The 55,674-nt window shown below is 62.7% G+C and carries 53 protein-coding genes and 2 pseudogenes (1 of these 55 only partly in view); 28 read left to right on the forward strand and 27 right to left on the reverse strand.

Annotated elements, in window-relative coordinates; all coding sequences use genetic code 11:
- Window positions 1-139: 139 nt before the first annotated feature.
- A complete protein-coding gene (gene cobU, locus NKJ01_RS13090) occupies window positions 140-583 on the forward strand; it encodes a bifunctional adenosylcobinamide kinase/adenosylcobinamide-phosphate guanylyltransferase (protein ID WP_352485680.1) in 444 nt (147 codons plus the stop codon).
- Window position 584: 1 nt separating this feature from the next.
- Complete coding sequence (gene cobO / locus NKJ01_RS13095; protein WP_352728440.1) at window positions 585-1,199, forward strand: cob(I)yrinic acid a,c-diamide adenosyltransferase; 615 nt, start codon at window positions 585-587, stop codon at window positions 1,197-1,199.
- A gap of 128 nt (window positions 1,200-1,327) precedes the next feature.
- On the opposite strand, the gene cbiB is transcribed toward cobO, so the two are convergent.
- On the reverse strand, window positions 1,328-2,296 hold the full coding sequence (gene cbiB / locus NKJ01_RS13100) for an adenosylcobinamide-phosphate synthase CbiB (RefSeq protein WP_023757791.1): 969 nt from the start codon (window positions 2,294-2,296) through the stop codon (window positions 1,328-1,330).
- On the opposite strand from cbiB, the gene cobD reads away from it, so the two are divergent.
- Together cobD and NKJ01_RS13110 are read left to right on the forward strand one after the other, a co-directional pair.
- A complete protein-coding gene (gene cobD, locus NKJ01_RS13105) occupies window positions 2,295-3,341 on the forward strand; it encodes a threonine-phosphate decarboxylase CobD (RefSeq protein WP_023757790.1) in 1,047 nt (348 codons plus the stop codon). The genes cbiB and cobD overlap by 2 nt on opposite strands.
- Window positions 3,338-3,847 carry a tyrosine phosphatase family protein gene (locus tag NKJ01_RS13110; RefSeq protein WP_352728443.1) on the forward strand — a complete coding sequence of 170 codons (510 nt, stop codon included), beginning with the start codon at window positions 3,338-3,340 and terminating at the stop codon, window positions 3,845-3,847. Before cobD ends, NKJ01_RS13110 begins: the two co-directional genes overlap by 4 nt.
- On the opposite strand, the gene NKJ01_RS13115 is transcribed toward NKJ01_RS13110, so the two are convergent.
- Together NKJ01_RS13115 and NKJ01_RS13120 are read right to left on the reverse strand one after the other, a co-directional pair.
- Window positions 3,848-4,651 (reverse strand): creatininase family protein, encoded by an 804-nt coding sequence (locus NKJ01_RS13115; protein WP_352728444.1) that lies wholly within the window; start codon window positions 4,649-4,651, stop codon window positions 3,848-3,850.
- A gap of 55 nt (window positions 4,652-4,706) precedes the next feature.
- Window positions 4,707-5,090, reverse strand: a complete 384-nt coding sequence (locus NKJ01_RS13120) for a RidA family protein (protein WP_023757787.1) — start codon at window positions 5,088-5,090, stop codon at window positions 4,707-4,709.
- 266 nt (window positions 5,091-5,356) lie between these two features.
- On the opposite strand from NKJ01_RS13120, the gene NKJ01_RS13125 reads away from it, so the two are divergent.
- The 7 genes from NKJ01_RS13125 (at window position 5,357) to NKJ01_RS13155 (ending at window position 12,305) form a co-directional block, all read left to right on the forward strand.
- Entirely contained in the window at window positions 5,357-6,361 is a 1,005-nt protein-coding gene (locus tag NKJ01_RS13125; protein WP_352602863.1) for an ABC transporter substrate-binding protein, read from the forward strand.
- Window positions 6,362-6,372: 11 nt separating this feature from the next.
- A complete protein-coding gene (locus NKJ01_RS13130; protein ID WP_352728447.1) occupies window positions 6,373-7,200 on the forward strand; it encodes an ABC transporter ATP-binding protein in 828 nt (275 codons plus the stop codon).
- Window positions 7,187-8,038 (forward strand): ABC transporter permease, encoded by an 852-nt coding sequence (locus tag NKJ01_RS13135; RefSeq protein ID WP_023757784.1) that lies wholly within the window; start codon window positions 7,187-7,189, stop codon window positions 8,036-8,038. Before NKJ01_RS13130 ends, NKJ01_RS13135 begins: the two co-directional genes overlap by 14 nt.
- A 186-nt stretch (window positions 8,039-8,224) precedes the next feature.
- Complete coding sequence (locus tag NKJ01_RS13140; RefSeq protein ID WP_352728449.1) at window positions 8,225-9,526, forward strand: cytosine deaminase; 1,302 nt, start codon at window positions 8,225-8,227, stop codon at window positions 9,524-9,526.
- Window positions 9,526-10,929: an FAD-binding oxidoreductase gene (locus tag NKJ01_RS13145; protein ID WP_352728630.1), complete on the forward strand. Its 1,404-nt coding sequence runs from the start codon at window positions 9,526-9,528 to the stop codon at window positions 10,927-10,929. The genes NKJ01_RS13140 and NKJ01_RS13145 overlap by 1 nt, the downstream gene beginning before the upstream one ends.
- Before the next feature lie 207 nt (window positions 10,930-11,136).
- Window positions 11,137-11,718, forward strand: coding sequence for an NAD(P)H-dependent oxidoreductase (locus NKJ01_RS13150; RefSeq protein WP_352728451.1), 582 nt, complete (start codon window positions 11,137-11,139; stop codon window positions 11,716-11,718).
- On the forward strand, window positions 11,718-12,305 hold the full coding sequence (locus NKJ01_RS13155; RefSeq protein ID WP_352728453.1) for an NAD(P)H-dependent oxidoreductase: 588 nt from the start codon (window positions 11,718-11,720) through the stop codon (window positions 12,303-12,305). Before NKJ01_RS13150 ends, NKJ01_RS13155 begins: the two co-directional genes overlap by 1 nt.
- A gap of 183 nt (window positions 12,306-12,488) precedes the next feature.
- On the opposite strand, the gene NKJ01_RS13160 is transcribed toward NKJ01_RS13155, so the two are convergent.
- From NKJ01_RS13160 to NKJ01_RS13180, 5 genes are all read right to left on the reverse strand, one after another.
- On the reverse strand, window positions 12,489-14,939 hold the full coding sequence (locus NKJ01_RS13160; protein WP_352728455.1) for a GcvT family protein: 2,451 nt from the start codon (window positions 14,937-14,939) through the stop codon (window positions 12,489-12,491).
- Complete coding sequence (locus tag NKJ01_RS13165) at window positions 14,936-16,117, reverse strand: pyridoxal phosphate-dependent aminotransferase (protein WP_352728456.1); 1,182 nt, start codon at window positions 16,115-16,117, stop codon at window positions 14,936-14,938. Before NKJ01_RS13165 ends, NKJ01_RS13160 begins: the two co-directional genes overlap by 4 nt.
- Window positions 16,110-17,015 (reverse strand): homocysteine S-methyltransferase family protein, encoded by a 906-nt coding sequence (locus NKJ01_RS13170; RefSeq protein WP_023757777.1) that lies wholly within the window; start codon window positions 17,013-17,015, stop codon window positions 16,110-16,112. The genes NKJ01_RS13165 and NKJ01_RS13170 overlap by 8 nt, the downstream gene beginning before the upstream one ends.
- On the reverse strand, window positions 17,012-19,465 hold the full coding sequence (locus NKJ01_RS13175; protein ID WP_352728459.1) for a GcvT family protein: 2,454 nt from the start codon (window positions 19,463-19,465) through the stop codon (window positions 17,012-17,014). The genes NKJ01_RS13170 and NKJ01_RS13175 overlap by 4 nt, the downstream gene beginning before the upstream one ends.
- 99 nt (window positions 19,466-19,564) lie before the next feature.
- Complete coding sequence (locus tag NKJ01_RS13180; protein WP_031259669.1) at window positions 19,565-20,128, reverse strand: helix-turn-helix domain-containing protein; 564 nt, start codon at window positions 20,126-20,128, stop codon at window positions 19,565-19,567.
- Window positions 20,129-20,332: 204 nt separating this feature from the next.
- Here NKJ01_RS13180 and NKJ01_RS13185 point away from each other — a divergent pair, with 204 nt between their 5' ends.
- Window positions 20,333-21,037, forward strand: coding sequence for a nitroreductase (locus NKJ01_RS13185; RefSeq protein ID WP_023757774.1), 705 nt, complete (start codon window positions 20,333-20,335; stop codon window positions 21,035-21,037).
- Window positions 21,038-21,147: 110 nt separating this feature from the next.
- Here NKJ01_RS13185 and NKJ01_RS13190 read toward each other — a convergent pair whose 3' ends face one another.
- From NKJ01_RS13190 to NKJ01_RS13210, 5 genes are all read right to left on the reverse strand, one after another.
- On the reverse strand, window positions 21,148-21,765 hold the full coding sequence (locus NKJ01_RS13190) for a sarcosine oxidase subunit gamma (RefSeq protein ID WP_352728462.1): 618 nt from the start codon (window positions 21,763-21,765) through the stop codon (window positions 21,148-21,150).
- On the reverse strand, window positions 21,758-24,751 hold the full coding sequence (locus tag NKJ01_RS13195) for a sarcosine oxidase subunit alpha (protein ID WP_352728464.1): 2,994 nt from the start codon (window positions 24,749-24,751) through the stop codon (window positions 21,758-21,760). The genes NKJ01_RS13190 and NKJ01_RS13195 overlap by 8 nt, the downstream gene beginning before the upstream one ends.
- Window positions 24,748-25,044, reverse strand: a complete 297-nt coding sequence (locus NKJ01_RS13200) for a sarcosine oxidase subunit delta (RefSeq protein ID WP_023757771.1) — start codon at window positions 25,042-25,044, stop codon at window positions 24,748-24,750. The genes NKJ01_RS13195 and NKJ01_RS13200 overlap by 4 nt, the downstream gene beginning before the upstream one ends.
- Window positions 25,045-25,112: 68 nt before the next feature.
- A complete protein-coding gene (locus NKJ01_RS13205) occupies window positions 25,113-26,372 on the reverse strand; it encodes a sarcosine oxidase subunit beta (protein ID WP_352728466.1) in 1,260 nt (419 codons plus the stop codon).
- A 14-nt stretch (window positions 26,373-26,386) separates the two neighbouring features.
- Entirely contained in the window at window positions 26,387-26,599 is a 213-nt protein-coding gene (locus NKJ01_RS13210) for a hypothetical protein (protein ID WP_156938482.1), read from the reverse strand.
- Here NKJ01_RS13210 and NKJ01_RS13215 point away from each other — a divergent pair.
- From NKJ01_RS13215 to NKJ01_RS13255, 9 genes are all read left to right on the forward strand, one after another.
- A complete protein-coding gene (locus NKJ01_RS13215) occupies window positions 26,582-29,071 on the forward strand; it encodes a mechanosensitive ion channel family protein (RefSeq protein WP_352728468.1) in 2,490 nt (829 codons plus the stop codon). The genes NKJ01_RS13210 and NKJ01_RS13215 overlap by 18 nt on opposite strands.
- Before the next feature lie 175 nt (window positions 29,072-29,246).
- Complete coding sequence (locus NKJ01_RS13220) at window positions 29,247-29,510, forward strand: hypothetical protein (protein WP_023757768.1); 264 nt, start codon at window positions 29,247-29,249, stop codon at window positions 29,508-29,510.
- A gap of 294 nt (window positions 29,511-29,804) precedes the next feature.
- Window positions 29,805-32,366 (forward strand): GcvT family protein, encoded by a 2,562-nt coding sequence (locus tag NKJ01_RS13225; RefSeq protein ID WP_352728470.1) that lies wholly within the window; start codon window positions 29,805-29,807, stop codon window positions 32,364-32,366.
- Between the two features lie 104 nt (window positions 32,367-32,470).
- Window positions 32,471-33,292: a site-2 protease family protein gene (locus tag NKJ01_RS13230; protein ID WP_352728472.1), complete on the forward strand. Its 822-nt coding sequence runs from the start codon at window positions 32,471-32,473 to the stop codon at window positions 33,290-33,292.
- Window positions 33,293-33,399: 107 nt separating this feature from the next.
- A complete protein-coding gene (locus NKJ01_RS13235) occupies window positions 33,400-34,248 on the forward strand; it encodes a DUF1194 domain-containing protein (protein ID WP_352728474.1) in 849 nt (282 codons plus the stop codon).
- A gap of 347 nt (window positions 34,249-34,595) precedes the next feature.
- Window positions 34,596-34,940, forward strand: a complete 345-nt coding sequence (locus tag NKJ01_RS13240) for a peptidase inhibitor family I36 protein (RefSeq protein ID WP_352728476.1) — start codon at window positions 34,596-34,598, stop codon at window positions 34,938-34,940.
- A 163-nt stretch (window positions 34,941-35,103) separates the two neighbouring features.
- On the forward strand, window positions 35,104-36,054 hold the full coding sequence (locus NKJ01_RS13245) for an ABC transporter substrate-binding protein (protein ID WP_352728478.1): 951 nt from the start codon (window positions 35,104-35,106) through the stop codon (window positions 36,052-36,054).
- A 90-nt stretch (window positions 36,055-36,144) separates the two neighbouring features.
- Window positions 36,145-36,918: an ABC transporter permease gene (locus tag NKJ01_RS13250; RefSeq protein ID WP_352728480.1), complete on the forward strand. Its 774-nt coding sequence runs from the start codon at window positions 36,145-36,147 to the stop codon at window positions 36,916-36,918.
- Window positions 36,915-37,697, forward strand: a complete 783-nt coding sequence (locus NKJ01_RS13255) for an ABC transporter ATP-binding protein (RefSeq protein ID WP_352728482.1) — start codon at window positions 36,915-36,917, stop codon at window positions 37,695-37,697. The genes NKJ01_RS13250 and NKJ01_RS13255 overlap by 4 nt, the downstream gene beginning before the upstream one ends.
- Before the next feature lie 194 nt (window positions 37,698-37,891).
- Here the strand turns inward: NKJ01_RS13255 and NKJ01_RS13260 are convergent, their stop codons facing one another.
- The 3 genes from NKJ01_RS13260 to NKJ01_RS13270 form a co-directional block, all read right to left on the reverse strand.
- On the reverse strand, window positions 37,892-38,830 hold the full coding sequence (locus tag NKJ01_RS13260) for a GlxA family transcriptional regulator (protein WP_502905879.1): 939 nt from the start codon (window positions 38,828-38,830) through the stop codon (window positions 37,892-37,894).
- A gap of 343 nt (window positions 38,831-39,173) precedes the next feature.
- Window positions 39,174-39,308 carry a hypothetical protein gene (locus NKJ01_RS13265; protein WP_013531161.1) on the reverse strand — a complete coding sequence of 45 codons (135 nt, stop codon included), beginning with the start codon at window positions 39,306-39,308 and terminating at the stop codon, window positions 39,174-39,176.
- Window positions 39,309-39,647: 339 nt separating this feature from the next.
- On the reverse strand, window positions 39,648-39,833 hold the full coding sequence (locus NKJ01_RS13270; protein ID WP_352728485.1) for a hypothetical protein: 186 nt from the start codon (window positions 39,831-39,833) through the stop codon (window positions 39,648-39,650).
- A 219-nt stretch (window positions 39,834-40,052) separates the two neighbouring features.
- Between NKJ01_RS13270 and NKJ01_RS13275 the strand changes: the two genes are divergently transcribed.
- Window positions 40,053-40,952: a LysR substrate-binding domain-containing protein gene (locus NKJ01_RS13275; RefSeq protein ID WP_023757757.1), complete on the forward strand. Its 900-nt coding sequence runs from the start codon at window positions 40,053-40,055 to the stop codon at window positions 40,950-40,952.
- Window positions 40,953-40,985: 33 nt separating this feature from the next.
- On the opposite strand, the gene NKJ01_RS13280 is transcribed toward NKJ01_RS13275, so the two are convergent.
- From NKJ01_RS13280 to NKJ01_RS13320, 9 genes are all read right to left on the reverse strand, one after another.
- A complete protein-coding gene (locus NKJ01_RS13280) occupies window positions 40,986-41,939 on the reverse strand; it encodes an alpha/beta hydrolase (RefSeq protein ID WP_352728487.1) in 954 nt (317 codons plus the stop codon).
- Between the two features lie 228 nt (window positions 41,940-42,167).
- Entirely contained in the window at window positions 42,168-42,353 is a 186-nt protein-coding gene (locus NKJ01_RS13285; protein WP_352728489.1) for a hypothetical protein, read from the reverse strand.
- A gap of 234 nt (window positions 42,354-42,587) precedes the next feature.
- Window positions 42,588-44,741: an ASKHA domain-containing protein gene (locus NKJ01_RS13290; RefSeq protein WP_352728491.1), complete on the reverse strand. Its 2,154-nt coding sequence runs from the start codon at window positions 44,739-44,741 to the stop codon at window positions 42,588-42,590.
- On the reverse strand, window positions 44,692-45,666 hold the full coding sequence (locus NKJ01_RS13295) for a methyltetrahydrofolate cobalamin methyltransferase (RefSeq protein ID WP_023757752.1): 975 nt from the start codon (window positions 45,664-45,666) through the stop codon (window positions 44,692-44,694). The genes NKJ01_RS13290 and NKJ01_RS13295 overlap by 50 nt, the downstream gene beginning before the upstream one ends.
- Before the next feature lie 79 nt (window positions 45,667-45,745).
- The gene (locus tag NKJ01_RS13300) at window positions 45,746-46,837 is read right to left on the reverse strand and encodes a methylenetetrahydrofolate reductase (RefSeq protein WP_352728494.1); all 1,092 of its coding nucleotides are present in this window, start codon (window positions 46,835-46,837) and stop codon (window positions 45,746-45,748) included.
- Window positions 46,834-47,445 carry a methylenetetrahydrofolate reductase C-terminal domain-containing protein gene (locus NKJ01_RS13305; protein WP_352485596.1) on the reverse strand — a complete coding sequence of 204 codons (612 nt, stop codon included), beginning with the start codon at window positions 47,443-47,445 and terminating at the stop codon, window positions 46,834-46,836. The genes NKJ01_RS13300 and NKJ01_RS13305 overlap by 4 nt, the downstream gene beginning before the upstream one ends.
- Window positions 47,438-47,740 (reverse strand): virulence factor, encoded by a 303-nt coding sequence (locus NKJ01_RS13310; RefSeq protein ID WP_023757749.1) that lies wholly within the window; start codon window positions 47,738-47,740, stop codon window positions 47,438-47,440. The genes NKJ01_RS13305 and NKJ01_RS13310 overlap by 8 nt, the downstream gene beginning before the upstream one ends.
- A 304-nt stretch (window positions 47,741-48,044) precedes the next feature.
- Window positions 48,045-48,824: a formyl transferase gene (locus tag NKJ01_RS13315; RefSeq protein ID WP_352728496.1), complete on the reverse strand. Its 780-nt coding sequence runs from the start codon at window positions 48,822-48,824 to the stop codon at window positions 48,045-48,047.
- A gap of 94 nt (window positions 48,825-48,918) precedes the next feature.
- Window positions 48,919-49,494, reverse strand: a complete 576-nt coding sequence (locus NKJ01_RS13320) for a DUF4893 domain-containing protein (protein ID WP_352728498.1) — start codon at window positions 49,492-49,494, stop codon at window positions 48,919-48,921.
- Window positions 49,495-49,609: 115 nt separating this feature from the next.
- On the opposite strand from NKJ01_RS13320, the pseudogene NKJ01_RS13325 reads away from it, so the two are divergent.
- Window positions 49,610-49,903, forward strand: a pseudogene (locus NKJ01_RS13325) (NAD-dependent epimerase/dehydratase family protein); the annotation flags it as partial.
- Window positions 49,904-50,042: 139 nt separating this feature from the next.
- Here NKJ01_RS13325 and NKJ01_RS13330 read toward each other — a convergent pair.
- A complete protein-coding gene (locus NKJ01_RS13330; protein WP_352728500.1) occupies window positions 50,043-50,675 on the reverse strand; it encodes a DUF1638 domain-containing protein in 633 nt (210 codons plus the stop codon).
- 64 nt (window positions 50,676-50,739) lie between these two features.
- Here NKJ01_RS13330 and NKJ01_RS13335 point away from each other — a divergent pair, with 64 nt between their 5' ends.
- Window positions 50,740-50,880, forward strand: coding sequence for an entericidin A/B family lipoprotein (locus NKJ01_RS13335; protein WP_023757744.1), 141 nt, complete (start codon window positions 50,740-50,742; stop codon window positions 50,878-50,880).
- Window positions 50,881-50,966: 86 nt separating this feature from the next.
- Here NKJ01_RS13335 and NKJ01_RS13340 read toward each other — a convergent pair whose 3' ends face one another.
- On the reverse strand, window positions 50,967-51,665 hold the full coding sequence (locus tag NKJ01_RS13340; RefSeq protein ID WP_352485599.1) for a cobalamin B12-binding domain-containing protein: 699 nt from the start codon (window positions 51,663-51,665) through the stop codon (window positions 50,967-50,969).
- A 275-nt stretch (window positions 51,666-51,940) separates the two neighbouring features.
- Here NKJ01_RS13340 and NKJ01_RS13345 point away from each other — a divergent pair, with 275 nt between their 5' ends.
- From NKJ01_RS13345 to NKJ01_RS13360, 4 genes and pseudogenes are all read left to right on the forward strand, one after another.
- Window positions 51,941-53,515, forward strand: a complete 1,575-nt coding sequence (locus tag NKJ01_RS13345) for a trimethylamine methyltransferase family protein (protein ID WP_352728503.1) — start codon at window positions 51,941-51,943, stop codon at window positions 53,513-53,515.
- 89 nt (window positions 53,516-53,604) lie between these two features.
- The gene (locus NKJ01_RS13350; protein ID WP_352728505.1) at window positions 53,605-54,297 is read left to right on the forward strand and encodes a hypothetical protein; all 693 of its coding nucleotides are present in this window, start codon (window positions 53,605-53,607) and stop codon (window positions 54,295-54,297) included.
- A 107-nt stretch (window positions 54,298-54,404) separates the two neighbouring features.
- A pseudogene (locus NKJ01_RS13355) lies at window positions 54,405-55,142 on the forward strand (dienelactone hydrolase family protein).
- A 308-nt stretch (window positions 55,143-55,450) separates the two neighbouring features.
- On the forward strand, window positions 55,451-55,674 hold the start of the coding sequence (locus NKJ01_RS13360) for a BaiN/RdsA family NAD(P)/FAD-dependent oxidoreductase (RefSeq protein WP_023757740.1). 955 nt of this gene lie beyond the right edge of the window; 224 of the gene's 1,179 nt are visible here — the first part of the coding sequence; it begins with the start codon at window positions 55,451-55,453; its stop codon lies off the right edge, out of view.

The following is a 55,674-nucleotide window of genomic DNA, read 5'->3' on the forward strand; positions in this document are numbered from 1 at the left end:
GGGGGGGGGGGGGGGGGGGGGCCCCGCGCCCCCCCCCCCCCCCCCGCCCCCCCCCCCCCCCCCGCCTCCCCCCCACACCCCCCCACCCCCCCGCGCCCCGCGCCCCCCCCCCCCCCCCCCCCCCCCCCACGCCGAAACCCTGGCGACGGCCTTGCCCTCGCCATGGACCTATATCGCGACGGCGCAAGCCTATGACGATGAGATGCGCGAGCGCATCGCGCTGCACCGCTCACGCCGCGGCGAAGGCTGGACGACCATCGACGCACCGCTCGATCTTGCCGGCGCGCTCGCGGCCTTGCCCGACAACCAGCCGGTGCTTGTCGACTGCCTGACATTGTGGCTGACCAATCATATGCTGGCCGAACATGATCTCGAGCTGGAATGCCGGCGACTGGCGGAGGTGCTGTCGCGGCCGCGCGGGCCCTGGTTCGTGGTGTCCAATGAAGTCGGGCAAGGCATCGTGCCTGACAACGCACTGGCGCGCCGGTTTCGCGATGCCGCCGGCCGGCTTAACCAGCAGATCGCTGCCGTCGCCGACACAGTGCTGCTGATGGTGGCGGGACTCCCGCTGAAGGTGAAATGACATGACCGACGTCGACAATAAGGACGAAGAACGCCACCGCGCCAAGATGGCCAAGCGCAAGGCGGCGCAGGATGCCGAGGTGGCGAGCAAGACGGTCGAGAAGGGGCTGCTGATCGTCAACACCGGGCCGGGCAAGGGTAAGACGACGGCCGCCTTCGGTCTCGCGCTGCGGATGCTCGGCTACGGCAAGCGCGTCGGCGTCGTCCAGTTCATCAAGGGCAAATGGCATACCGGCGAGAAAGACGCCTTCGCCGCCTTCGGCGACCGCGTCATCTGGCACGCGATGGGCGAGGGCTTCACCTGGGAAACGCAGGATCTGAAGCGTGACATCGCCGCGGCCGAAGCGGCGTGGGCCAAGGTGCTCGAGCTGATGGCCGATCCGTCGATCAGCCTGCTGGTGCTCGACGAGTTGAACATCGCGCTGCGCTACGACTATCTCGATCTCGACAAGGTGGTTGCGGCGCTGAAAGCCCGGCGCGAGGGCCTGCACGTCGTCGTCACCGGCCGCAATGCCAAGCCGGCGCTGATCGAGGCTGCTGACCTCGTCACCGAGATGGGCGTGACCAAGCACCATTTTTCCGCGGGCGTGAAGGCACAGCAGGGGATTGAGTTCTGAGCATTTCCTACCCTCTCCCTTGTGGGGAGGGTCGATTCGCGAAGTGGAGCGGGGTGGGGGTCTTCGGCGCCGCACCCCCACCCCGGCGCTACGCGCCGATCCTCCCACAAGGGGGAGGGTGAAATAGGTCACGCCACAATGACGATGATCGAAATCAGCCCGAACAGCGCAATCAGCAGATAGTCGGCGACGCGATAGAGTTTCAGCGCCTGCCTTATATCGGTGCTGTCGGCTTCGCGGCGGCCGCCTCCGCCCATGAAGACGTCGTCGACCAGGACGCCGCCGTAGCTGCGCGGCCCGGCGAGTGCCAGGCCGAGCGCGCCAGCCATCGCCGCTTCCGGCCAGCCGGCATTCGGCGAGCGGTGCTTCTTCGCGTCGCGCCACACCGCGTGCCAGGCATTGCGCGGGTCGGCGTCCCTGACCAGGAAAGCCGCCAGCACGATCAGCAGCGCCGTCAGCCGTGACGCCGGCAAATTGATCCAATCGTCGAAGCGTGCCGCCGCCCAGCCGAACGCCTCATGGCGCGGGGTACGGTGACCGATCATCGAATCGGCGGTATTGGCGGCCTTGTAGGCGGCGCCGCCGGCGAGGCCGCCGATTCCGGTCCAGAAGGCGGGAGCGACGATGCCATCGGAAAAATTCTCGGCCAGGCTCTCGATCGCCGCGCGGCTGATACCGGCCCTGTCCAGCGTCTCGGGATCGCGGCCAACGATGCGCGAGACGGCCACGCGGCCCAGAGCGAGGCCGCCAGTGTCGAGCGCGTCCGCCACCGCCTCGACATGTTCGTAAAGGCTTTTCTGCGACAGGAGCGAGGTTGCCAGAAGGGCCGTGATGATGAGTCCCATGGGAACGAACCAGAGCAGGATCTGCATGCCGAGGCCGATCAGCGCCGGCACGAGCACGATGACCAGCAGCGCCTGGACACCGCGCTTGCGACGCAGTGCGTCGGGATCAGCAGCGTGGTTGAGCCTGCGGTCGAGAAAGGATATCAGCCTGCCGAACCACGTCACGGGATGGCCGATGGCGCGAAACAGCCAGTCGGGATAGCCGAGGGCGAATTCGACGGCCAATGACAGGAAAGCGATCAGAACTGACATGAAGCTTCTTGAAGGAGCGGTGGACCATGGTGGAAGTCTTGGCCGGGCGAGGGCGCTGTTCCCTCACGCTTCGCGGCCTTTCGTCGACCTCTCGACCGGTATCAATCCGCACTCCTACCCGCTTTTCGACCTGCCCGCCACCTCGCTGTCGCGATTGCCGGAGGCCGCGCGCACGCGTGACCTGTTAGAGATCGCGGCCAGCACCTACGGCGCGCCGTCGCCAGCCAACCTCGCGGCGGCACCGGGCACGCAGATCCTATTGCCGCGCGTTGCATCGCTGATCGCGCCCGGCAAGGCTTTGGTGCTGGGGCCGACCTATGCCGAACATGCCCGCGCTGCGGCGATCGCCGGACACCGAGTGTTGGAGGTCAACGATTTCGAAGCGCTGGCAGACGCCGACCTTGCCATTGTCGTCAATCCGAACAATCCGGATGGACGCATCGTCGAGCGGGACCGTTTGCTGGCGCTGGCCGCCCGACTGCGCGCCAAGGGCGGGCTGCTGGTCGTCGACGAGGCGTTCATGGATGTCGGCCCGCGTGAACATAGCCTTGCCGGCGATGTCGAGAGTGGCGGCATCGTCGTCCTGCGCTCGTTCGGCAAGTTCTTCGGTCTTGCCGGGCTACGGCTCGGGTTCGCACTGTGCGATGTAGCGACGGTCGAACGGCTGGAAACGCAATTCGGGCCATGGGCTGTCGCCGGCCCGGCGCTTGAATACGGCATCCGCGCGCTTGCCGACATTGACTGGCAGGACGCGATGCGGGCATCCCTTGCGGAAGCATCGGCGCGGCTCGATACGCTGTTCGGCCGCTTCGGCATTCTCGTCGCGGGCGGCACGACCTTGTTTCGCTATCTCCGCCTGGCCGATGCCGATGGCCTGTTTGCAGCCCTTGGCGAGCGCGGCATCCTGCTTCGGCATTTTGCCGACCGGCCACATGTCCTGCGCGCCGGCCTGCCGGGGAGCGAGGAGGAATGGCAGCGGCTTGAATCCGCTCTTGCCGAATGGACGGCGCGGCGCGAGGATCGATCAAAGGGTTCGAAGCAATGATCTATGTCTGCTCGTTGGCAAAGATCGAGGAAACGGTGGCAAGGACCGGTGCCGAGCGCATGCTGTCGCTGCTTGCCGCTGGAACGGAGGTGGTACGTCCCGCCTCGATAGCGAGTGAAAACCATCTGCACCTGGTCATGCATGACATTGCGGTGGCGCAGGACGGCATGACCATGCCGGGCGAGGATCATGTCCGCAACCTGCTCGATTTCGTGCGCCGGTGGGACCGGGCAAGGCCGATGGTCGTGCATTGCTATGCCGGCATCAGCCGCTCGACCGCCTCGGCCTATATCATCGCTGCAGCACTGGCGCCGAAACGCGACGAGGCCGAACTGGCTCAAACGCTGCGAGCGCTGTCACCATCGGCGACACCCAATCCGCGACTGATTGCGGTGGCCGACACGCTGCTCGATCGCAACGGCCGCATGGTCGAGGCGATCGAGGCGATCGGGCGCGGCGCCGACGCCTTCGAAGGCACGCCTTTCGCGCTCAAGATAGACGGCTAGCTATTTCAGCCAGTCGACGAGCTTGGCCTTGCGCACATCCCGCAGCAGGCTGATGAAACCATCAGCCTGATATTCTGCCGTCAGCCGGCCCTTTTCCGATGTGGCGATGCTGGCGTCGCCGACCACGCCATTCGGGTTGAGATCGCTAGCGATCCAGGCAAAGGCGTGGGTGCCGGTGTGGCGCAGCAGCGAGAATTCCTTTTCGGCCTTGGCGACGTTGGAAACGAAATTGTCGGCCTTGCCCATGTCGACAAGGTCCGGCCGGAAATGCAGCATCAGCGAGGTCTCGACATCGCCGCCATGGATGCCGTGACGGTCCTCGAGCTCGGTGTACATGCCGGTCGGGCGGCCAAAACGCTGCCAGCTGGTCTTCACCGCCAGCATCTTTTCGCGCACGCGCAATTCGCGCGTGACGATGCCCATGATCTCCTCGTTGCCACCGTGCGAATTGACGACGACCAGTTTTCGCACGCCGGCGCGCGCGATCGACAGGCCTAGCTCGGTCCAAGCTTCGATCAGCGTGGTTGCCGGCAAGGTGAGGGTGCCCGGCGCGTGCAAATGCTCGTTCGACTTGCCCACCGCCTGGACCGGCAGGATGCGGATGTCGAGATCATCGGGCAGGCGCGAGATGACCGTGTCCAGCATGCCGTTCATGATCGAGGTGTCAGTCGAAACAGGCAGGTGCGGCCCATGCTGCTCGATCGCCGCCAGCGGCAGCACGGCGATCGTAGCCTCCGGATCGATCGAGGCGTATTCGGTGGTCCGGTAATCGCCCCACCAGACGCGTTTCTTCGCAACCGTCATGTCATGCCTCTTCGATCAACGAGCCAGACCTAGCGCGGGAAGGACGGCCTGTCGATCACCCAGCCGCGATCGCCTCGACCTCGACCTTGAATTCGGGCCGCGCGAATCCGGAGACGATCATCAGCGTCGATGCCGGGGCGGGGCTGGAGAACAGGCGGTCGCGGACGTCCATGTAAGGCCGCAGATGCGCGCGGTCGGTAACATAGGCGTTGATGCGCACGATATCCCCGAGGGCCAGCCCGGCCTCGCCGAGCACCGCGGCGATGTTGCGGAAACAGAGCTCGGCTTGTGCCCCCGCGTCTTCCGGGATCTCGTCGTCCGCCGTAATGGCAACCTGGCCCGAGCACAGTACCAGCCGCTTGCCGGCCGGCACTTCGACGCCATGGCTGTAGCGGGCAAAGGGCGGCTTGATCGACTTCGGGGTGAGGAATTTGAACATGGCAATCTCCTGGATGCCGCCAGCCTAAGGCCTGACCCGTCACGCCTTCAAGATGGCGGTGCATGTTGCTGGTGCGATTGTGGACAGGCGTTCAAAAAATAGGCACGATGCCTCTCGTGCAGCACGACCTTGTCCGGCTTTCGCAGATGGCTGTGGTGCAAGCGGGCGGTCCCGGCGCAAGGCGCTGGTGGCATATGTCTTGCTTCTTGATTCTTTGGTGTCGAGCCTGGCGCGTGGCGCGCCGGAGCAAACAGAGGGTGGTGTCGATGTACGGAAAACAGAAGATTTCGGCGGCGGTGGTGGCGCTGCTTGCAGCCGGCACGCTGAGTGCCGCTGCGAATGAGAAAGTCACCTTCGGCACCAACTGGTTGGCCGAGCCGGAACATGGCGGATATTATCAATCCGTGGCTGATGGCACCTATGCTGCCTGCGGCCTCGATGTCACCATCATGCAGGGCGGCCCGCAGGTCAGCGGTCGGCCGATGCTGCTTGCCGGCAAGATCGATTTCTACATGGGCGGCAATCTCCTGTCGGCTTTCGATGCCGTCCAGCAAGGCATTCCGATGCGCGTGGTGGCGGCGGACTTCCAGAAGGATCCGCAGGTCATCATGTCCCACCCGGGCGAAGGGCTCGACAAGTGGGAAGACCTGAAGAACGCCGACCAATATATATTGGGTGACGAGGGCGTGCAGACCTTCTTCCAATGGATGGTCATCGAACTCGGTTTCGACGCCTCCAAGCGCGCGCCCTACACCTACAACACCGCTCCTTTCCTCGCCGACAAGAAGTCGATCCAGCAGGGCTATGTCACCTCCGAGCCGTTCGCGGTAAAGAAGGAAGGCGGCTTCGTGCCGAACCAGTTCCTGCTGGCCGACTATGGCTGGGACACCTACGCGACGACGATCGAGGTGATGCAGGACACGATCGACAAGAAGCCGGAGGTGGTCCAGTGCTTCGTCGATGGCTCGGCCAAGGGCTGGTACAAATATCTCTACGGCGACAACAAGGCCGCCAACGACCTGATCAAGAAGGATAATCCCGACATGAACGACGAGCAGATCGCGTTCTCGATCGATCAGATGAAGAAGTTCGGCCTGGCCGATTCCGGCGACACGGAAAAGCTCGGAATCGGCGCCATGACCGACGCGCGGGTCCAAAGCTTCTACGACAAGATGGTCAAGGCCAAGGTCACGCCAGCCGGCATCGACATCAAGAAGGCCTACACGCTGACCTTCGTCAACAAGGGCGTCGGGCTCGAGCTGAAGAAGTAGGCCGTCCCGGCATGATGCAGGAAAAAGTGGCGCCAGCGCCGTCTGCGTCGGGCAGGTCCTCGACGCTTCTGGCGCTGCGTGGCGTCGGCAAGGTTTTTTCCAACGGTGTGACGGCGCTGAGCGAGGTCGACCTGACGATCCGGGAAGGCGATTTCCTCAGCTTGCTCGGACCGTCGGGTTGCGGCAAGTCGACGGCGCTGCGGCTGATCGCCGGCCTGTCGACGCCGACCTCCGGCGTGCTCGACTGGCGCGGCGGCGGCGCGCTTGACCGCTCGAACATCGGCTTCGTCTTCCAGGAGCCGACGCTTTTGCCCTGGGCCAATGTCTTCGACAATGTCTGGCTGCCGCTTCGGCTGAAAGGCATTTCGCGCGCCAAGGCGAGACCGGCGATAACCGAAATGCTGGCGCGGGTGCATCTGACCGGTTTCGAAGACGCGGTGCCGCGCGAACTGTCCGGCGGCATGAAGATGCGCGTCTCGATTGCGCGGGCGATGGTGACCAAGCCGCGCGTGCTGCTGATGGACGAGCCGTTCGCGGCACTCGACGAGATCACCCGCTTCAAGCTCAACAATGATCTGCTGGAGCTGTGGCAAGACGAACGCTTCACCGTCGTGTTCGTCACCCACAGCGTCTTCGAAAGCGTCTTTCTCTCCAACCGCGTCGTCATCATGGCGGCACGGCCGGGCAGGGTGTTCGACGAGCTCGCCATCGAGGCTTCCTATCCGCGCGACGAGGCGTTTCGCACCTCGCCCGACTATGCGGCACTGTGCCGGCAGGCCTCCGATGTGCTGGTCAAGGCCATCAACTCAACAGCAGGCACACACCATGACGGCCATTGACGAGCGGGTGCTCGAACTCGACCCCGAGGAAGCACGCCGGGTGCGCCAGGAACGCTTCGAGCGGATCGGCCGCTGGGTGCTGCCGCTGGCGATCATGATCCTGGCGATCTGGCTGTGGGACCGCATCTGCGTGTGGAACGAGATTCCGCAGTACATCCTGCCGCGCCCCGGTGTGGTTCTGTGGACGCTCTACAACGATGCCGGCCTGCTGTTTTCCTCCCTGCTGGTCACCTTGCGGATCACCTTCCTCAGCCTGGCTCTGGCCGTCATCGGCGGGGTCGGGCTAGCGGTGCTGTTCGCGCAATCGAAATGGGTCGAGATGTCGTTCTTCCCCTTCGCGATTGTGCTGCAGGTGACGCCGATCGTGGCGATCTTTCCGTTGATCAACATCTATGTGAACGACCAGACGACCAAGCTTCTGCTGTGCGCCTGGATCGTCGCCTTCTTTCCGATACTGTCCAACACCACGCTTGGCCTCAACTCCGTCGACCGCAATCTGCGCGACATGTTCAAGCTCAATGGTGCGACGCGCTGGCAGCAGTTGCGCTATCTTAGGCTGCCGGCGGCGATGCCTTATTTTCTCGGCGGGTTGAAGATCGCCGGCGGCCTGTCGCTGATCGGCGCCGTCGTGGCCGAATTCGTCGCCGGCACCACCGGCCAGTCGTCTGGCCTTGCCTCGCGCATCATCGAGGCCGGCTACCGGCTCAACGCGCCGCGCCTGTTCGCGGCGCTGTTTTTGATTTCGCTCACCGGCATTTTGATCTTCCTCGTGCTGTCGCTGATTTCGCATCTCATTTTGCGGCGCTGGCACGAAAGCGCACTGAAGCAGGAGCGCTAGGATGACTATAATGTTGGCGCGAAATACCCCCCTCTGTCCTGCCGGACATCTCCCCCTCAAGGGGGGAGATCGGCTGTGCTTTTTGCTTTCGCCAATTGTGAATGCTGAAAAAGAGGCGGTTCGACCGAAGCTGCCAATCTCCCCCCTTGAGGGGGAGATGTCCGGCAGGACAGAGGGGGGTAGGCCTTGATACCAGCCTCTGGCTCCTATCGCCTTGCCAATGCACGCGTTCATCAATCCATCACGCCTGGCTTTGCCGCAACCTTCGATAACGACGGTTTCGCACTTGCCGACGTCGCTGTTGCCGACGGCAAGATCGCAGGCATTGCCGCGCATCGTCGTGCAGCAGTGCAGGCGGACGCCGTCGACCTCGCCGGCCGTATAGTGCTGCCGTGCTTCATCGACTGCCACACGCATATCGACAAGGGCCATATCTGGCCGCGAATGCCCAATCCCGACGGCACCTTCATGGGTGCGCTGAACGCCACCGGCACCGACCGTGCCGCTCGCTGGAGCGCAGAGGACGTGGCGCGGCGCATGGATTTTTCGCTGCGTTCGGCCTACGCGCATGGCACAAGGGCGCTGCGCACGCATCTCGATAGCGTCGCACCGCAGGAGGAGATCTCCTGGCCGGTGTTCGAGACGATGCGCGAGGGATGGCGCGGCCGCATCGAGTTGCAGGGCGCCTGCCTGCTCGGCATCGAGGGCGTGCGCGACAAGAAGTGGTTCGACAGGCTGGCCAAGCGCGTCGCGGCCGCGAAGGGCGTGCTCGGGGTCGTCACCTATATGGTGCCGGACCTCGAAGAGCTGCTTGACCATGTCTTCGCGCAGGCGATCAAGCATGGCCTCGATCTCGATTTCCATGCCGACGAGACCGACGATGTTGCCGCCATATCGCTGAAGAAGATCGCGGAAGCCGCCCTTTGGAACGGCTTCGAGGGCAAGATCCTCATCGGCCATTGCTGTTCGCTGGCGCGCCAGCCGGACCTCGATGTGCTGGACACGCTGGACAAGGTGGCGAAGGCGGGGCTGGCCGTCGTGTCGCTGCCGATGTGCAATCTCTATCTGCAGGATCGACGCGGCAACGGCACCACGCCGCGCTGGCGTGGCGTGACGCTGCTGCATGAGATGAAGGCGAGGGGCATTCCGGTGGCGGTCGCATCCGACAACACGCGCGACCCGTTCTATGCCTATGGCGATCTCGACATGCTGGAGGTCTACCGCATGGCGACGCGCATCCTGCACTTCGATCATCCGGTCGCCGACTGGCCGCAAGCAATCACCGCGACGCCCGCCAAAGTGATGCGGCTCGACGGCTTCGGTACGCTCGCCGCTGGTAGCGATGCCGATTTCATCGTGTTCAAAGGTCGAAGCTGGACGGAATTGCTGTCGCGGCCCGAATCGGATCGCATTGTCGTGCGCGGCGGCAAGGCGATCGACCGGCAACTGCCCGACTACGCCGAACTCGACGGACTGATGGTGGAATGATGGACGTTTCGGCGCTCAAACGCGATCTCGAAGGCCTGAAGGTCGACGACAATCCGGCCATCGTCCAGCAGAAGAGCCGCGATTTCTATTGGTATAGCCCGGTGCTGAAGCAGCAGCTCGACCATGTCACCGGCGATTTGATCGTGACGCCGAAGACCGAGGCCGAACTGATCCGCGTGCTTGCGACCTGCCATCGTCATGGCGTGCCGGTAACGCCGCGCGGCAGCGGCACCGGCAATTACGGGCAGGCGATGCCGCTCTCCGGCGGCGTCGTGCTCAACCTTGCCGAGATGAATGAGATCAAGTCGATCGCGTCAGGTCGCGTGGTGACCGGACCGGGAGCCATTCTGGCCGACATCGACAAGGCAACGCGGGCGCATTCCGGCCAGGAGCTTCGGCTGTCGCCGTCCACCTACAACACGGCCTCGATCGGCGGCTTCATCGCCGGCGGTTCGGGTGGCGTCGGTTCGATCAATTTCGGCGGCCTGCGCGATTTCGGCAATGTGCTGCGGCTGCGCGTGGTGACGATGGAAGCGGAGCCGAAAGCGCTCGAACTCACCGGCGAGGACCTGCACAAGGTGACCCATGCCTATGGCACCAACGGCATCATCACCGAAGTGGAGATGCCGCTGACCGCTGCTTACGATTGGGTCGACGTCATCGTCGGCTTCGACGCTTTCATGGATGCGGCCCGCTACGGCAACGCGCTGGCCTGCCAGGACGGCATCCTGACCAAGCTGATCACGCCGATAGCGGCACCCGTGCCCCAGCTCTATTTCAAGCGCCACCAGAAATTCCTTCGGGAAGGGCAGAGCATTTGCGTGGTCATGGTAGCGCGGCACGGGCTCGATGCCTTCCTGGCCTTCACCCGGCGCGCCGACGGCGAAGTGATCTTTAACGCCGCCACCGCGACGCCGGAGGAGAAAAAGGGCCTGCCGCCGGCCTATGAATTGGCGTGGAATCACACGACGCTGAGGGCACTACGCGTCGACCCTTCGATCACCTATCTGCAATCGCTTTATCCCTTTCCCAACCAGCTGGCGCTGGTCGAGAAAATGGACGCCATGTTTCCAGGCGAGGTTTTCTCGCATCTGGAGTTCGTGAGGCTGGACGGCAACATCACCTGCTTCGGCCTGCCGCTGGTCAAGTTCACCACCGAGGCGCGGCTCGACGAGATCGTACGCCTGCATGAGCAGAATGGCTGCCCGATCTTCAACCCGCACCGTTACACGTTGGAAGAGGGCGGCATGAAGCAGACGGACGCGGTGCAGCTTGCCTTCAAGCGGGAGACTGATCCTCAAGGGTTGCTCAATCCCGGCAAGATGATCGCCTGGGAGAACCCGGACTACGACTACCGGTCGGGCCGGACATTCCTGTTCAAGGGGCTGCAGAGGGCGGGGTAAGACGATGAGCGTGTGGCGCTATACCCCCCTCTGGCCTGCCGGCCATCTCCCCCTCAAGGAGGGAGATCGGCAGTTTCAACGGCCTGCCTCGATCGCGGCGTTGGTGGTTGGCGAGGACACCGGTGACAGCCAATCTCCCCCCTTGAGGGGGAGATGCCCGGCAGGGCAGAGGGGGGTGCCTCGCGCTGACGTCCGGGATGTTGTCCCATGAACGTCCTCGTCCTCTACGCCCATCCGGTCGAGACCAGCTTCAATGCCGGCCTGCACCGGATGATCGTGGAGCGGTTGATGGCAGCGGGCCATACTGTCGATGACTGTGACCTCTATGCCGAAGGTTTCGATCCGCGGCTGACACGCCGGGAAAGGCTGGACTATCACAACCAGCGCGGCTCCTCCGATGCGGTGGCTTCCTATGTCGAACGCCTGCTGCGCGCCGATGCGCTGGTGCTTTCCTATCCGGTCTGGAACTACGGCTTTCCGGCGATCCTGAAAGGCTTCTTCGATCGCATCTTTCTGCCGGGCGTGTCATTCAAGCTGGTCGACGGCAAGGTGCAGCCGTCGCTGCACAATATCCGTAAGGTTGCAGCGGTGACCACCTATGGCGGCAGCCGGTTCCGCGCCATGCTGATGGGCGATCCGCCCCGCAAATTGATCAAGCGCATGCTGCGCGCCACCGTAAAGCCGGGCGCGCCGGTGAGCTATCTCGCTCACTATGCAATGAACCTGTCTACAGACGGCACGCGCAAGGCCTTCGTGGCAAGAGTCGCAGCCAGCATGGACGCCTTCTGATGCGCGCGCTGTTGGTCTACTGCCATCCGGTGCCGGAGAGTTTTTGCGCCGCAATCCGCGATACCGCCGTGGACGTGCTGAAGGCGAGGGGCTGGGAGGTGCGGCTGCTCGACCTCTATGCCGAGAAATTCGACCCGGTGATGACCTGCGACGAGCGGCGCTCCTACAACGACCAGGCGCCGCAGGACCCGGCGCTGAAGCCGCATTTCGAACTGCTCAACTGGGCGGAAGCGATCCTATTCGTTTATCCGACCTGGTGGTACGGGCTGCCGGCGATGCTGAAAGGCTGGCTCGACCGGGTGTGGGCGACGGATGTCGCCTTCAAGCTGCCCGTTGGCAAGGGACGCATCAAGTCGCTGATGACGCATGTGACCAAGGTCGGCGTCATCACCACCTGCGGCGCGCCGACCTGGTGGAGCGTCGTCGTCGGCCAGCCCGGACGCAAGACCCTTTTGCGCGGCATGCGGGCGCTGTGCGCGACGCGTTGCCGGACATTCTTCCTGGCGCACTATCTGATGGATTCCTCGACGCCACGGTCGCGCGCAGCGTTTCTGGCGAAAGTGCGGGCGAAGCTGGAGCGGTTTTGAGTGGCACGCCTTTCCCTTCTCCCCTTGTGGGACCCCTTGTGGGAGAAGGTGTCGCCGAAGGCGACGGATGAGGGGTGTTCCAGGGAACGCCAACGTCTCACTCCGCTGGAACACCCCTCATCCGTCTCGGCGCTGCACGCCGATCCACCTTCTCCCACAAGGGGAGAAGGACAGGACTGCGTGCTACATCCTCACCCTCTCCGACTTCGGGTCGTACATCGGCTTCAGCGATACTTCCGCCGCAAAACGCTCGCCGGCGATCTCGATCTCGTAGGATGAGCCCAGCAGGTCTCCTTCGCTCTCGCCCAGGCACTTGACATAGCCGAGCCCGACGGCGCCGCCGAGATGATGGCCGTAATTGCCTGATGTGATCGGACCGGCGATCTTGCCGTCGCGCAGGATCGCCTCGTTGTGGAAGAGCAGGGGTTGCGGGTCCTTCAGCCGGAATTGCACCAACCGGCGTGACAGTCCGGCTTCCTTCTTGCGCAGCACGGCATCGCGGCCGATGAAGTCGCCCTTGGCCGTTTTAACCGCGAAGCCGAGGCCGGCTTCCAGCACGTCGTCCTCATCGGTGATGTCATGGCCGAAATGCCGAAAAGCCTTTTCGATGCGGCAGGAATCCAGCGTGTGCAGGCCGCAGAGTTTCAGCCCGACATCGGCTCCTGCCTCTTCGATTGCTTCGAAGATATGGGCTGCCTGGTCGGTCGAGACATAGAGTTCCCAGCCGAGCTCGCCGACATAGGTGACGCGGTGGGCGCGGGCCAGGCCCATGCCGATCTCGATCTCCTGGAACGTACCGAACGGATTGGCTTCGTTGGAGAAATCGTTCGGGCTCACCTTCTGGATCAGCTTTCGCGAGTCCGGCCCCATCAGGCACAGCACGCCTTCGGCTGCCGTCACATCGGTGATGACGACGAATTCGTCGGTGAGGTGTTTTCTCAGCCAGGCGAGATCGCGCTGCAGCGTGGCGCCGGGAACGACCAGAAAGAACGCCGTCTCCGACAGGCGCGAGACGGTGAGGTCGCTCTCGATGCCGCCGCGCTGGTTGAGCATCTGGGTATAGACGATCTTACCCGGCGCGACGTCCATGTCGTTGGCGGATAGTTTTTGCAGGAAGGCACAGGCGTCACGGCCCTCGACGCGGATCTTGCCGAACGAGGTCATGTCGAACAGGCCGACCTTGTTCCTGACCGCCAGATGTTCTTCGCGCTGGTTGTCGAACCAGTTCTGCCGCTTCCAGGAATAGCGGTATTCGCGCTCCTGGCCCTCGCGAGCGAACCAGTTTGCGCGCTCCCAGCCGGCGACTTCGCCGAAGACAGCGCCGCGCGCCTTCAGATGCTCATGCAGGGGCGAGCGGCGGACATTCCTCGATGTCGCCATCTGGCGATAAGGGAAATGGTCGGCATAGAGCAAGCCGAGCGTTTCGGAGACCCGCTCCTTGAGATACCGGCGGTTCTTCTGGAACGGCTGGGCGCGGCGGATATCGACTTCCCAAAGGTCGAAAGGCGCTTCGCCATCGTTGATCCACTGCGCCAGCGCCATGCCGGCGCCGCCGGAGGAGACGATGCCGATCGAATTATAGCCGGTCGCCATCCAGTAGCCGGACAATTCTGGTGCCTCGCCAAGATAATAGCGGTCGTCCGGCGTGAAACTCTCGGGCCCGTTGAAGAAGGTGTGGATGCCGGCGGTCGCCAGCATCGGCATGCGGTTGACGCCCATTTCGAGGATCGGCTCGAAATGGTCCATATCCTCGGGCAGTTGGTCGAAGCAGAAATCCTCGCGGATGCCGTCCATGCCCCAGGGCTTGGCCACCGGCTCGAAGGCGCCCAGCATCATCTTGCCAGCGTCCTCCTTGTAGTAGGCGCATTCGTCGGGCACGCGCAGCACCGGCAGCCGGCCGAGGCCGGGGATCGGCTCTGTGACGAGATAAAAATGCTCGCAGGCATGCAGCGGGATGGTGACGCCGTTCTGCGCGCCAAGCTCGCGCGCCCACATGCCGGCGCAGTTGACGACAATTTCGGCTTCGATGGTGCCTTGGTCTTCGCCCTGTGCCCAGGACACGCCGGTGACGCGACCAGCCCTGGTGTGGATCTTGGTGACCTTCACATTCTCGACGATTGTGGCGCCGCGCTGGCGCGCGCCCTTGGCCAGCGCCATGGCGATGTTGGCGGGGTCGCACTGGCCGTCGAGCGGCAGATGCACGGCGCCGACGACATCGGACACATTGAGATGAGGGTACATCTCTTTGACTTCATTGGGCGAAATCTCGCGGACATCGACATCGAAGGCGCGGGCGAGAGAGGCTTGTCGATAAATCTCGTGCTTGCGCTCCTCGGTCAGCGCCACGGTGATCGAGCCAACCTGGCGCATGCCGGTGCCGACCTCGGTCTCGGCTTCCAGCTTGACGTAGAGGTCGGCGGAATATTTCGCCAGCCGCGTCATGTTCTGCGAACCGCGCAACTGGCCGATCAGGCCGGCGGCATGCCATGTCGTGCCCGACGTCAGCTGCTTGCGTTCCAGGAGCACGATGTCGGTCCAGCCGAGCTTGGCAAGGTGATAGGCGACCGAACAGCCGGAGACGCCGCCGCCGATGATGACGGCTCTTGCTTTGGCGGGAACTGCCTTGGCGGTCATGCGGCCTCGCGACGGTAGCTGGAGGCAAAGCGGCGCAGCCGGAGCGCTGCTTCCTGCAGCACGGGTTCGGGCTGGCAGAGGCTGATGCGAATATGGCCGGCTGCGGCTTCGCCGAAGCTGGAGCCGGGCATCACGGCGACATTTTCCTTGTCGAGCAGAGCCCAGGCGAATTTCTCGTCGTCGGGTTCGAACGCACTGATGTCGAGCATGACAAACATGCCGCCCTCGGAACCGCGCACGTTGACATTGTTCATGCCGCGCACGGCGTCGAGCAGGACGGTACGGCGCGCCGCATAGCGCTCGGCGATCTCCTTGACGCCATAGCGGTTCTCCAGCGCCTCGGCGCAGGCGATCGAGGTGAAGGCCGGCAAGCCGTAAGTCGTCACCAGATTGAGATTGGTGAGCAGTGTGATCATCGCCTCCGGGCCTGTCAGCCAGCCCATGCGCCAGCCGGTCATGCCGTGGCTCTTCGACATCGAATTGATGACCAGCGTGCGCTCGGCCATGCCAGGCAGCGAGCGCGGCGAGACGTGCTCGCCGCCGCCCAGTGTCCAGTAGACCTCGTCGGATAGCAGCCAGAGGTCATGCTCCCTGCAGACCTCGGCGAGTTGTTCGAGCCGCTCTCGCGAATAGACCGCACCGGTCGGGTTGTTCGGCGTGTTGATCAGGATGGCGCGCGTGTTCGGCCGGAGTGCCGCCCGGATCATGTCGGCACGCGGTTGGAAGCCGTCTTCGGCGGGCGTCTCGACGACGGTGAAATCGGCGCCTGCAGCGCTGAACGTGTTTGGATAGGTGGCGTAGTAGGGCGCCACGACGATGGCGTGGTCACCCTGGTCGAGCACGGCCTGGATGGCCGCGTAGAGCGCGGCCTGGCCGCCGGGCGTGGCGATGACCTGATCTGGTGTCGTCTCGACGCCGGTGCAGGCGCTCGAGGCCGCCGCCATCGCCTTGCGCAGGCGCGGCAAGCCGGGAAGCGGGGTGTAGTGGTGGTTGCTGCCGCGAACCGCTGTCACGCAGGCTTCGATGGTTTGCGAGGACGTGTCGAAATCATGGTCGCCGACCGACAGCATGATGATGTCTTCGCCGGCCTCCTTGCGGGCCCAGGCGGCCGAATGGACTTCCCAGCCGTCCTTGCCCGAAGGCACGATGCCGGAGATGCGCGATGATGGCTTAGGCATGAAAAACTCCCGAAATTTCGTAGCCGGCCTGTTCGAGCCGGTCGCGCAGAGCTGCGATATGCGGCGGTCCAACCTCGCAGCAACCACCGACAATGTCCGCGCCGGCCTCCACCCAGCCGATCGCCTGGTCGGCATAGGCGTCCGGGCCGAGATCATGTCGGGCATGCAGCACGTCGACGGTGCCGCCGTGCTTGAGCGCTTCGGTGGAGGTGAAGCCGTTGGCATAGGCGCCGACCGGGCCGCCGAGGTCGATCAATTCAGGCAGTGCCGCGGCAATCGCTTCCGGCCGGCAGCAGTTGAGCAGCCGTGCAGTGACCGCCAAGCCGTCGAGCGCGCTTGCCGCGGCGGTTATTGCCTCGCCGCTGCGCAGCCGCGGTTTGCCGTGATCGGCCAGCGTCCACGAGACCCATACGGGCTTGCCGCTTTCCGATGCCGCGGTGACTGCCGCGCGCGCCTCCTCTGCGGACGCCATGGTTTCGCACAGGAACAGGTCGACGCCATCAGCCTGCTCGGCAACGACGCGCCGGTAGATGTCGAGCGTATCCTGATATGAAATGGTCAGTGCCGGTGCGTAACTGCCGAACAGCGGCGACAGGCAGCCGGCGATCGCCGCATCGCCGGCCTCGTCGCGGGCTTGCCTCGCCAATTCGATGCCGCGCTTCTGCAATGGCTTGAAGAGGTCCTCGGCGCCCTCACGCGCCAGGCGTTCGGGTGTCGCTGAATAGGTGTTGATGGTGATGACGCGAGCGCCGGCACGGATGAATTCCGCGTGCAGGCCGCGCACCAGATCCGGCTCATCGATCAGCACCCTGGCCGACCAGAGCGGTGTCGGCTCGGATTTGCTGCGGCGAACCAGTTCCTGTCCCATGCCGCCATCGGTGAGAATGATCCTCTTCATGCGCGCAGCCTCTCGTTCTTTGGATCCCATAGCGGCTCGTCTTTCTGGACGACCGCCTGGAAACGGTCGCCGAAGATTTCGACCTCGACGGCGGTACCGGGTTCGGTCAGATCGGCGCGCAGCATGCCGAGTGCGATCGACTTGTCGATGCGATGACCCCAGCCGCCCGACGTCGTCTCGCCGACGATCCGGCCGTCATGCCACAGCGTCGACATGTAGGGAGCGTCGCAGTCGCCGGGATTTTCGACGATCAGCGTGACGAAACGCTTCTTCACACCCTGTTGTTTTTCGTTCAGCAACGCCGACTTGCCGCGGAACTCGGGCTTATCCCATTTGACGAAGCGCTCGAGCCCGCCTTGCAGGATCGAATAGTCGGTCGAAAGGTCGCCCTTCCAGGTGCGGTAGCCTTTTTCAAGCCTGAGCGAATCCAGCGCATACATGCCGAACGGCTTCAGTCCGTGCTGCTGTCCTGCCGCGCAGACCGCGTCGAAGATGGCGGCGGTGTCGTCGACCCTTGTGTGGATCTCCCAGCCGAGTTCGCCGGCGAAGGAGACGCGCACAAGTTTCGCCCAGCGGCCGGCGATCTTGGTCTCCTGATGCGTCAGCCATGGCAGAGCGAGGTCGGCTTCGCAGACATCGGCGAGAATTTTTCGCGAGTTGGGGCCGGCCAGGACCTGGGTCGAGAATTCCTCGGTCCGGTCGATCAACTTGAATGGTGCATCCTTGGGCATGCGCGACTTCAGCCATTCGAAATCATGCCATTGCGCGACCGCCGCGGTGATCAGCGTCATCAAATTCTCGTCGTGACGCACGACGGACATTTCGGTGACGATGCGGCCCTTGTCGTCGGCGAAATAGACGAGGCCGATGCGGCCGGGTTTCGGCACCAGCCCGGTAACCTGCAGGCTCAGCCATTCGGCGGCGCCCGGGCCGTCGAGGTTGAAGCGCGAGAAGCCTGGCAGGTCGAGGATGCCGGCTGCGTCGCGCACCGCCAGGCATTCTTCGCGCACGCGATGCTGCCATGGTCCGTCGCGGCGGAAGGTCAGTGTGGCTTCCTCGGAAACATCATCGCCGTCTTTCGCATACCAGGTGGCGCGCTCCCAACCATTGTAGGCGTCGAAGCGGGCTCCGAACGCCTTGATGCGATCGTGGATCGGCGACAGCTTGCGGTCGCGGCCTTCAGGCCAGACATGGCGCGGAAACTGGATGGCGTATTCGTTGCCATAGATCTCCATGCCCTTGGCGACGCAATAGTCTGGCGCCGAGGCAAAGGACGTGAAGCGGCGCGGATCGCACGACCACATGTCCCATTCGGTCTGGCCTTCGGTCACCCATTCGGCCAGCACCTTGCCGGCGCCGCCGCCCTGGGCGATGCCGAAGGTGAAGACGCAGGCCTCGAAGGCATTGGGAACGCCGGGCATCGGCCCGATCAACGGGTTGCCGTCCGGCGTGTAGGGGATCGGCCCATTGATGATCTTGGACAGGCCGGCCGTGCCCAGGATCGGCACGCGGGCGACGGCGTCGGCCAGATAATGTTCGAGCCGGTCGAGATCGTCGGGGAACAGCTGGAAGGAAAAATCCTCCGGCATCGGATCGTTGTGGGTGGCCCAATGCGCGCGGCAATTGCGCTCGTAGGGGCCGAGGTTCATGCCGTTCTTTTCCTGGCGCAAATAGTAGGAGGTGTCGACGTCGCGCAGCAGCGGCAATTTCTTGCCCTGTTCCTTCGACCACGCCGCCAGTTCCGCAATTTCCTCGAACAATATGTACTGATGGCTCATCACCATCATCGGTACCTCGCGGCCGAACATCTTGCCGACTTCGGCGGCGCGGTAACCGGCAGCATTGACGACGATCTCGCAGCGGATCTCGCCTTGCGCTGTCTCGACCACCCATTCGTCGTTCTCGCGGCGCACGCCTGTGACCGGGCAGAAACGGATGATTTTCGCGCCCATGTCGCGTGCGCCCTTGGCCAGCGCCTGCGTGAGCTGCGCCGGATCGATGTCGCCATCGCTCGGATCGTAGAGCGCGCCCTTCAAATCATGCGTCTCGATGAAGGGATAGCGGCGCTTGATCTCATCGACGCCGACAATGTCGATGTCCATGCCCTGATAGCGGCCCATGCCCTTGGCGCGCTGAAACTCCTGCATACGCTCTTTCGTATGAGCAAGGCGCAGCGAACCGGTAACGTGGTAGTTCATGGGATAGTCGACCGCTTCGGCCAGCCCGCGATAAAGCTCGGTCGAATAGCGCTGCATGTTCATCAGCGGCCAGGACGAGGAGAAGGTCGGGACGTTGCCGGCAGCATGCCAGGTCGAGCCGGAGGTCAGCTCGTTCTTTTCCAGAAGCACGCACTCGGTCCAGCCCGCCTTAGCGAGATGATAGAGCGAGGAGGTGCCGACGGCACCGCCTCCGATGATCACCACGCGAGCCGTGCTCGGCAAACCCGCCATGTTCTTCTCCCAAACCTGAAGCGCGTCGCGCTTCTATTTTTGTTTTGATGCATGTCGTTCTCCCAAAACCGCTGCACACTTTTGGGCGACATGCATTCTTCAATAGACTGGTGGTGAAACCACCCAGATGACAATTGCCGGCTCGGAACCCGGATTGCGCCAACGGTAGGGCTTGCCTTCGAAGCGAAAGGAATCGCCCTCGCCAAGCCGATGCCAGACGCCGGCTATTTCGATGTCGAACAGTCCGGATGCGACGTACCCGGCTTCCTCGGTCGGCCGCTGTGCCTCGGCCTTCAGTTCGGCACCCGGCGCGAAGACCGAACGCACCATTTCGAAGCTACCGCCGAGATCGGGCGACAGAAGCTCCTCCACCAAGCCGGTTTCGCTTGTGCCAAGCGTGCGACGTCTGCCGGCGCGCACAACCACGCCGCGCTCGCTTTCGACAGGCACGTCATGGCTGAAGAACAGGCTGATTGGCACACCAAACAGTTCGGCGAAAGCTCTGAGGTCGCTGAGCGATGGCGTTGACAAGCCACGCTCCACCTGACTGACCCAACCGACCGAACGGCCAAGCTTCAGGCCGATCTCCGCCAGCGTCAGACCACGCAGTTTGCGCAAGGCCCTAATATCGCCGGCCAGCACGCGTTCGTCAGGTCCCTGCAATGTACTTGCTGTAGGCGAAGGCAAAGCGCTCACTTCGTGAAAAATTCCAGATAAATTTCATGAGAAATCAAGCGCATGAAAAAATCAAGTCGATTTTCACGCTTGCTCAAGATTTGCTTGCACGATTTTGATGGTTCATGCAAAGGCTCGGGCACGAACGGCGAGTGGGGACGTCTGGTCGAGACGAGGGTTAAGGGACGGCCCATGCTGGAAAACAACACTCGAATCGCGAGCGAGGCCGAGATCGTCGACGAGGCGATTCTGTCGCGCCGCTCGGTGCGCGCTTTCCTGCCCGACATGGTCGACGACGATACGATCCGCGCCATTCTGGCAGTTGCAGCGCGGGCTCCGTCGGGCACCAATATGCAGCCGTGGAAGGTCTACGTCACCAAGGGCGAGACAAAGCAGCAGATTACCGACGCCATTCTCAATTCTGGCATTCGCGCCGAAAAAGCCGACTGGGACGAGTACCGCTACTATCCCACCCAGTTCTTCGAGCCGTACCTGACCCGGCGCCGCGCCAACGGCTTCGGCCTCTACGGCGCGCTCGGCATCGGCCGCCGCGAGGTCGACAAGATGCGCGCCCAGCACGACCGCAACTTCGTCTTCTTCGACGCGCCGGTCGGCATGATCTTCACCATCGACCGCCGGCTCAACCAAGGCTCATGGATCGACTACGGCATGTTCCTGCAGAACATCATGGTCGCGGCGCGCGGTAGGGGTTTGCACACGTGCCCACAAGCAGCGTTTGCACCCTACCATCGTCAGATAAGGCCGGTGCTCAACATTCCCGACGAGGAGATCGTCGTCTGCGGCATGGCGCTTGGCCATGAGGACCTATCCAAACCGGAAAACACCTTCCGCACCGATCGCGTGCCGCTGGAAGAGTGGGTGACGTTCAGCGAATAAGCCGGCCGGCTAGGAATCCGGGTGGTAGGTAGGCAAGCAGCGCCCAGAGCGTGATGACGCCCTCGATCACGAACTGGAGGCGGAAGTCGTCGGCGAGAGGCCGGCCGCCTCTACTGCACCTCGTAGCCGACTTCCTCGCTTGCGTGACAGAGCGCCTTCCAGAACGACCGGGCGAAGGAGCGGAAGACGTAGATGTCGAACTGGTCGGCGCCGGTGCGCTGGATCTGGGCGAAGACATCGTGATGGGCGGTCGAGCGGCCGACGCCGACCGGGAAGGCAGGCAGCGAAAAGTCGATGGCGAAGAACTTTGCCAGCACCCATTCGGCCTTCGGCCCGGCAATGCGGATCACGGTGCGGCCATGCGAGAGGTCGGTGATCGTACCGATGGCCGGGGTAACCAGCTTGGCAAAGGCAGCGGCCAACTCCTCGGCCTCGTCGGCAACGGTGAACTTTCCAGGCGCGAAGCCGAACACCGACTTCACGCCGTTGCTCGCTCCGCCGCCGGCACCGTCCGGCAGCGCAAGCCCAGTGACGGTGTGGATGGCTGATATCAGCTTCTTCTCTTCGCCAGGCCAGGCGGCGAGCTGCACGATCGAGCCCGGCCGCGTCTCGGTCAGGATGATCTCGACGCCGTGCTCGAAATTGCCGTGCGAGCCGACGTGAAATTCCGGCTCGAGTGGCGACAAGTGCTCTGGCGGCTTGCGCTCGGGTGATTGGCGCTCAACCATGCATGCGACTCCCGTCCGGATCGAAGAAGTGGTTGGAGACGATCTCGACCGGTCCGAACCGGTTGCGCAAGGGATCCGAGACATGGGCGCGCGTGCCTTGCCTGGCCTTGCCGCCCTTGACCAGCGCCAGCGCGATATGCTTGCCGAGCGCCGGCGAATAGCAGCAGGCGGTGATGTGGCCGATGGAACCGTGCGGATTGGCCTCGTCCAGTTCTTCGACGATGTGCGCTCCGCCGTTGAGTGGCCGGTTGTCGAGCGAAATCAGGCCGACCAGTTCCAGGCGGTCAGCGGCGATCAGGCCTTCGCGGTCCATCATCGCCGAGCCGATGAACGGCTTCTTCTTCGACAGCATCCAGTCGAGATGCAAATCGCGCGCAGTGGTGCGGCCGTCGATCTCGGCGCCGGTGACATGGCCCTTTTCGATGCGCATCGTGCCCAGTGCTTCAAGACCGTAGGTGACGAGCCCGAACGGTCTGCCGGCCTCGACCAGCGCCTCCCAGACATGGGTGCCATAGCCTGCGCCGGAATAGACTTCGAACGCCATTTCGCCGGAGAACGACAACCGGCAAATCATCACCGGTACGCCTGTTATCTCGCCACAAACGATGCCCATGAACGGCAAGGTAGCGTTGTCCACCGCTGTGCCAGTGACACATGTAGCGAGGATCTGCCTGGCCTTGGGCCCGCCGATCGCGGCGCCCGCCCATTCGTCGGTCACCGAGGTGACGTGGACTTTCAGATCCGGCCAGATCACGTCGAGGAAATATTCGAGATGCTGCATCACCTTGCCAGCGTTGGCCGTGGTGGTGGTCATCAGGAAATCCTGCTCGCCGAGTCGCCAGGTGGTGCCGTCGTCGAAGGCGAGGCCGTCCTCGCGCAGCATCAGGCCGTAGCGGGCCTTGCCGACGGCGAGCGTCGAAAACATGTTGGTATAGACGCGGTCGAGGAACAGAGCGGCGTCGGGCCCTTGCACCGCAATCTTGCCCAGTGTCGAGACATCGACGATGCCGGCGCTCTCGCGCGTCGCCTTGGCTTCGCGGACATAGGCCTGCTCGACCGTCTCGCCGGCATGGCCATAGATCATCGGACGGTACCAGAGGCCGGCGGAATACATCGTTGCACCATTGGCTAGATGCCAGTCATGCATCGGCGTCAGCCGTTCGGGCTTCAGGTCGCCGAAGCGCTCGGCCGCCAGCGAACCAATGGAAACCGGCGCAAAGGGCGGCCGGAAACGCGTCGTGCCGACCTCTGGGATCGGCTTGCCCAGCGCTTCGGCCATGATGGCAAGGCCGGGCACGTTGGAGCTCTTGCCCTGGTCGGTCGCCATGCCGAGCGTGGTGTAGCGCTTTAGATGCTCGACCGAGACAAAGCCTTCGCGGTGCGCCAGCCGCACGTCCTCGGCGGTGACGTCGTGCTGAAAGTCGACAAAGCTCTTGCCCTTGGCCCTGATCTCGAACACCGGGGCAGGACGGGGGTCACAAGGCAAGGATTCGATAATCGGGTACGCCATCGGCGTGACTGTTGCGCCGATCGCCGAAAAACCAGCGTTGCGGCCGTCCAGTATTGCCTCGAGGGTCATGAAATGGCCGTTGAAGGCGCCGGCGCCGACCCATTTCTGCGTCGGCTTCGGCGGCAGGAAAGCTTGCAACGCCTCGTTCCATTCCGCTTTGGCGCCAGCCTGGCTTGCGAGATGAATGGTCGGCGACCAGCCGCCGGACATCAGCAGGCAATCGGCATGGATGCTGCGCGCGTCGCCGGCGAGCGTTCCGTTGGTCATGTCGAAGCGTTGCAACTTGAGACCGGACAGCGCCTTGCCACCTTCGGTGGCGATGACGGCGTGACCGGCGAAGATCTCGGCTTCGGCTTCCGCGGCCAACTTGCGCATCTCTGGCGAAAGCTCCGGCCTGATATCGGCGATGGCGACGATCGCGGCGCCGGCCTTCTTCAAGGCGACAGCTGCCCGGTAGGCGCTGTCATTGTTGGTGAACAGCGCGATCCGCTCCCCCGGCAGCACGCCGAACTCGTTGGCATAGCGCTCGGCGGCATGCGCCAGCATCACGCCTGGCCGGTCATTGCCGGGGAAGACCAGCGGCCGCTCGAAGGCGCCGGTGGCCAGCACCACGGATTTGGCGCGGATCGCCCAGTAGCGATGGCGCGGCTCGCCTTTGCCTGGCTGCTCCTTGTGATCGTTGACCCGTTCGAGCGCGGCGAGCGTGTTGTTATCGTAGTAGCCCCACACCGTGGTGCGCGGCAAAAGCCGGACATTGTCGCGGCCTTCGAGCTGGGCGACGATGCGGCGAGCCCAATCGGCGGCCGATGCGCCATCGATGGTCTCGTCGGACCAGTTGGCCGAACCGCCGAAACGCGGTTCGAGATCGGCCAGCATGACGCGGACGCCCAGATCGGCGGCGGTCTTGGCTGCCATCAGGCCGGCCGGGCCGGAGCCGACCACCAGCACATCGCAAAATGCGTTCATGCGCTCGTAGCGGGCCGGGTCCTTGGCCGATCCGGCGCTGCCGAGCCCGGCGGCACGACGGATGAAATGCTCGCAAAACATCCAGAAGCGCGTGCCCTTCAGCGGACCGAACACCGGTCCCATGAACGTCTTGTAGTAGAAGCCGGCCGAAAGGATCTTGCCGCCGAGCTGGTTGACGGCGTTGATGTCCCAGGTAAGCGAGGGAAAGCGGTTCTGGCTGATGGCAACCAGCCCGTCATGGATCTCGACCATGGTCGCCGGAATATTAGGCTCGCGAACCTCGCCCCTCAGCACCGTCACCAGGGCGTTGGGCTCCTCGATGCCCGCGGTGAGCAGGCCGCGCGGGCGGTGGTATTTGAACGAGCGACCGAAGAGGGTGACGCCCTTGGCCAGCAGGGCCGATGCCAGCGTGTCGCCGGCATGGCCGCTGTAGGTCGCGCCGTCGAAGGTGAAGCGGATCGTTTTCAGCCGGTCGATGCGGCCGCCGGTGTCGGTGCGGCGCGGGCTCATGCCTTGTCCTCCGCCTTGCGGCGCGCGGCCGAGCCATGATCGCCGCGCACAAAGGCGACGCTGGAAATCTCATGTGTCAGCGTGTTGCGCACGACCCTCAGATGCGCGCGGCAACCACCAGAATGCTGCCAGATCTCGTTGTGTTCGCCGGCTGGGTTCAGTCGGTCGTAGACATAGGCGTTCCATGCCTCGAAATTCTGCGAGGCGGGGTCGGGACGCTGACGGTTGCCGTCACCTTGATAGGTAAACTCGATGACGTCGCGCGGGCCGCAATAGGGGCAGGTGATCAGCATCGAATTTTATCTTCTTGGTTGACCATGAGCTTATCGGAAAACCGTTCTCCACTTTTCCGCATCATGGTTTAATGCAGCCGCGGGTTTGCACCCTGGCCCTTGTCGTCGATCATCAGGCCGCGATGGAAGCGGTCAAGCGTGAAGGGGGCGTTGAGGTCGTGCGGCTGATCCTTGGCGATGGTCCAGGCGAAGCACCAGCCGGTAGCCGGCGTCGCCTTGAAGCCGCCATAGCACCAGCCGCAGTTGAGATACATGCCGGGCAGGGGGCCGGTGGTGATGATCGGCGAGCCATCCATCGACATGTCGCAGACGCCGCCCCAGGAGCGCAGCATGCGCACGCGGGCAAGGCCCGGAAACAGCGCCAGCATCTCGCTCATCACCTCATCGACGATAGGCAAATTGCCGCGCTGGGCGTAACTGTTGTAGCCGTCGATGTCGCCGCCATAGATGAGGCCGCCCTTGTCCGACTGCGACATGTAGAAATGGCCCATGCCAAACGTGACGACGGTGTCGATGAAGGGCTTCAGCGATTCCGTCACAAAGGCCTGCAGCACATGGCTTTCGATCGGCATCGTCTCGATGCCGGCCAGCTGCATGACGCGTCCAGTGCTGCCGGCCACCGCGACAGCCACCTTCTTGGCGCGGATGTCGCCGCGCGACGTCGTGACGCCCGTGATGCTGTCGCCATCGCGAAGGAAGCCGGTGACCTCGCAATTCTCGATGATATCGACGCCACGGCGGTCGGCGCCACGCGCATAGCCCCAGGCCACCGCATCGTGGCGAGCAGTGCCGGCGCGCCGCTGCATCAAGCCGCCGACCACCGGAAAGCGTGCGTCGGCGGAAACGTCGAGCGCCGGGATCAGGCGCTTGATCTGCGCCGGTGTCATCAGCTCGGCGTCGACGCCGAGATGGCGCATGGCGTTGCCGCGCCTTGCATAGTCGTCGAACTGGGCCGGCGTGTGCGCCAGGTTCAGGCAGCCGCGCTGCGAAAACATGACGTTGTAGTTGAGCTCGTGCGAAAGGTTCTCCCACAACTTCATCGAGTGTTCGTAGAAGCGGGTGTTGGCCGGCAGCAGGTAGTTCGAGCGCACGGCTGTCGTGTTGCGGCCGACATTGCCGGAGCCGAGCCAGCCTTTCTCCAGCACGGCGACATTGGTGATGCCGTGCTCCTTGGCGAGATAATAAGCGGTCGCCAGCCCGTGGCCACCGCCGCCGATGATGACGACATCATAGGACGCTTTCGGGTCCGGCTTCCGCCAGGCCGGCTTCCAGTCCTTGTTTCCCTTAAGCGCGTTCGCGAGCAGCGAAAAGGCCGAGTACTCTGCCATCATGGTCATCCGGTTCAGGCGATGCGGCAGACTATAGAGCAGGCCGCATCGGCAAAGCCAATATTGCGCCATTGCCTTTCGACTGGCCGACGCACTGTGTGATCGGACGGGCCAGTGATGGTTGCGACGGCTTGCCCCATGATATGGCCGTCTCTATCAAGGACAGGCAATTTCAAATTGCCTTTGCCGCACGAGTCGCCATCAAAATCATGATTTTCCGATTGCATCGCCTCATTTTGATCCTCGCGCTCGTTTTCTCGGCGCTGCACCCGTTCGACGCTACTGCGCAGGCGCTCGGCCAGGGCGCCGCCGGACTGATCACCGATCAGCAGAAAGTCATTCAGGGCCTGACGGCCAAGACTGACGACCTCGAGAAGAAGATACAGCAGGACGGTGAGGACGATGCCTCGCTGGTGGATATACGTCTGCAACTGGAGGGTCTGTCGCGGGCGGCCCTCACCGGTGCGCTGGCGTTCCGGTCGCGCCTCAACGATATCAACAATCGGATCGAGACACTGGGTCCGCCGCCGGCGGCAGGCCAGCCGCAGGAGCCCGACATAGTGACCGGCGAACGCCAGGCGCTGGCGTCGGAGAAGGCCGAGATCAATGCGGTCGTCGCCAGCGCGCAGAACCTGTCGATCCGCATCAGCGGGCTGATCGACAGGATCGGCAGCATGCGCAGCGAGCTGTTCCGCAATCTTTTGACCAAGCGCTACGTGCTATCCGATGCACTGAGCCCGCAGGTCTTCTCCGACGCCAGGGACGAATTCGACAATTTCTACAAGGCGGTATCGTCCTGGCTGAGCTTCGCCTTCAAGTTCAAGTTCCAGGCCGTCCTTGCCGCGACCTTCGTGGCGCTCGGGCTGGCCCTGGTGCTGCTGGTCGGCGGCAGGCGCCTGTTCGGGCGGGTGTTCGAGGCTGACCCCACCAACGAAGATCCATCCTATCTCAGCCGTCTTTCGGTGGCCTTCTGGTCGACCTTGCTGCCGACGCTGGCGGTCGGTGTATTCCTGGCCTCCACGGTATTCTTTTTCAACTATTACAATGTGCTGCGCGGCGATATCGGCCTCTTCCTGAATGCGCTCGCGGCGGTTATCGGAGTGGTGTTCTGCGTCAACAGGCTGACCAACGCGGCGCTTGAGCCGCGGCTGCCGAACTGGCGGCTTATCCCCGTCGAAACCGGCCCGGCGCGCTGGCTGGCGCGGCTGACGACCGCCATGGCGGTGGTCATCGGCGTCAACTATTTCCTGTCAGTGGTCAACGACAAGATGGGCTCGCCGCTGTCGCTGATCATCGCCCGCAGTTTCGGTGCCACCATCATCGTCGGCGTTATCCTGATCCTGATGGCGATGCTGAGGCCGTTCAAGGCGCATGACGGAAGCTGGCGGCCGTGGCCGGCATGGCTGCGCTATACATCGCTTGCGCTTGGTCTTTTCACCATCGTTGCCGCGCTGCTCGGCTATATCGGACTTGCCTTGTTCGTCTCTCAACAGGTGGTCGTTACCGGCACCGCGCTGGTCACGGCCTATATCGGCTTCCTGTCGGCGCGCGCGATCGGCGAGGAGGGCGCTTTCACCAACACGTCCGTCGGGCGCTGGCTGTCCGCCAATTCGAATTACGAGGATACCGCGCTCGACCAGCTGGGCCTCGTCGTCAGCGTCGCCATCAATGTGATGATCGTGCTGGTATTTCTGCCGCTGATCCTGCTGATGTGGGGCTTTCAGCCCGGCGATATCGAGGCCTGGGCCTACAAACTGGCAACCGGGATCAATATCGGCTCGGTGACGATTTCGGTCACCGGTATTCTTTCGGGCATCGTCGTCTTCATCCTCGGCTATTTCCTGACGCGCTGGTTCCAGGGCTGGCTCGACGGTTCGGTGATGGCGCGCGGCAAGGTCGATACCGGGGTGCGCAATTCGATCCGGCTCGCGGTCGGCTACGCCGGTGTTGCGCTGGCGGCGCTCGTCGGCATATCGGCGGCGGGCATCGACCTCTCCAGTCTGGCGCTGGTCGCCGGCGCTCTTTCCCTCGGTATCGGTTTTGGCCTGCAGAACGTTGTGTCCAATTTCGTTTCCGGCCTGATCCTTCTGGCGGAACGGCCGTTCAAGGTCGGCGACTGGATCGTCGCCGGCGATGTCAGCGGCACCGTCAAGAAGATCAGCGTGCGCGCCACCGAGATCGAAACTTTCCAGCGGCAATCGGTCATCCTGCCCAATTCGAACCTGATCAACAACGCCGTCGGCAATTGGACGCATCGCAACAAGCTCGGCCGTATCGACATCAAGGTCGGCGTCGCCTATGGCAGCGACGTCAAGCAGGTACATGCCGTCCTGCTGGACATCGCCCGCAGCCATCCCATGGTGCTGAAAAACCCCGAACCCTTCGTGCTGTTTTCCAACTTCGGGCCTGCCGCACTCGAATTCGAGATCCGCGTGTTCCTGGCCGATGTGATGAACGGCAACATCGCGCAGAACGACATCCGATTTGCCGTGCTTGAGAAATTCAGCGGCGAGCACATCGAAATTCCATCGACGCCCCGCGCCGTCGTCGATGTCCACAAACCCAAGGCTTGGCCGACCGATGATGACAAGATCGAGGCCGACTTCGCCGAGCAGGAGCAGGCCAAGGTGGCGGCTGCCGCCGAAGCAAGACGGGCCGTCAAGACGGGCCGCAAGGTGCGCAAGCCAGATCCCGACTAAGGTTGTGCCGATTTCAGCCAGCCCGCCAATTGACGCGCTCGGTCCGGCAGAGCCAATTGCGGCATGAATGCGGCATTCAGTTGCGGTTCAGCTTCCATCTCATATAAGCTCCCATGCAAAGGCGAAAGTGCCTTGCGAAATGCAACAGAGGCGGTGGGAACACCGATATTGCACCATGTGGAAGTCTCTCGTCGCTGCCGTCGCCTTGCTCGCCGTGAGCGGCTCGACCCATGCCGCAAGCGCGGTCAACAAGGACGCCGAGACACGCACGCTGATCGTGACCGAGGGTGGCAGCAAAAGCGATCTGGCGCTGGCCGCTGGGGAAACCGTCGAGTTCTGCCCGAATGGCTGTTTCGTCACCTTGCCCAACGGCGACCTCGAAGCCCTGACCGGCTCGGAAACGGTCGAAATCTCGGGTGGCGTCGCCCGCATCAAGTAATCTTGGCGGCATGATTGGAAAGGCCGGGCATTTGCTCGGCCTTTTGCCGTTCCCGGTATCGATTGTTTAGCAATGACGCCGGAAATGGCGCCACGGCAGCCACAACCAAACGCAACCGGCCTGCCAGCGGTGCCTGAGTTAACCCCGCTTCGGAAGGCGACCCGCTCAAGCCCCCAATGTGAAGCATTTCACCCTGTGGTCGCTCGGCTTTTTGCCAATGTCGCAAACAGGCTTCATCAGCGCCACCGCTCCGCCCTATAGTCCGCCCGCTTTATCACTTTGGAGTCGCGGGCAATGGCAGAGTTTCCGAAAAAGGCAAAGGTCGTCATCGTCGGCTTGGGCGGTATTGTCGGCGCATCGATCGCCCATCATCTGATCGAGCGGGGCTGGGACGATATTGTCGGCATCGACAAGTCAGGCATCCCGACCGATATCGGCTCGACGGCGCACGCCTCCGACTTCTGCTACACGACCAGCCACGATTTCCTGTCGTGCTGGACGACGCTCTACTCCATCGATTTCTATGAGAAGATGGGTCACTATGCGCGCATTGGCGGGCTCGAAGTCGCGCGCGTCGGCGACGACAGCCGCATGGAGGAGATCAAGCGCAAGATCGCCTCGGCCAAGGCGTTTGGCACGCGCGCTCGCCTGATCGAACCGGCCGAGATCAAGGAACGCTTCCCGCTCATCGAAGAAGCAATGGTGCAGGGCGGCCTGTGGGATCCGGACGCCGGTCTCGTCATCCCGCGCTCGCAGACCGTCGCCGGCAAGCTGGTCGACCAGGCGGAAGCCTCCGGTAAGCTCAAATCCTTCGCCAACACGCCGGCCCGGTCGCTTGTCGTCAAGGACGGCCGCATATCCGGCGTGGTGACCGACCGCGGCACGATCGAGGCCGACTATGTCGTCGTCTGCGCCGGCATCTGGGGCCGGCTAATTGCCGAAATGGTCGGCGAAGACCTGCCGGTCATGCCCATCGACCATCCGCTGACCTTCTTCGGCCCGTACAACGAGTTCGCCGGCACCGGCAAGGAGATCGGCTGGCCGCTGCTGCGCGACCAGGGCAACTCGGCCTATATGCGCGACACCGGCGATCCCAGGACCGCCGAGGGCGGGCAGATCGAATGGGGTTACTACGAAGAGACCAACCCGCGCCTTTGCCATCCGCGCGACCTGCTGGAGAAGGACCAGGCGCGGCTTTCACCCTCGCAGCGCGATCTCGACATGGAACAGATCCTGGCGCCGCTCGAACGCGCCATGGAGCTGACGCCGATCCTCGGCGAACTCGGCTATAACGAAAGCCATTCCTTCAACGGTCTCTTACAGGTGACCGCGGATGGCGGCCCGTCGATGGGTGAAAGCCAGAAGGTGCGGGGCCTGTGGTATGCCGTCGCCATCTGGGTCAAGGACGGCCCCGGCATGGGCAAGCTGATCGCCGATTGGATGACCGACGGCCGAACCGCGATCGATCACCACGCCGTCGACTATGCGCGCTTCTATCCGCACCAGACGAAGGAGCAGTTCATCTGGGATCGCTGCACCGAGACGGCGATGAAGGTCTACAATCCGGCGGTGCATCCGCGCGAGCCTTTCTCCAAGGCCCGCAACATCAGACGTTCGCCGTTCTGGGAGCGCGAAAAGGAACTCGGCGGCTATTTCATGGAACTGGGCGGCTGGGAGCGTGCCCATGGCTACGCAGCCAACGAGCATCTGCTGGAGAAATACGGCAACCGGGTGCCGGTGCGCGAGAACGAGTGGGACAATCGCCATTTCTGGCGCGTCTCCAATGCCGAACATCTCGCCATGAGCGAGGATTGCGGCATCGTCAACCTGTCGCATTTCGCCATGTACGACATCGAAGGCCCGGACCATGTCGCGTTGCTGGAATGGCTGTGCGCGGCCAAGATCGGCGGCGACAACAATATCGGCAAGGGCATCTACACCCACTTCCTCGACGAGGAAGGCATGGTGCGCGCCGACTTTACCGTCATCCGCATGGCCGACCGCTGTCGTTTGATCGATGGGGCCGACGCCGGCCCGCGCGACTTCCAGTACATGCGCCGCACCGCGCAGGACAAAGGCTTTAACGTCACCATCACCGACGTGACCGAGAAATACGTCACCGTCGGCATCTGGGGGCCGAACGCCCGGGCAACCCTGCAGAAAGTTGTCGAGAATCAGGACGGGCTTTCGCATGAGAATTTCCCGTTCGCGGCGATCAAGCCGGTCAGGATTGGCGGCAAGGATGTCACGGCTTTCCGCATCTCCTATGTCGGCGAGCAGGGTTGGGAACTGCATATGCGCTACGAGGACGGCCTGGCCGTCTGGGATGCGTTGCGCTCGACCGGCGTCATGCCGTTCGGCGTCGAGACCTACGCCAATACGCGCCGCATGGAGAAGAGCCTGCGCCTGCAGAACGCCGACCTTTTGACCGAGTACAATCTGCTCGAAGCGGACCTTGCTCGTCCGAAGGTCAAGGAGAACGATTTTTGCGGCAAGGCCAGGCATGTCGAATACCGCGCCCGCGAGCACCAGCCGGCAATGCTGTGCACGCTTGTGATGACCGAAAACGTCGATTCCAAAGGCGTTGCCCGTTATCCCGTCGGCACGATGCCGGTGATGGATCCGAAGACCGGCGAAACGCTGGTCGATGAGCTCGGCCGGCGGTCCTTCACCACCTCGATGGCTTACGGACCGACCATCGGCAAGAATATCGGTCTCGCCTATCTGCCGTGGGCGTACGCCCAGGAAGGCCGCAAGCTCACCGTCGAGTATTTCGGCGAAACCTATCCGGTCGAAGTGGCCGCCGTCGGCTACAAGCCGCTCTACGACCCTGAGAACCTCAAGCCGCGCAGCTGATCGCCCGTGCAGAACGACATGATTGCAAAGCCCGGCTTCGGCCGGGTTTTGTCTTTTTAACCGGGTGATTCTCGCTTACCGTCACGCCGGGCGGAGAAATGCACTTGCAACGGTTCGGCTGGGACAGGAAGAACGATGTGTTTGTGTTTAGGACGAACTGGAATATTCCCGTTCGTATCAGCTGGACTTTTGCTGTTCCAATCATCCTGCCTTTTCTGCGTGAGTGGTCGACGCGGCCCGCCGACGCCTTGATCCATACAGCCGTTTTTGCGGTGCTTTTCTTCGTGTCGGTGTTTTTGCATGAACTGGCCCATGCATGGGCCGCTCGCCGGCAAGGCATAGGCACCGAGAGGATAGAGCTCTATCTCTTTGGCGGGATAGCTTATTTCAAGCGGGGCGTAGCTTCGTCGCGGGGATGGGCATGGATCGCCTTTGCAGGCCCATTGGCGAACATCGTTTTGGCGGCAGGTTTCGTTGCTTCCTACTGCCTCATGGTGGCGCCGTTCCTGCCCGTTGAATCAGATAGTTTCTTCAATTCGCCGCCTCCAAGGCAGACCAGTCTTGTGGAGTGGGCGCTTTGGCTTGGCGCTTTGCTGAATGGGGTGCTCTTTGTCGTCAACATCCTCCCGGCCTATCCCCTAGATGGCGGCACGATCGCACGGCATCTGCTTACAAGCCGCTTCGGACCCGGTAGGGCCGTGCGAATCGTTGGCTTCTGTGGCGTTGTCCTCTCGATCTTGCGTTTTGCCGTGATCCTCTCTGCTGCCGTCGCAGGCGTTCTGCTATGGCTTCCACCGTCGTTCAGGCCGAACTGGCGAGCGTTTCGCGGCACGGGCCGGAAAACCCCCAGTCCGCCGGGCTCAGCGGTCGAGGTTACCGATGAAGTGGAATGGCGTGGCAGAGGCGGATGGCCGATCAACAAGTGATCCCGGTCGAGCGCAGCCATCCTCTGGTCCTTTGAAGGGTAGATCCCCGAAGCCGCGCTCCCTGCTTTTTTCTTTGCCGCACAGCGATTCTCGCTTACCCTTGCGGCATGTCTGCTTACTCTTGTGCAAGACATTTCTTCTCGGGCGGTGCCGCGCTGGCGCTGACGCTCTGGCTGACGCCGGCGTCCCTCGCGGATGAGCCGGTCGATGTCGAGCTGGTGCTGGCCGTCGATGTGTCGCTGTCGATGTCGCCGGACGAACTCGAGATCCAGCGTCACGGCTATGCAGCGGCGCTGACGCACGACAATGTGCTGCAGGCCATTGCCGATGGCGCCCACGGCAAAATCGCCGTCACCTATGTCGAGTGGGCCGGCACCAGCTGGCAGCGCGTCATCGTGCCGTGGACGGTGATTGCCAGCCGCACTGACGCGGAGCGAGTGGTTGCGCAATTGTCCGCCCAGCCTCCCAACAGTGCGCGGCGAACCTCGATCTCCGGCGCGCTCGAATTCGGCAACGACCTGTTCGCCGAAAGCGGCTACCAGGGAACGAAGCGGGTCATCGATATTTCGGGCGATGGTCCCAACAACCAGGGCGCGCCTGTCAACCTCACTCGCGACGAGCTGATCAAGCAAGGCATCGTCATCAACGGCCTGCCGCTGATGACCCGAGGCGGCTTCACTGGCGCCTACGACGTCAACAATCTCGATCGCTACTACAGCGACTGCGTCATCGGCGGCCCCGGAGCCTTCATGATCCCGGTCAACGGCTGGACGCAGTTTCCCGAAGCCATCCGCCGCAAACTGGTGCTGGAACTCGCCGGCCCGGCCTCGCCGCAATGGGCGGTGGAAGAAGCCGCGCATCCGCCGGTGGTGTTGGCGCAGGACAGTCCCGCCACAGACTGCCTGGTCGGCGAGAAAATGTGGCGCAACCGCAGCTGGATGTTCGACAGCCGCTAGGCGGCAAGGCAACGAACTCGGGTTAACGGGTTCCTTCGCCGGCGCGTTGGCTGACGGAGCATCAAACGAAAAACCCGCCTGTGCGGCGGGTCACTGGCGCAAATCAGCACCATAGACAAATATATACCATAGCTGAGGGCACGGAGTCAAGAAAAAAATTCCAGAAAAAATTCCTATCATGAAAAGCTTACCTGCACAAAAGCTGCCGACACCGCCGAACTGGCTGTCGTCAGGTCTTTTGTTAAGCTGAGTTCGGTGCCCTACGCTAGGCGGCCGAAGCATTGGCAAAATGGCCGGACCGCGCTATCCAGCCGGAAGGGGCCGCGGTCGAAACGGAGGAACATCAGATGAAACGTCTAGCCATCCTGACTGCTGTCGCGTCCGTGCTTTTTGTAGACGGCGCCAGCGCCCAATACAATGACGAGCCCGCATGCATGATGTTCGAGCACGCGAATTTTCGCGGACGGTCTATCGGTATGGGGCCCGACGATTCCGTGAACTTTCGCGGCGGTCAGTTCTGGAACGACCGTGTCTCGTCGGTGATCGTTCGCCGCGGCTGCACGCTCGTTGCCTACGAGGACTCGCGCATGGGCGGCCGCTCGATCGAGATACGGCGCAGGATCCGCGATTTCGGTGGCAGCGATTGGAACGACCGCATCTCCTCGGCGGAGTGCTACTGCAACGACTACTGAAGGCCATGCTGGGTTTCGGGCCGCCCGCACCTGTTCGGGGACGGGCTGCCGATCGAGCTGCCTTCGCCACCAGGCCTGCCGGGTGCCTCACCAAGCTGTTCATTGACAAGCCGACTAGCGTCTGTGAGACAATTTCCTCAGCGAAAACAAAAGGGGAACTGACATGACCAGGATCGCTGCTCTTGCTGCAACATTGACACTTGCCGCCGGTCTGTCCGCACCGGCGATGGCCGCTACCTCGGTTACCATCGGCATCAGTGGCTGGACCGGCTTCGCGCCGCTGACGCTTGCCAAGCAGGCGGGCATCTTTGAGAAGCACGGCCTGAACGTGACCTTGAAGAAGGTGCCGCAAGCGAGCCGGCCGCTCGCCATAGCCAGCGGCGACCTGCAATGCGCGGCCACCACGGTCGAGACCTGGCTGGTGTGGAACGCCAGCGGGGTCACCACCAAGCAGATATTCCAGCTCGACAAATCCTATGGCGCCGACGGCATCGTTGCCCGCAACGACATCAAGACCGTCGCCGACCTCAAGGGCAAGACTGTCGCGTCCTCGGCGCCGGGCACGTCGCCCTATTTCATGCTCGCCTGGGTGCTGAACAAGAACGGCATGTCGACCAAGGATGTGACCGTCGTCAACCTGGAGCCGGACGCGGCGGCGCAAGCCTTCCTCGCCGGGCAGAACGATGCGGCGGTGACCTATGAGCCGTTCATTTCCGCGGTGCGCGACAAGTCCGACCAGGGCCATATCCTGGCGACCACACTCGACTACCCGATGGTGCTCGACACGGTTGGCTGTACGCCCGAATTCCTCAAGGCCAATCCGGATGCGGCCAAGGCGCTCGCCGACAGCTATTTCGACGCGCTAGACCTGATCAAGAAAGATCCGCAGAAATCCTACGAGACCATGGGCGCCGATGTGAAGCAGTCGGCCAAGGAGTTCGAGGATTCGGCGAAATACCTGAAATGGGCCGACAGGGCGGAGAACAAGCAGTTCTTCACCAAGGAATTCCAGGATTTTTCCAAGACCGCCGGCGAACTGCTGCTGCAGATGGGGCTGATCAAGGAAGCGCCCGACGTCACCACACTGGCCGACACCAGCGCGTTGTCGAAGTGACAGTGCTGCCTTTGACCGCAATGCGGCGGCGCTTGGCGCCGCCGCCTTCTCCTGGACAAGTGACGATTTGACGATGGGGACGATTTGACGATGCGCCCCTTGCATCCAGTCTCGCCGGGCATCCGAACCGTGCTCGGCATTTCCTTCTTCGTGCTGTTCGTCGTCTTCTGGGCGTGGATCACGCTTGGCGGCCACGTCAACCGCATCTTCCTTGCCGATCCGCTATCGATGCTGCGGGATGGGTGGCGGCTGCTGGTCGAGGATCGTTTCTGGCTCGACATACTGATCACGATCTGGCGGGTTTTCGGCGGCTTCCTGCTAGCGTCGGTCGTCGCGGTGCCGCTCGGCATCGCGATGGGCGCCTGGAAGCCGGTGGAAGCGTTTTTGGAGCCGTTCGTCTCCTTCGCACGCTATTTGCCGGCCTCGGCCTTCATTCCGCTGCTTATCCTGTGGGCTGGCATTGGCGAGCTGGAAAAACTGCTCGTCATCTTCGTGGGCTCGGTGTTCCAGATCGTCCTGATCATCGCGGTCAAGGTCGGCAGCACAAGACGCGACCTCGTCGAGGCGGCCTATACGCTCGGATCCACCAACGACGGCATCGTCAGACGGGTGATCATGCCGGCCAATGCGCCTGAGATCGCCGAGACCTTGCGCCTGGTGCTCGGTTGGGCCTGGACCTATGTCATCGTTGCCGAGCTTATCGGCTCGTCCTCCGGCATCGGCTACATGATCATCAACAGCCAGTCGCGGCTGGCAACGGGGCAGATCATCTTCGGTATCATCGTTATCGGGCTGATCGGGCTGTTGTCCGACTTCGCCTTCAAGGCATTCAACCGCTGGCTCTTTCCATGGAGCCTGGCGTGAGCAAGCTTCTCATCGAAGGCGTCTCGCGCACTTTTGCCGGCGTGAGCGGCGGAGAGCCGGTCAAGGCGTTGATGCCGATCGACGTAGCGGTCGCCGCCAACGACTTCATCACCATCCTCGGGCCATCCGGATGCGGGAAGTCGACATTGCTGCGGATCGTCGCCGGCCTCGAAGCACCGAGCGAGGGTCGCGTGCTGCTCGACGGCAAGGCGGTGACCCGGCCTGGGCCGGATCGCGGCATGGTCTTCCAATCCTACACGCTGTTTCCCTGGCTGACGGTTGCCGAAAACATCGCCTTCGGCCTGCGCGAACGCGGCATGCCTGAGAGGGAGCGGGACGGGATCGTCGCCTCCTATGTCGACCTTGTCGGCCTGAAGGGATTCGAGAACCATTGGCCGAAGCAGCTCTCCGGCGGCATGCAGCAGCGCACGGCGATCGCACGGGCGCTGGCCAACGATCCCGAGATACTCTTGCTGGATGAGCCGTTCGGCGCCCTCGACAACCAGACCCGCGGTCTAATGCAGGAACTGCTGCTCGGCATCTGGGAACGCCGCAAGAAAACAGTGCTGTTCGTCACCCACGACATCGAGGAGGCGATCTTCATGGCCTCGCGCGTGATCGTGATGACGGCGCGCCCAGGCCGCATCAAGTCGGATGTCGCCATCGACCTGCCGCATCCGCGCCATTACACGCTGAAGACCAGCCCGGAATTCTCGGCGCTGAAGGCACGGCTGACGGAGGATATTCGCGTCGAAGCGATGCGCACGGCGCAGGTGTAGTTCGCCTGGCTCACACTGGATCGCGATCGGAAAAGATGCTCGGCTCGCTCAACAGGCGTTTCAGGCGTGAAAGGTCACGCGTCGAGGCACCAGAGCCGCCATGAACGCAGCCCATTTCTTCGCGTCGAGGCGAAAGCTGCGCCGGTCGGCCAGTTTTTCGGATCGGGTCGTTCTCTTACTCACGTGACACCTGATCAGGCCGCCAGCAACTGCTTGCGGTCGACGCGCTCCTGCTGCGGCGAGCGGGCGTAGAGTTCGCGGTAGCATTTGGAGAAATGCGAGGCCGAGACGAAGCCGCAGGCGACCGCCACCTCGACCACCGGCATGGACGACTGGATCAAGAGATGCCGGGCGCGGTCGAGCCGGATTTCGAGATAATAGCGGGCAGGGGAGCGGCCCATCTCAGTGCGGAACAGCCGTTCGATCTGGCGGCGCGACAGGTCAACATGGTCGGCGATCTCTATCAGCGACAGCGGCTCGGAAAGATTAGCTTCCATCAGTTCGATGATGGTCAGCACTTTCGAGTTCTGGACGCCGAGGCGGGCGCGCAGCGGCAGACGCTGGCGGTCGGTAGGGCTGCGCACGCGGTCGGTCAGCACCTGCTCGCAGACGCGATTGACGAGGTTCTCGTCAAAGTCGTCGCCGATAAGTTTCAGCATCATGTCGAGTGCCGCGGTGCCGCCGGCGCAGGTGTAGACGTTCTGGTCGATTTCGAACAGGTCGGCAAAGACATTGGCCTTCGGGAACGCCTCGGAAAAGCCCGGCAGGTTCTCCCAATGGATGGCGCAGCGCTTGTTGGACAACAGGCCGGCTGCCGCGAGGATATGCGCGCCGGTGCACAGACCGCCGACGGCGACGCCGCGATTGTACTCCTCGCGTAGCCAGGCAAAGGCTGACTTGTTCTGATAGCGCTCGACATCGATGCCGCTGCAGACGATGGCCATGTTCGGCCGGTCGGGGCCCGCCATCTTCCTGCGCTCTTCCTCCAGCGAGGTGTTGACAGCGCATTCGACCCCGTTCGAGGCACGCACCGGCTTGCCATCAATGCTGGCCAGGCGCCAGCGGTAGGCTTCGTAGCCGAGCATGCGATTGGCGGAGCGTAGGGGATCGAGCGCGGTCGCAAAAGCGATCATGGTGAAATCGGGAACAAGGAAGAATACAAACGATCGCTTGATCGGATGCTTTACGGCGTTCAAGTGAACCTCACTCATCCATGGCGCGAACAGGATGTCGCGAATAGCATAGCGACATCAGGAAAAACCATGTCTGTCAATTGGCTACGTCGCCCGGAAAAGATTAAATTTGCGACATGGGTCGCAAATGGGCAATCTGCGTGCAGCGAGCCCCGGAAGTGGCACCCGCTGTTCAAAGGACAGGCAGCGTGCGTCCACCGGCAGAACAAAAACGCCGCTCTGGCTGGAGCCAGGCGGCGTTACAGTTCTAAGGCAGCGGCAGGGATGCGCTGCCTCTTAATCTTCAGGCGACGAAGCCCAGGCGCGCCGCATTCATGGCGCCGGTCTGGCCGGGCATGGTGTTGGCGAGGCGCTGGCGCTCGAGAGCGGTGGTCAGGTTCATTTCGCGGCGGGCGAAGAGGCGTGCAAAAAGCTTCATAATCATCTCCATTTGTTGCTCAGACGGGTCGCCTTCGCTTGATGGAGTGGGGCAGCTCGTTTGCTGGCGGTGATATAGGTTCGTGTAAGCAGAAACTAAATCGCAAAAGCGAAGCGCTTGATATGAAAAGCGACATCCAATGCGACAAATTTGGGCAAAGTGCCCGAAATTTATGATTGTTTACAACGAATTAATTGGAAACAGGAGCTGCTATGCGGCTTTCTCATATACGTCATGCGCGAGCCACATGGCTCCGAAACTCATTTGAACACAAATAAAATAGGGAAGGCCTGCCGGGCTGGTTCGCGCGGCAGGCCTTCAGCAAATGCTACACACGATCTACTTTGCTCCAGCCCAGGATCCGGCGCCATGGCGCGCATTGGTCTTGGCGTCGGAGGCTTCAGGCCAGCCGATATCCTTCTGCAGTTCGATCGGCAGGGAGCGGATAGCGCGTTCGGTCTGGTAGCGGGCGCGGGCCGCGCTGAATTCGGCCGCGATACGACCGATGGACGACAGAATAGTCATTATGTTCTCCTTTGGCATTTGGCGCAGCCAGACTGCGCGTTGGCAAATCGGGTTCGTTTCAACTTCATTCGCGTCGAAGGCAGGTCCTGGTTCGCAGGTCATTTCATGGTGCCGATGGCAGCGACCTGCTTCGATGGAGTTGACTATCCTCCCGTTCTGATGTTCAATCAAACGAAATGGAATGATGTTTTGTATCAGAAAAATTGAAGGTCGGTCCCCATGAACGCCCCGCTCAATCATCCACTGCCGTTGCTCGATCTTGACGTTTTGCGCACTTTCGTGGCGATTGCAGAGACCGGCAGTTTCACCACCGCCGCCAATGCCGTCTTCCGCACGCCGTCGGCCGTCTCCATGCAGATCAAGAAGCTGGAGGACATCCTTGGCCGCTCGATGTTCGCGCGCGACGCCCGCTCGGTGTCGTTGACCACGGATGGCGAAATGCTGCTCGGCTATGCCCGCCGGCTGCTGTCGATCAACCGCGAGGTGGTGTCGAAGTTCATCATTCCCGAGATTGTCGGCGTGGTGCGGCTTGGTTCGCCGGATGATTACGGCGAGCGCGTGCTGCCGCATGTGCTGAAGCGTTTTGCGCAGTCGCATCCGTCGATCGCCGTCGACGTCACCATCGACCAGAGCAGCAATCTGCGCCGGCGCATGGACGACCGGGCGCTCGACATCACACTGCTGACCAATTCCTACAAGACCAGCGCGCTCGGCGCCGAGGTGCTGCTGACCGAGCCTATCGTCTGGGCCGGCGCCAAGGGCGGCTGCGCGCATCTGCGCGAGCCGTTGCCGGTATCGCTGTGGGAAGAGGGATGCGCCTGGCGGGCGGGAGCGCTCGATGCGCTTGGCCGCGAGGGCCGCAATTACCGCATTGCCTATATGAGCGCGCACACGGCCGGCCAGCGTGCCGCGATCATGTCCGATCTCGCCGTGGCGCCGCTGCCAAAGTCGTTTCTCGGCAACGACATGGTCGAGCTTTGCCCGAAGGACGGCATGCCCGACATCGGCACCTACAATCTGGCGATGGTGGTGGCGCCGGACGCCAGCGCGCCGGTCAAGGCAGTCGCCGACCACATCCGCGCGACCTTCGAAGTGTTCCGGGAAACCGGCAAGTTCTGATCCGCCAATAGGTTCGAACTGAAAGCAGAAGCACTACTCCGCCGCCGCGGCGGAGGGCGCTTCGAGGCCGGTTCTCATGTCTTGCCCGATCGGCAAGCGGTCCTCACTGAGAAATGCGACGATGTGCTGGCGGGCGCGGCGCGATTCCGGCATGTCGATCAACGGCCAGACGTGGAACATGCCTTCCTCGTAGACGACATCGACTTCGACGCCGGCGGCACGCGCCTTTTGCGCGAAGATCAGATTGTCAGGCGTCAACAAATCGCGTGAGCCGGTCAACAGCAGCGTTTTCGGCAGCACCGACAGATCGCCATAGAGCGGGCTGATGTGCCAGTCTGACGGATCTATTCCTGCACTATAGAGGCGGATTGCCTCCCGCCCGCCCGCAATGCCCAGCCATGGGTCGTTGCGTTCGGCCTCGAACACCTCGGGGTTGGCAAGCGACACGTCGAGGCCGGGTGAAATCAGCACATGGCGCGACGGCACCGGCAGGCGCTTTTCCGCGGCCATCATGGTCAGCACCACGGCCATGTTGCCGCCGGCGGAATCCCCCATGAAGACGATGTCTTCGGCGTCCGTCTCGTCGAGCGCCTGGCGGTAGACGTCGCCGACCATGCCGAACATGGCGTGGAAATCGTGTTCGGGGGCGATGGGGTAGATCGGCACGGTGATGCCGTAGCCCAGCCGGTCGGCCATGTCGGCGATCAGGTGCCAATGATAGGGCGTGATTTCAAAGACATAGGCGCCACCGTGCAGATACAGTATCCGCTTCCGCTCGCCGGCCTTGGGGGCGATTTCATAGACGGGGAAGCCATCGACCGTATGCATCTCGACGTTAAGCCGCTGACGCAGCGAGACAGGAGGCTGGTGATCCTCGGTCTTGCGCGCGGCGGCGATCCAGCGCTGCAGGTTCTCCGGGCTGGAAAACGCCTTCTTGCGGCTGTGCCTGAGCACGAAGGACACGACGTGGCTTTTCAGACTTGGCATGCTGATACACGAACTTCGGCCAAAGCCGACTAAGAGAACCCCTCTATTTCTGAAGATTGTGCCGTCGCTGAAAATGTCAAGATTTGTGTATCTACACGGTGGTGTGATCCGCGCACGGAGGTCGGCGATGCGGCAAAAGCGCGGCACGCAGCCGGTTGCTGGTGATTGTCAGGGCCATGCGAGGTCCGCGGCGGACGCCGAGCAATTTTCATTTGTCGGCGAAGGTCATCAGCGCGACGTACCCAGAAGCAGCGAGGCAAGCGCGGCTTGCGGATCGTTCGGCGGCGAGGCTGGCCAACCAATGTCCTTCTGGACATGAGCCGGCAGGCTATTCAGCGCGCGGATCGCCTTGTTGCTGGCGTGGGTCTGCCTGATGGTAACACCGAAGCGACCGAGATTTCCAAACATCGACATTTTCATCTCCCTTGACGAGCGGTGCCGAGGACTATCTTCGGCCGCCTTTCGATGCCCGGGTAAATGCACCTGCCATGTATCGGAGGGATTTCGCTAAAACGGCGGTTTGGTTTCCAAGCCGGCGCGATTTGGAAACATTTGCACACAAATGAATTATACCGAAGTCAGTGCTCCGGCGCCAACGCGCGTGAAAAACGAGGCGTCCGATGACTCGAATAATTTCCTCTTGCGCCCTTACTGCTCCCGACCACGCCGCCGCCCCTCGTGGCCTTCGCGCGAACGCCGGCGCGGGGCGGCGTCGCCGGCAACGCCATCCTCGCTGACCGTCTTGCGCGGCGGCAGTTTCACCGCCGCCGATAGTTTCGGGAATGGATCGACCTTGTTGGGCAGCGCCATGGCGTAGACGAAATGCTCCTGGAATTTCGGTTCGAGCGCCGTCTCGATCTTCTCGATCTTGCTGACCGTGTCCTCGATCTCGCGGCGATAGCCCCGATTGAGCAGCGCCATACGGGCACCGGCACCGGCGGCGTTGCCGACCGCTGAAACCTTGTCGAGGTCGCAATCCGGGATCAGACCCAACACCATGGCGTATTTCGGATCGATGAAGGAACCGAAGGCTCCGGCGAAGTGGATGCGGTCGACATGCTCGGTGTTCTGCTTTTCCATCAACAGCTTGGTGCCGGCATAAAGCGCTGCCTTGGCGAGCTGAATGGCGCGCACGTCGGTCTGGGTGATGGTGATCTTCGGCCCATCTTCCTTCGATGCGGAGCCTTCCTTAAGCACGTAGGAGAAGGTGCGGCCGTTGGCGACGACGCGCGGCGAGCGGGCCGCAAGCCCCCCATCGATGACGCCGTCTTCCGAGATGATGCCGGCGAGATACATCTCGGCTACCACCTCGATGATGCCGGAGCCGCAGATGCCGGTGACGCCGGTTGCCTGGACGCTGTCGACGAAGCCCGGCTCGTCGGACCACAGGTCCGAGCCGATGACGCGGTATTTTGGTTCCAGAGTGTCGGGATCGATGCGTACGCGCTCGATTGCGCCGGGCGCGGCTCGCTGGCCGCCGGAGATCTCAGCACCTTCGAAGGCTGGGCCCGTGGGTGAGGAGGCCGCGACGACGCGCGTGCGGTTGCCAAGCACGATCTCGGCATTGGTGCCGACGTCGACGATCAGCATCATCTCGTCCTGGCGATGCGGACCTTCCGACAGCGTCACCGCCGCCGCGTCGGCGCCGACATGGCCGGCGATGCAAGGCAGCATATAGAGCCGGGCGCCCGGATTGAGCTTCAGGCCGATGTCCGATGACTTGATGTGCACCGCGCCCGAAACGGCGAGCGCGAAGGGCGCGCCGCCAAGCTCGGTCGGATCAATGCCAAGGAACAGATGGTGCATGATCGGATTGCCGACGAAGACGGAATCCAGGATGTCGTTGCGCTGGACGTTGCCTTCGGCGCAGACCTTGTCGACAAGACTGGAGATCGCCTCGCGCACGGCGACCGTCATGCCTTCGCGCCCGTCCGGGTTCATCATCACATAGGAGACGCGGCTCATCAGATCCTCGCCGAAGCGGATCTGCGGGTTCGATGTGCCCGACGAGGCTGCAACGCGGCCCGACAGCAGCGACACCAGATGCATGGCGATGGTGGTCGAGCCTATGTCGCAGGCGAGCCCATAGGCTTCGTTCTTGAGGCCAGGCCACAATGCCACGACACGCGCGGTCTCGCTGTCGGCATCCTTGTAGATCGCGGCGGTGGCGGTCCAATTGCCCTTGCGCAGGATATTTTGCACCTGCGGCAGCAGATAAAAATCGAAATCGAGGCTTTTCAGGCCCCAGTCGTGCATCAGCGCGATCTTCAGGCGGTCGAGATCGCCAAGCGGCTTGTGCATGTCGGGTTCTTCGATCTCGACATAGCACATGCGGATCGCTGAATCGCGGGCGATCACCCTGGTGTCGGCATCCTTGCGGATCGTCTGCGCGTTGATGACTGTGTCCTGCGGCACGTCGATGACGAGGTCGCCCAGGATCTGCGCCGAGCAGGAGAGGCGGCGCCGTTCGGGCAGGCCACGGACGCGCTCATAGCGCTCTTCCTTGGCGCCCTTGGGCGTGATGTGATCGTTGGAGGAAACGATCTTGTGCTTGGCAAAATTGCCTTCCTGCACCTCGACCTGGCAGCGCCCGCAGGTGGCACGTCCGCCGCACACACTTTCGACGTAGACGCCGAGCTGGCGCGCGGCATCGAGCACCGGCGTCCCGACAGGAAACCGCCCGCGCTTGCCCGACGGCATGAACAGCACGAGCGGATCGGTGATATTTGCAGGTGAGTTCACGATTGCGCGCTTATCCTCGACCCATCCGAGCTTCACGGCCGCCACGGCGGCGGCCGCCATTGTTGGCGCCTTCGCCAGGCGCGTTGACTTGCGTCGGCGCGGCAACTGCTTGGCCGCCCTCGGCCGGCTTGTAGTCCTTGTAGGTGCGGATCCAATTGGTGCAGTTCTCGTCGGTGCCGTTCAGCACATTGGCGCCGCGCACGGCTTCCATCTCCTGCGGACGCACCGGGTTCATGATCGCCGACGTCATGCCGGCGCCGATCACCATGGGAATGAAGGCGGCGTTGATGCCGTGGCGATGCGGCAGGCCGAACGAGATGTTGGACAGGCCGCAGGTGGTGTTGACCTTGAGCTCCTCGCGAAGACGGCGCAGCAGCGCGAACACCTGACGGCCGGCATCGCCCAGCGCGCCGATCGGCATGACCAGAGGATCGACGACGACGTCATGTGCCGGAATGCCGAAATCGGCGCAGCGTTGCACGATCTTCTTGGCAACGGCGAACCGCACATCCGGATCCATCGAAATGCCGGTCTCGTCGTTGGAGATGGCGACGACGGGCACATTGTATTTCTTGACCAGCGGCAGGATGGCTTCGAGCTTTTCTTCCTCGCCGGTGACGGAGTTGACCAGCGGCCGGCCCTTGGCGACCTTGAGCGCAGCTTCGATCGCGGCGGACACCGAGCTGTCGATCGACAGCGGCAAGTCGACCAGACCCTGGACGATTTCCAGCGTCTGCACCAAGAGGCCGGGTTCGGTCTCGTTCGGGTTGACCGAGGTTACGCCGGCATTGACGTCGAGCATGGTGGCGCCACAGGCTGCCTGCTCGAGCGCATCCCTGATGACGGTCTCGAAATTGCCCGCGATCATCTCGGCCGCCAGCTTTTTGCGGCCGGTCGGATTGATGCGTTCACCAATCACGCAGAACGGCTGGTCGAAGCCGATGATGATTTCTCGTGTCGCCGAGGCGACGATGGTACGGGTCATGAATTCTCTCCGCCATGATATAAAGATTTCTTTATATCGTTGTCTGTTTTCGTTCAAGCGAGCCGGTGGTCGTGCGCTATCAGTGCGCAGTCTTCACCATGTCCACCTGGGTTTCGGTAATGTCGTCGTGCAAGATGCTGTCGAGCCGGTCAGCGACAAGCTGGTCGTCGCGACGGATTTCGCGTTTCCACGGCTGGCGACCCTTCAGCACGCCCGATTCATCAACGATCTCGGCGACATATTCCTCCTGCCGGTAGGCCATCACATGGACACCGGAGACGCCTGATATTTCCTTCACCTCGTTGATGATGTCGATGCAGAGCTGCTTGCCTTCCTTCTTCTGGTCCTGGGCGCCTTCCAGCCGCTTGATGATCGAATCGGGAATATGGATGCCCGGCACATTCGATCGGATCCACTTGGCAGTCTTGGCCGAGGCGAGCGGCCCGACACCAACCAGGATGAAACATTTTTCGGTGTAGCCGAGGTCGCGCACCTTTTGCATATAGGTGCGGAACATGGGCACGTCGAAGCAGTATTGGCTCTGCACGAATTGCGCGCCGGCGGCGATTTTCTTGCCCAGCCGATGCGGACGGAAGTCGATCGGCGGCGCGAATGGATTGATCGCAGCACCGAGGAAAAGCTGCGGCGGCGTCGTCAGCTTGCGGCCGGACAGGAACTTGCCGTTATCGCGCATGATGCGGCAGGTCTCGAGCAATGACATGCAGTCGAGGTCGAACACCGGCTTGGCGCCGGGCTGGTCGCCGGCCTGCACGCCGTCGCCGGTCAGGCACAGCATATTGGCGACGCCCATCGCGGCACCGCCCAGCACGTCGCCCTGGATGGCGATGCGGTTCTTGTCGCGGCAGGCGATCTGCATGATCGGCGCATAGCCCATGCGGGTCAGCAATGCGCAGATGCCGACCGACGACATGTGGCAGTTGGCGCCGGATGCATCGACCGCGTTGATGGCGTCGACCCAGCCATCGAAGATCTTGGCGCGGTTATAGACGTCTTCCGGATCGGCGCTGTCGGGCGGATTGAGCTCTGTCGTCACCGCGAACTCGCCGCGCCGAAGCACGCGCTCCAGCCGGCCGCGCGAGGTGTGGCCGGGCAGAGGATCGAGCGGCAGGTGGATGCCGGCCGGGTTCTCGTCGCGCTGGCGTCCGATCATGCCGATGCCCCGGTGTTTGCCGCCTCATTCTTGGCGGCAGCGGCGGCTTCGCGCGCGGCGGCGGCCTGCGCGGTCACCCGCAGCCACGCCGAGGTCTCACGCAGAGACTGGTCGACCGGCTTCTGCACCGTCAGGATCCTGTCTCCGTGAACCATGTTCTGCGAGCCTTCCCAGGCCTTGACCCAGACGCAGGGCATATCGGGTTCGACCTCGCAATTGCCGTTGGCGCGGACGCCGCCGCAAGGGCCGTTGCGCAGCTGCTTGGGGCAGTTCATTGGGCACGACATGCCGGTCGACGACAAGATGCACTGGCCACACATGCGGCAGTCGAACATGAAGCCCTTGACGCGCTTCTCGACGAATTTGATCGGTCCTTCGACGCGGCCGTAGCCGATGCCTTTCCACAGGGGATGCAGCGTCAAGAACATGTCGGCGAACCTGGCGTAGAACCATTCGAGCAATCGCGAATGCCTGACCGACCACAGCCGGACCGCGAAGGAACGCTGCACGCGCCGCTGCGGCGACACGTCAGCCGGCTTGTAGTCGGATTTTGGCGCTGCCTTCTTGACCAAAGTGGCCTGGGTAATCGCCGGGGTGGTTTCAGACATTTTCCTTGCCGCCCGCCTTGACCAGACCGACAAGCCGCTCGCGGTCATATTTCGTGTCGATGTCGTTGAACGCCTTCTCGACCTCGGCTTCAAGGTCATCGCTGACCGGAACGGGATCGGCCTTGCGCCATTCGGCCAGATAGTCGTCAGTGCCGCCGGCGCCGGTGCGCATAGCGCACATGTCGATCGCCTCGGTGAAGCGCAGCGGCAGTTCGCGCTTGGCGTTCTGCCGACCCTTCTTGACGATCACCTGGGCAGGAATGTCGCGCCAGTAGACGACGATCAGATCGGCCATGAATTCTCGCTCCCGTAGAACGCCTCACGTCCGCTTGGACGCACAAAAGACGCTCTACCACTTCAATCTGCTGCATCGGGCTTTCCGAAGATCGATTCCGATTTTCGAGCCGATGCAATATCCGAGCATTGCCGCAACCGCAGTTGGGCCGCTTGTTATGGGACGACGCGCGCGCATTCAAAAGCGACGCATTTGGATGTCGTAAAATGAAAGGTGCGTTTATTCGTTTGCGGCGCGTGCCGGCGGCCGGTTCGACGCGTCGGAAAAGCCGGCGCGCGGCATGCGGATCCGGGCGAAGGACGCGTTACCAGATGCCGGTTCTCAGGCCGGTCCAGAGGTAGAACCAGATCGTCGGGTGATACCATTGCTGCGATGGCAGGCCCGGGTCGAAGGTGGTGAGTTTTCCGGCCAGCACGTCGTTGACCGCCTCGACGCAGATGTCGCGCGAGAACGCGGCCTGCCGAAGGGCATAGCTGGAGATGGTGTCGCCGCGTTTCGGCTGACCGTGCGCCTGTTTCAGCACGCCGCCCGTGTCGACGCCGGCATCGACCAGATGCACGGTGGTGCCGAAATTCTGCGGATCGCCTGATGTCAGCGCCCAGTAGCCGCCATTCATGCCGCGGTATTTCGGCGTGATGCCAGCGTGATAGTTGAGCACCGGGCAAGGCATCCTGGCCAACATGTCCTTCGACAACAGCCTGCAGCCGTTGAGCAGGACAACGCCGGGCTGGATCTTCTCGATCGCCTCGAGGCACTCCGGCCCGTTGGCGGAAGCAACATGGATGATTTCCTGGCCTCGCCGCGGCTCGACCTCCAGCTTTTCTTCGGCAATCAGCCGGGCGGCATGGCTGGCGAGAAGGCGTTTGCCGAGTCTGCTGAGCACCATCGTGCCAAGTTGGCCGACGGCGGAGATCCAACCCTGACGGCGAGTCCGACCACGAAGCAATTGCTTTTTGGATTCAGGCGTTTCGAGGACGACGCTGACAGGGCCGACGCGGTCGGTGATCGCGTTGACGATAGCCCAGACATGCTGGCCTCCTCCGGTGACGACCACGATCCGCGTACTGGATTTTGATGCTGCCATGGATCTTGCCCCCTCCAAGCAACCCGTTCTCGACAATGGGCGGGATGCTAGGGCGTTCGGGTTAATCCTTGGTGATCAGCTCTTCGATACACGGTCAGCGCTTGAACTCGATGATGTCGAGCTTCGATTCATAGTAGGGCGCCGGAAATTCGATGCGCCATTCCTTGGCGCTGTTGCGAAAGGCATAGCCGACCTGGTCGGTCTGCGGACCACTGCCATAGGGCTTTGCCGGATCGCTGTTGACATAGAAGGAGCCGAGATAGATCGCACGTTTCTCGCCATCGTCGAAGAAACGGCCCTTGGTGCGCTGCGAGCCGCTGATCTTTTCCATCCGCCAGCCGGAACCGTCGTCGGTCACCTTGCATTTGAACCAGCCGTAGATGACGAGCGGCAAAGGTCCGCCGGCCTTGATGGTGCGGCACTGCCAGTTGCCGGTCAGGTCCTTGTCGGAGAAGGAAACCAGCGGCTTCGCCAGCAAAGTGTCGAGCTGCTTGACTTCGGCCGGATCACCCGCTTTCGCCTCGGCGAGCGCCGCCTTGCGCGTCTCGCCATATTTGTCGAGCCGCGTCTTGTCTGCGGCAGTGATGAGTTTCTGCACCTCGCCATCGGCAAGGGCGGGAAGTGTGCAGCAGAGCAGGCCGACAAGGGCGAACAGCGGACGAAGTGTCATAGGAGGCCTCCCGGTTGAAGTTTGGCGCCGCGCCGGCTGGTGCATAATCTATCGGGTCGCTGGCGCCTGTCATCCGTGCTTAACAGCGTCACGGTCAAGAATCATGGTGTGACGAATGCGAATCTTGCTCACGGGATCGTCGGGTTGGCTGGGCAGCGCACTGGCACCGCGCCTGCGCGCGATTGGGCATGACGTCATCGGGCTCGATCCTGCGCCATCGGCGGAGACGCGCCTTATCGGCTCGATCGCTGATCGCGACCTTGTCATGCGGACGGTCAGGGAAAACCAGATCGACGCGATCATTCACAGCGGCGCGCTGCACAAGCCCAACATAGAGAGCCGCGCAAACAGCGATTTCGTCGCCACCAATGTGCAAGGCACGCTCAACCTGCTCGATGCGGCGGTGGCCGCCGGTGGGCAGCGCTCTGATCGCCGATGCTCCGTCGGTCGTAGTGCGCAATTTCCCGGATTGTCCGGGCCCCTACGCGCGAAAGGGCTGGACGATATTTTCGTCGATCGACCGGGTCTACGGCGCCGCGCGGGGCGGCCTAGCCGGTGCCGGCAGCGGCCTGCGCCACTCCGGCCGTCAGATCGCCATAGCCGGTGGCGCGGCGCTCATAGACCAGACCGAGCATTTTCGCAGCCTTTTCGGCTACCTTGTCGAGCTCCGGATCATCGGTCTGGGCGAGATAGATCAGCTTCTCGTAATTGCCGAAATAATCCTTGATCAGCTCCGGGTGCTTGTCGAGGCCGAGAGGCTTCATGAAGAAGGCGTCGAACTGACGGCACAGGAAGTCGGTCATGTAGAACGACATCATGTCGTCGTCGGCGACCTTCGCATAGGCGTCCATGCCTTGGTAGAAGGCGAAGCAGTGCGGCCCTGCCATGCGCTCGACGCCATGCTTCTCGCAGACGCGGTCGAGCATGCCGCCCGTGCCGCAATCGGCATAGCCAACGAAGATGTGCTGATAGCCGTCCGCCCTGGCCTTTTCGATCGCATTGTCCATGGCCGGCGCTATGCGGTCCGGATAGAAATGGAACTCCGCCGGCAGGCAAGTCAGGTCGAGATGATCGAGCTTGAGCTGCTCCTTGACGGCCAGAACCTCGCGCGCAATCATCCCACAGGCGATAACGAGCAGCCTGTCGTCTTGATTCGGTTTCGTTATTTGCGTCTTGGCCATGGGACCAGTCGGGTCGGCTTTCGTTGCTGTGGCGCTGATTTATCTATTGAGGGAGACACCGTTCATGAAACTGCTACGCATCGCGCCGATTGCCATATTGGCCTGCGCGCTGGCCCTTACGGCTTGCGCGAACACTGTCCGCGGCGTCGGCAAGGACGTCAAGTCGACGGCCAAGGCAGTCGAGGACACCGTCACCAAGCCTTGATCCACGCGCAGCCTTCCTCATCATCTGGGGACAAAAAAGCCGCGCTGCAAGGCGCGGCTTCTTTCATGGAGCATTTCGGGGCCGGCTCAGGCCGAAGCGCGAACGTTGTGCTTGCGCTTCATGTAATCCTTGGCGGTCTCGACCGCCACCGCCGCGTCGCGGCAGTAGGCATCGGCGCCGACGGCCTTGCCGAATTCCTCGTTCAGCGGGGCGCCACCGACCAGCACGACATAGTCGTCGCGGATGCCCTTTTCCTTCATCGTGTCGATGACGACCTTCATGTAGGGCATGGTCGTGGTCAGCAGTGCCGACATGCCGATGATGTCTGGCTGATGCTTCTCGATCGCATCGAGATATTTCTCGACCGCATTGTTGATGCCGAGGTCGATGACGTCGAAGCCGGCGCCCTCCATCATCATGCCGACAAGGTTCTTGCCAATGTCATGGATGTCGCCCTTGACGGTCCCGATCACCATCTTGCCCTGCTTCGGCGCACCAGTGGCGGCGAGCAGCGGACGCAGGATGAACATACCGGCCTTCATCGCATTGGCCGACAGCAGCACTTCGGGAACGAACAGGATGCCGTCGCGAAAATCCTCGCCGACGATGCGCATGCCTTCGACCAATGCCTCGGTGAGCACCTTGTAGGGCGCCCAGCCGCGCTCGAGCAGGATGTTGGTGCCTTCCTCAATCTCTTCCTTCAGCCCGTCATAGAGATCGTCGTGCATCTGCTGCACCAACTCGTCGTCGGAAAGTTCGGAAAGGATGATCTCGTCGTCGGACATTTGTATCGAACTCCTGCCGGCATCACGACTGCGTCGCAAGGCACCAAATATTCACGGTCATTCCTAACCCGCTAGGGGCATGTATCCATAGCTGATTTGCGACTTCCCGCAAAAGGAAAGCGACCGCAAATCTCTTGCAATTCTTGTCGATTTTGCGACAGGCGTTGGCGCTGGCGGGCCGTTTCGAATAGGGTGCATGGCTACGATCTGGCAGGAAGCGGCGAGAGGCAGTCGCTACGGATTCCAGACAAGAACAAATTCAGGGAAGAACGACCATGAGCGAACACGCGGCAGTCGATCAGGAAGCGTCAAACGCGCGACGCGGGCGCGGCGCTAGCGGCGGTGCTGCTGCCCGGCGCGCAGCACGTTCGGGCGGTGGCCCCGGCACCCAGCTCACCTACATCAAGCGCAAGATCAACATCTACGAGGTGCTGGATGAGGAAGGCCTGGCGCTGATCGAGAAGAACACCGACACGGTGCTCGAGGAGATCGGCATCATCTTCCGCGATGACGCCGAAGCGCTGCAGCTCTGGAAAGAGGCAGGCGCCGACGTCAAGGGCGAGCGCGTGCACTTTCCGAAAGGGCTCTGCCGTTCGCTGCTCAAGACCGCGCCATCCGTCTATACCCAGCACGCCCGCAATTCCGAGCGCTCGGTGCAGATTGGCGGCAATGCCACGGTCTTCGCGCCGGTCTACGGTCCGCCCTTCGTCCGTGACCTCGATGGTGTCAGGCGTTACGCGACGATCGAGGATTTCCGGAATTTCGTGAAGCTCGCCTATATGGCGCCGTCGATCCACCATTCGGGCGGCACGGTGTGCGAGCCGGTCGACGTGCCGGTCAACAAGCGCCATCTCGACATGATCTACAGCCACATCAAATATTCGGACAAGCCGTTCATGGGTTCGGTGACCGCGCCGGAGCGCGCTGAAGACACCGTCGCCATGGCCAAGATCGTGTTCGGCGACGATTTCGTCGAAAACAACACGGTGCTGACCAGCCTGATCAACGCCAACTCGCCGATGGTGTTCGACGAGACCATGCTCGGCGCGCTGAAGGTCTATGCGCGCCATAACCAGGCCTGCATCGTCACGCCGTTCATCCTTGCCGGCGCGATGAGCCCAGTGACGGTTGCCGGCACGCTGACGCAGGTTCTGGCCGAAGTGCTGGCTGGTGCTTCGTTCACGCAGCTGATCCGGCCGGGCGCGCCGGTGCTGTTCGGCACCTTCGCTTCGTCGATCTCGATGCAGTCGGGCGCGCCGACCTTCGGCACGCCGGAGCCGTCGCTGGTTTCCTATGGCGCGGCACAGCTGGCGCGTCGCCTCGGCCTGCCGTTCCGTACCGGCGGCTCGCTCTGCGCGTCCAAGGTTCCGGATGCACAGGCGGCCTATGAAAGCGCCAACACGCTGAACTCGACCATCCTGGCCGGCACCAATTTCGTGCTGCATTCGGCTGGCTGGCTCGAGGGCGGACTCGCCTCCTGCTACGAAAAGTTCATGATGGACATCGACCAGCTCGGCATGACGCAGAAATTCTCCGAGGGCGTCGACCTGTCGGAAAACGGCCAGGCGATGGACGCCATCCGCCAGGTCGGGCCGGGCAGCCACTATCTCGGCTGCGACCACACCCAGGCCAATTTCCAGACCGCCTTCTACCGCTCCAACATCGCCGATAACAATTCCTACGAGCAGTGGCTGGCCGAAGGCGAGAAGACCGCGCCGCAGCGCGCCAACGAACTCGCCCGCCGCTGGCTGGAAAGCTACGAGGCGCCTCACCTCGATCCGAGCATCGACGAAGCGTTGAAGGACTTCATCGCCAAGAAGAAGGGGTCGATGCCCGACGCCTTCACTTGAAAGGAGCCCGAGTCAGGCGGGGCTAAAGTCGCCAACATCATCCACAAGGAAGTCTGGCGGAGCGCCTTCTCCGATCCGGTCAAGAAGGAATGATTGCGCCCGCCGCCGGCAGCGTTGACCGTATTGCTGCGGCGCTTCACGCCAACGGCCTTGTTCTTCGTGGCGGTTTCAATTTTACGCCGGGTGAGGCGCCGGTGACCGGCTCGCCAGGCGCCCCGGCAAGATCCGTCCTGCTGGTGGGGCAGGCGGGTGCTGCGCCCTGGCCGCATTTCATGCGCTGGCGGGAAAAGCAACCACGGAGCATCGCCAATCCGCTTGACACCTGGTCGCGCGAAGTGATCGGTGCCGTGGCGAAGACATTCGGGGCATGGGCCGTTTCGCCCTCCGACAAGCCTTATCTGCCGTTCCAGCAATGGGCGATGCGGGCGGAGGGGCTGAAGCCATCGCCGCTCGGCATCCTCATGCATCCGCAATACGGGCTCTGGCACGCCTATCGCGGCGCGCTGCTGTTCGAGGACGAGCTTCCGGTTCGGGCCGCCGAGGCAGCGCCCCACCTTTGCGATACCTGTGTCGAAAAGCCCTGCCTAAAATCCTGTCCGGTCGCTGCTTATTCCCCGCAAGGATTCGCCTATCAGTCCTGCTTGGCGCATGTACGAGGGGCGGACGGCGAACCGTGCCGTGCCGGCGGCTGCCTCGATCGCAATGCCTGTCCCTATGCCACGGCCTATCGCTATCCCGCGGAAGTTCAAGTCTTCCACATGGCGGCATTCGCGGGGCTGTAGGCCGACACCCAATCCCGCACGATATGTTGACTACCAGGTTTAGAGAGCGCCTTGCCGTATCGGCTTGGCCGGATATGTATCGCACGACAACCGAACGGAGCCGGGCGATGACGAAACAACACCTTCACATCGAGACCAGGGATGGCGTTGCCAAGGCAGGGCTTTTCCGTTCGGCAAAGGCATCTTCGACCAAGGCCGGCGTCATTCTTTATCAGGACGCTTTCGGTCCGCGGCCGGCGCTCGTCAGCATGGCCGAGCGGCTGGCAATGAAGGTTATGCAGTGCTGGTGCCGGACCTGTTCTACCGAAATGCGCCTTACGGGCCGTTCGACGCCAAGACCGCCTTCGTCGAGGAAAACACCAAGGCAGCGCTGACGGCGCTGGTCAGTGGTACGACGCAGGAGATGACCATCCGCGACAGCGGTGCATTCCTCGACGCTCTGGCTGCTGAAGGCATCACTGGACGCATCGGCACCGTTGGCTATTTGCATGGGTGGCGGCCGGGCACTGAATGCCGCCGCGACCTATCCGGACAGGATAAGGGCCGCGGCGAGCTTCCACGGCGGCAATCTGGCCAGCGATGCCGCCGACAGCCCGCATCGCAAGGCAGCCTCCATCAAGGCGCGGGTCTATGTCGGCATGTCGGGTACCGACAGAAGTTTCCCGCCGGAACAGTCGGCACGACTGGCCGAGGCGCTCAGGGTGGCGGACGTCGACTACCTCATCGAGAACTACGTCGGCGTGGCGCATGGCTGGTGTGTGCCCGACCATAGCGCTTTCAATGCCGTAGGTGCGGAGCGCCACTGGAAGCGATTGACGGAGTTCTTCGCCGAGACGCTCGTCTAATGTCGGGATTCACTGCCAGGTCAGAAGATGACTATCTGCGCGCACCGTCATAGCGACGTGGCCTATTCCATTGATCGCACAGATCGCCCTGCGCGGAGCGCCATGCGATTACGACCGCACGACCGATGGAACGAAGAATGAGCGGCGGCGGCAGATGATTTTCACCTTGCCGCCGCTCCCAGGCAGCGCCTACTAGCTCTGCTCTTCCGCGGCTGTTCTTGCCTGTTGGCTGCCCGTCTCGTTCGCTGTATCAGGCAGCACAAATGGCGCGGCCCCGGATGAGCGGGTCGAGCGGGAACGAATAGCTGATGCAATCCTATGATGTCGTGATCATCGGCGCGGGTGCCGCCGGAATGATGTGCGCCGTGGAGACGGCCAAACGCGGCCGTTCGGTGCTGATCCTCGATCACGCGGCAATGCCTGGCGAAAAGATCCGCATCTCCGGCGGCGGCCGGTGCAATTTCACCAACATCCATGCCAGCCCGAAAAATTTTCTCTCGGGCAATCCACATTTCTGCATTTCGGCGCTCAG

Origin of the sequence: Mesorhizobium sp. M0276 (assembly GCF_040321755.1) — a bacterium.
GTDB lineage: Bacteria > Pseudomonadota > Alphaproteobacteria > Rhizobiales > Rhizobiaceae > Mesorhizobium.

What these genes read in the sequence shown, in the direction of transcription:
- cobO (WP_352728440.1), top strand. Translation starts at nt 585, where the DNA reads ATGACCGACGTCGACAATAAGGACGAAGAACGCCACCGCGCCAAGATG.
- cobD (WP_023757790.1), top strand. Translation starts at nt 2,295, where the DNA reads ATGAAGCTTCTTGAAGGAGCGGTGGACCATGGTGGAAGTCTTGGCCGG.
- cbiB (WP_023757791.1), bottom strand. Translation starts at nt 2,296, where the DNA reads ATGTCAGTTCTGATCGCTTTCCTGTCATTGGCCGTCGAATTCGCCCTC.
- NKJ01_RS13110 (WP_352728443.1), top strand. Translation starts at nt 3,338, where the DNA reads ATGATCTATGTCTGCTCGTTGGCAAAGATCGAGGAAACGGTGGCAAGG.
- NKJ01_RS13115 (WP_352728444.1), bottom strand. Translation starts at nt 4,651, where the DNA reads ATGACGGTTGCGAAGAAACGCGTCTGGTGGGGCGATTACCGGACCACC.
- NKJ01_RS13120 (WP_023757787.1), bottom strand. Translation starts at nt 5,090, where the DNA reads ATGTTCAAATTCCTCACCCCGAAGTCGATCAAGCCGCCCTTTGCCCGC.
- NKJ01_RS13125 (WP_352602863.1), top strand. Translation starts at nt 5,357, where the DNA reads ATGTACGGAAAACAGAAGATTTCGGCGGCGGTGGTGGCGCTGCTTGCA.
- NKJ01_RS13130 (WP_352728447.1), top strand. Translation starts at nt 6,373, where the DNA reads ATGATGCAGGAAAAAGTGGCGCCAGCGCCGTCTGCGTCGGGCAGGTCC.
- NKJ01_RS13135 (WP_023757784.1), top strand. Translation starts at nt 7,187, where the DNA reads ATGACGGCCATTGACGAGCGGGTGCTCGAACTCGACCCCGAGGAAGCA.
- NKJ01_RS13145 (WP_352728630.1), top strand. Translation starts at nt 9,526, where the DNA reads ATGGACGTTTCGGCGCTCAAACGCGATCTCGAAGGCCTGAAGGTCGAC.
- NKJ01_RS13150 (WP_352728451.1), top strand. Translation starts at nt 11,137, where the DNA reads ATGAACGTCCTCGTCCTCTACGCCCATCCGGTCGAGACCAGCTTCAAT.
- NKJ01_RS13155 (WP_352728453.1), top strand. Translation starts at nt 11,718, where the DNA reads ATGCGCGCGCTGTTGGTCTACTGCCATCCGGTGCCGGAGAGTTTTTGC.
- NKJ01_RS13160 (WP_352728455.1), bottom strand. Translation starts at nt 14,939, where the DNA reads ATGACCGCCAAGGCAGTTCCCGCCAAAGCAAGAGCCGTCATCATCGGC.
- NKJ01_RS13165 (WP_352728456.1), bottom strand. Translation starts at nt 16,117, where the DNA reads ATGCCTAAGCCATCATCGCGCATCTCCGGCATCGTGCCTTCGGGCAAG.
- NKJ01_RS13170 (WP_023757777.1), bottom strand. Translation starts at nt 17,015, where the DNA reads ATGAAGAGGATCATTCTCACCGATGGCGGCATGGGACAGGAACTGGTT.
- NKJ01_RS13175 (WP_352728459.1), bottom strand. Translation starts at nt 19,465, where the DNA reads ATGGCGGGTTTGCCGAGCACGGCTCGCGTGGTGATCATCGGAGGCGGT.
- NKJ01_RS13185 (WP_023757774.1), top strand. Translation starts at nt 20,333, where the DNA reads ATGCTGGAAAACAACACTCGAATCGCGAGCGAGGCCGAGATCGTCGAC.
- NKJ01_RS13190 (WP_352728462.1), bottom strand. Translation starts at nt 21,765, where the DNA reads ATGGTTGAGCGCCAATCACCCGAGCGCAAGCCGCCAGAGCACTTGTCG.
- NKJ01_RS13195 (WP_352728464.1), bottom strand. Translation starts at nt 24,751, where the DNA reads ATGAGCCCGCGCCGCACCGACACCGGCGGCCGCATCGACCGGCTGAAA.
- NKJ01_RS13200 (WP_023757771.1), bottom strand. Translation starts at nt 25,044, where the DNA reads ATGCTGATCACCTGCCCCTATTGCGGCCCGCGCGACGTCATCGAGTTT.
- NKJ01_RS13205 (WP_352728466.1), bottom strand. Translation starts at nt 26,372, where the DNA reads ATGGCAGAGTACTCGGCCTTTTCGCTGCTCGCGAACGCGCTTAAGGGA.
- NKJ01_RS13215 (WP_352728468.1), top strand. Translation starts at nt 26,582, where the DNA reads ATGATTTTCCGATTGCATCGCCTCATTTTGATCCTCGCGCTCGTTTTC.
- NKJ01_RS13210 (WP_156938482.1), bottom strand. Translation starts at nt 26,599, where the DNA reads ATGCAATCGGAAAATCATGATTTTGATGGCGACTCGTGCGGCAAAGGC.
- NKJ01_RS13220 (WP_023757768.1), top strand. Translation starts at nt 29,247, where the DNA reads ATGTGGAAGTCTCTCGTCGCTGCCGTCGCCTTGCTCGCCGTGAGCGGC.
- NKJ01_RS13225 (WP_352728470.1), top strand. Translation starts at nt 29,805, where the DNA reads ATGGCAGAGTTTCCGAAAAAGGCAAAGGTCGTCATCGTCGGCTTGGGC.
- NKJ01_RS13235 (WP_352728474.1), top strand. Translation starts at nt 33,400, where the DNA reads ATGTCTGCTTACTCTTGTGCAAGACATTTCTTCTCGGGCGGTGCCGCG.
- NKJ01_RS13240 (WP_352728476.1), top strand. Translation starts at nt 34,596, where the DNA reads ATGAAACGTCTAGCCATCCTGACTGCTGTCGCGTCCGTGCTTTTTGTA.
- NKJ01_RS13245 (WP_352728478.1), top strand. Translation starts at nt 35,104, where the DNA reads ATGACCAGGATCGCTGCTCTTGCTGCAACATTGACACTTGCCGCCGGT.
- NKJ01_RS13250 (WP_352728480.1), top strand. Translation starts at nt 36,145, where the DNA reads ATGCGCCCCTTGCATCCAGTCTCGCCGGGCATCCGAACCGTGCTCGGC.
- NKJ01_RS13260 (WP_502905879.1), bottom strand. Translation starts at nt 38,830, where the DNA reads ATGATCGCTTTTGCGACCGCGCTCGATCCCCTACGCTCCGCCAATCGC.
- NKJ01_RS13265 (WP_013531161.1), bottom strand. Translation starts at nt 39,308, where the DNA reads ATGAAGCTTTTTGCACGCCTCTTCGCCCGCCGCGAAATGAACCTGACC.
- NKJ01_RS13270 (WP_352728485.1), bottom strand. Translation starts at nt 39,833, where the DNA reads ATGACTATTCTGTCGTCCATCGGTCGTATCGCGGCCGAATTCAGCGCG.
- NKJ01_RS13275 (WP_023757757.1), top strand. Translation starts at nt 40,053, where the DNA reads ATGAACGCCCCGCTCAATCATCCACTGCCGTTGCTCGATCTTGACGTT.
- NKJ01_RS13280 (WP_352728487.1), bottom strand. Translation starts at nt 41,939, where the DNA reads ATGCCAAGTCTGAAAAGCCACGTCGTGTCCTTCGTGCTCAGGCACAGC.
- NKJ01_RS13285 (WP_352728489.1), bottom strand. Translation starts at nt 42,353, where the DNA reads ATGTCGATGTTTGGAAATCTCGGTCGCTTCGGTGTTACCATCAGGCAG.
- NKJ01_RS13290 (WP_352728491.1), bottom strand. Translation starts at nt 44,741, where the DNA reads ATGGCGGCCGCCGCCGTGGCGGCCGTGAAGCTCGGATGGGTCGAGGAT.
- NKJ01_RS13295 (WP_023757752.1), bottom strand. Translation starts at nt 45,666, where the DNA reads ATGACCCGTACCATCGTCGCCTCGGCGACACGAGAAATCATCATCGGC.
- NKJ01_RS13300 (WP_352728494.1), bottom strand. Translation starts at nt 46,837, where the DNA reads ATGATCGGACGCCAGCGCGACGAGAACCCGGCCGGCATCCACCTGCCG.
- NKJ01_RS13305 (WP_352485596.1), bottom strand. Translation starts at nt 47,445, where the DNA reads ATGTCTGAAACCACCCCGGCGATTACCCAGGCCACTTTGGTCAAGAAG.
- NKJ01_RS13310 (WP_023757749.1), bottom strand. Translation starts at nt 47,740, where the DNA reads ATGGCCGATCTGATCGTCGTCTACTGGCGCGACATTCCTGCCCAGGTG.
- NKJ01_RS13315 (WP_352728496.1), bottom strand. Translation starts at nt 48,824, where the DNA reads ATGGCAGCATCAAAATCCAGTACGCGGATCGTGGTCGTCACCGGAGGA.
- NKJ01_RS13320 (WP_352728498.1), bottom strand. Translation starts at nt 49,494, where the DNA reads ATGACACTTCGTCCGCTGTTCGCCCTTGTCGGCCTGCTCTGCTGCACA.
- NKJ01_RS13330 (WP_352728500.1), bottom strand. Translation starts at nt 50,675, where the DNA reads ATGGCCAAGACGCAAATAACGAAACCGAATCAAGACGACAGGCTGCTC.
- NKJ01_RS13335 (WP_023757744.1), top strand. Translation starts at nt 50,740, where the DNA reads ATGAAACTGCTACGCATCGCGCCGATTGCCATATTGGCCTGCGCGCTG.
- NKJ01_RS13340 (WP_352485599.1), bottom strand. Translation starts at nt 51,665, where the DNA reads ATGTCCGACGACGAGATCATCCTTTCCGAACTTTCCGACGACGAGTTG.
- NKJ01_RS13345 (WP_352728503.1), top strand. Translation starts at nt 51,941, where the DNA reads ATGAGCGAACACGCGGCAGTCGATCAGGAAGCGTCAAACGCGCGACGC.
- NKJ01_RS13350 (WP_352728505.1), top strand. Translation starts at nt 53,605, where the DNA reads ATGATTGCGCCCGCCGCCGGCAGCGTTGACCGTATTGCTGCGGCGCTT.